Genomic DNA, 57,671 nt, shown 5'->3' on the forward strand with positions numbered 1-57,671 from the left:
ACGTCTCGTGACCTGCAATGGAAGATTTTCCCGGTTGCTGGCGAAGTTCGGAGCGAGAATGGCGGCACACATGGCCGAAAAAGTCCAATATATATAGGGTATGACAGAGACGCTGCTGGTTGTAATAATCACCAGGAGCATCGCGACCAAGATACCCAAAATTACTTTGTAGTTCAACGAATCCGAATTGTCCCCAAACGATTTTCGAGCCAGCGCCGACGAAATAAATACGAAATACAATACAAATAGAAACAGACCGATTAAGCCGTAATATAGTGCAACCTGCAGATAAGTATTCACTATATCGATGATACCTTGCCCTTGTATCATGGTCTGCATCTCTGGTTCCTTCAGGAATGTATCCGAACCAAACAGCGGATAACGCTGGATGACTATCAAGGAATTTTCGAAAAGGCTGGATCTGTAGGTTTCGCTGCCCTTGTCTGCCGACCCGACAAACGGAAGCAAATTTATGAAACGGTCAAGAAATGGCGGATGCAGGAACAGCAAGGCAACCACCCCGGGCAAACCCGCAAGAGCAAGCCTGAAAGACCTCTTCGGGCTGGTGATGGTCAAGAACAAGATACAGAATGCGAAACCCAGCCAGGGGCCTCGTGACACGCTCGAAAGCAGCCCGAGCACCAGTATGCCTAGCGCCGCATAACGCCAGGCACCCAGTGGAACTGGGCTTCGGAGAGCCAGCAGACAACCAGCCCCGGTCATGCAGACGAAGCCGAATGCGATCGCTTCGATAGACGTGGTTGAAGCGCGCAAGAGCCCGTCTCGAAATAGATAGGCGGTTATGAGAAACACGTCCCATTCCTGCACGACGACATAATAGACCCGCCAGCTTTTCGATATCTCCAGGACCCCGATGGCGCTCAGGGGCAGCACGCCGACCACGAAGGCGAGGAGCGCCTTGTTCATGTCAAGACTGGAGCGGATCACACGGCTGAAGACAAAGTAAGGAAGGCAGATATCGAGAAAATTGCCGGCAAGGACCCGAAGAATGGCATTGAAATCTCCCAGCCTTACGGAAAGCAGCGATGTATACGCCAGGAAGGCAATCACAAGAACATCCAAGCCCCGAAATTCCCGAGTGCCGCGGTCCCTCAATAACCTGACCGCAACCGGCAGGAGAATTGTAATCGCCAGCCAACGAGGAGGGTCGAGCTCAATGATCTTGTTGAAGATGCCGGGTATGCCGGCGGGGATAGGCACGCAGGGTGCAACGAACATCAGGACTATATAGAAAAACGCCGGCTGCTTGGAGTATCGGTGAACATAAAAGCTCACGAAAGCCAGCGCGACAGCAAAGTCGAAAAAACCTCGGGATAAAAAGGTGATGACGGTCGCCAGCAGCCAGCAATTTCGCCAAAGACGGAACTCGGCCAGGCCGATTATCGGCACCGCTATCTTCCCACCGACATAAAGGGCAGGGGCAGTGACTATCAATACATAGACAAGAGAGCGCAGGAATTCTGGCATCTAACGTCTCTTGCCTCGCCGCAATGATCTGAGGAGCGCTTGCATATTGTTGTATTTTCCCCGCCACCCGCTGCTACTGAGCAAGGTATCCGCACGCTGAAATGCTACTCATTCGGTTGCAGGCCGCCACACGGTAAAAGGGATTTCCACCTACTAACTTTGGAGGCGGCATACGACTAATGCGCACCTTGCTCGCGGGCGCCTTGTATTATCTCGTCATTGGCAGTGGACGGCTACGTTCCGCGACAAGCACTGCAATAGATATCCGAGCGAATACGGAGGACATCTGCCGTGAACCGCCGAACGCTTCTTCAAATGCTGGCAGGTCTTGCAGCCAGCGAACCTTTCAACGGCTTTTCGTTTGGGCAAGCCTCAGCCAGAGAGGATTATCCAAGCCGTTTGGGCGTGAATCTAAGCCCGATGAATTATTGGGCGACCGAGCAGGTTTTCTCCGACCTGGCCTACAACGCCTCGCGCTGGCGTGTGCAGATCAAAGGCGCGCCCTTCACATGGGACACGCCGTTGCCGCCGATGACACCGGATGGTTACCCGTTGAACGTCCCGGCGAACTCTACGCTGGAGACTTTCCTGATTTTCTCGCGTGAACGGAGAAATCTACCTGTAAATCTCTCGGTTTATTATGATGGCAAGGGAAAACTCGGATATCGGGACGGCGCCGAACTGGAGTTGCGTTTGCCCGGACGCGATGATGTGCGTAATCTTCGCAAGGACGCGGCCTTCACCACAATCATGATGGAAACCGATCCTTCCGATCCGGTTCGCAACATCCGTGTCTACGAACGAGGCAAAAGGCCGACACAACGGTTTCGCGAGCCCTTCCTCAAGCGGTTGAAGCGCATGTCTACGCTACGCTTCATGGACTGGATGGCTACCAATAACTCGACGGTCCGCAGCTGGGATGATCGGCCGCGCGTCGGCCACTTCGGTAAATCCGATGCCGGAACGCCGCTCGAGCACATGATCGAGCTGAGTAACGAGCTACAGATCGACCCTTGGTTCAATATGCCTCACCAAGCCGATGACGATTATATCCGCCGGTTCGCACAGCAGGTGAAAGACGGCTTGGACGGAAACCTGGTGGTGAATGTGGAGTATTCCAACGAGGTCTGGAATTCCGGCTTCGGCCAGGCCGAGTATGCGAAGGAAAAGGGGCTCGCGCTGGGGCTGTCGAGCAACGAGTTCGAAGCCCAACTGCGCTATTACGCCCAGCGGACAACGGAAATTCTTGCCATCTGGAAAGACGTGTTTCGCGGACAGGCGCAAAGGATTGTCGGGATTTATTCCGCTCAATCCGTAAATGATTGGACCAGTGAAACGATACTATCGTGGAAGGGCGTGCAGGCGCATGCGGACGTCCTTGCCATCGCGCCCTATTTCGGCGGCAGTCTCGGGTCGCCTGAGCGAACCGAACAGATTTCCAGATGGCCTTTGGCCCAGTTGTTCACGGAGCTTGAACGGGATGTATTGAACGACAATCGGAAGATGATCGAGACCCAGGCTTCCGTTGCCAGGAAATATGGCGTCAAGCTTTACGCCTATGAAGGCGGACAACATCTTGTCGGACATAGTGGTGCGGAAAACAACGAGAGGCTGACGAACCTCTTCATAGCGGCAAATCGTGACAGACGGATGGGTGAACTCTACCTCCTCCATCTGAATATCTGGCAGCGATCCGGTGGAGATGCCTATGCCCTATATTCTTCGATGACGGATGCGAGCAAATGGGGCAGCTGGGGGCTGTTGGAAAATGAGAGCGACAGCAATCCCAAGTGGCTGGCAATAGAGAAAATCCTCATGCGGAGGGAGCTCCAATCAGAATCGGGCTCCGTAAGGATTGCGCGATAGCAATCTCCCGCCGGCCGTTTCGTCATGCGGCATGTATGAGGGATCCACGCCTCCGCTGAGGCAACGGATTTCTCGACGTCCTTCGCCAGCCCTTCATCATCGCCGAGCCGGCCAGGTCGCTTCCGACGTGGAAGCAAGGCGGACATCATTGCGGCAGCTGCCGAACGGCGATAGGAGCGATGTTCTGCGGAGGCAAGTCTGGGCCCTTGCGCTGGCCGAGCCGCTTCGACAACTCCATGCTGGGCCGCTCTATCAGCAGCCAGAAAGTAGCGGCAAAGGCAACGCAGCAGAGCAGCGACACGGCCCACCAAATGAGGACCTCCAGCGGCGAGCCGGCTCCGACCATCGTGGCTACCCGAAACACCGCGCCGATAACCAGATTATGGGTCAGGTAGAGCGAGTAGGAGATCAGCCCCAGGAACTGCAGCCATCGCCAGTTCAGCCCGGAACTGATCCGCCCGGACACAGCCGAGCCGAAAAGAACGAACGCGGCAGCCGAGCAGACCACCCCGAAGGCATTTCCCGAGGAAACGCCGGCTAGAAAGATTATCCCTGCATAGGCTCCGAAAAATGGCACCAGTTTCGGCGCCCGCCATGCCCAATAGGCCATCACGCCGAGAAGAAAGCCATACCAAAGCGGCAGGAATAGCCCCGGCCACACGTCCGGGCCGAAGCCAAGCGGCCAGAAAAGGCTGACGACGCACGCCGCGACGACCAAAAGCGTCCTGGAACCGCGAATGCTCATCAGCAGCGCGTAGACGAGGTAGAACTGGATTTCGAGACAGAGCGTCCAGTACACAGCACTGATTGCGGGAAACTCCAGCAGGTCCTGTAGGTAGAAGAGGTGAGAAACGATCTGGGCAGCGGTGAAGTCGGGCATCTGCTTTCCGGAGACCAGATATGACGACAGCGCAGCAAAGGCGATGGTCACCGCGATGGAAGCCCAGTAGGCCGGATCCAGTCGAAGCGATCGCCTCAGGGTGAAACGCCCGAATTCCGGAAGGGACATCGGTTTATCGTAGAGTGAATGGGCGATGACGAAACCGCTGAGTACGAAGAAGACCGCAACGCCCAGCCCGGCGTTCAACAACGCCGTCTCAACCCAGACAGGGAGAATTTCCAGGAGGCGTTTTACGTGGCCGGCCGAAGCGGCATGATAAAGGACAACTCCCATCGCTGCCACGCCGCGCAATGCGTCGACCACCGTAAAACGCACGCCCCGCCTGTCCATCTCGCGCCCTCTTGCTGCGGACAGAACCTAACAGCAACTTCCGGGGGCTGGTAGATAAGCACCCACTCCCAATTAGGTGGCTAGGACAGCGCCTCTTGGCGGCTGCGGCCGCGTCAATTCGGCCATAAGGCTAAGCATCTGTCCGGCCGAGGACAATATGGCTCACAGAGCCAGCGGGAGCGGTGGTGTCCGAGACTACGATGGTGGAAAGAAGATCAACAGACATGATCGTCAGATCTTCGTCGACGCGGTCGGCCGTGTGATTCACGGGGGCCGGAATATCACGCTTTCATGGCGCAGCACCGAAGGCATCGCGATGAAAGTATCGATCAAACAACTGACCGGCTGCCTAGAGGGCAACCGGCCAGTCTACTACGCCGAAACCCGAGGCGTTCTGCTCAAGTCCGCACTATAAAATAGCACAATCATAGATCGGCGATATTGCAATCAGGCCACACCTCAAGTGTAATTTTCGAACGCCTAATTTAGCCAACCAAATGCCGAACGAATTGCCGTCGAGTTTCGTGTACTTCGCCCGAAGCCGCGCGTGTAAAAACAGAAAACAACCTGTGATTATTAAATTTCATCCTATCCACAACGAATGAGAGAACCTAATCCTTTTGATTGAGTTGATGTCTCTTGCAGATAAAGGAATAATACTTCTGCCAAACAGACTGCTGAAGGCTCGAACGGGAAAAACGGTCGGGCCTTCTCCTTTTGGTGAACCTGACATTTGTCAACGCTCGTGGTGTTATGTTGCCCGAGGCGTCCTGTCAGCCTCGAGTATTTCCCGTCTTGCGGACGCCCTCGCTGTTTCATCGGCGAGGGTTTCTTTTAGGGAACAAGCGAGGAAAGCCAGCCCGCCGCCCATTTCCGGACCGCTGGCTGGAAGCCTGTAAAGGCGAATGGCTGCGGGGACGCGTTGAAGACTGCAGCGAGCCTACGCCTTAAGAGGTAGCCCCCTGGCGTAGGCCCGAGCAGATGGGGCTTATCAGCGCTCCGTGAACGCCCTCGACATGCTGTCGACAATCGGCTTGACCAGATAACTGAAGAACGTTCTGACCGCAGTCTGGATCATGATTTCCGCCGGCATGCCGGGTTGCGGAGTAAACCCCTTGATCCGGGCGATCTCGTCGGACGAGATATTGATGCGCGCGACGTAGACGTCGTGGTTTGCGAGCCCCGCCTTGCTATCCTCCATTGCGTCCGCCGAGACATAGAACACCTCGCCCTCCAGGACCGGGGTCGTGCGCTGGTTCAACGCTATGAGACGGACCGTGGCTTTCTGGCCGACTTTGACGCTGTCGATCTCGTTGCGAGGCACCTTTGCCTCGATGATCAGCGGCACGCCGGCAGGCAGGATCTCCATGATCCCCTTGCCGCTTTCGATAACGCCGCCGGTCGTATGGTAGTATGTCCGCACGACAGTGCCGGACACCGGAGCAAGGATCGTCGCGCGGCGCAGAACGTCGTCGGCTTCGCGGGATTGTTCACGCGAAGTATCACGCTCGCCCTGGATCGATTGCAGGCGGTCGAGCGCTTCCTCCCGATATGTCTCCTCGGCGCGCATGATCTCCTGCTGCCCCTTCAGGAGCTGGGCCCCGGTTTCCGATACCTCCGCCTCCAGCCGGCCGATCTGCCCTTCGGCATCGGCGATCGCCCGCTGAAGCGCTCTGACCTCGGTTGCCCGCAGCAATCCCTTGGTCAACAGGACCCGCTTGATATCGTATTCCTCCTTGAGCATCGCAAGCTGGCGAGACATGGCCTCGCGGTGCCGGACATAGCCTTCGCTGCGGAACTCCAGCGCCTTCATATTCTGCTTCAGCAGGGAAAGCTCGGTCGCCAGCTTCATGCGCTGGGCCTTGAAGTTGAGCTGTTGGGTGAGGATGATCGCGGAAACATCCGGGTCATCCCTGAAATCGTTCAGGTATGGCGAAATCGCCATGGAGTCGGCGCCCTCGGATTGAGCGGTAAGCCGCGCGGCCGTCGCCTCCAGCCTGACGCGTCTGAGGAAGAATTCCCGTTTCTTGGCCTGCGATGCGGTCTCGTCGAGCCTGACCACCGGCTGGTTCTCGACAACCTGATCACCCTCGCTGACCAGCAGCTCCCTGATGATGCCGCCCTCGAAATGCTGCACGATCTTGTTGCGACCGGTTGCGACGAAACTGCCCTGGGCAATGACGGCCGCCGCAAGCGGAGCCGTCGCAGCCCAGGTGCCGAAACCGCCAAACGCTATGGCCGTCAGCGCCAGACCGGTCACCGTCTGTTTCCAGACCGACCGGGGAACCTCCGAGTACCATTCGAGATCGTGTACCTTGGCAACAGCAGACATGCCCAACCCCTATTGCAACAGATGGCCGAATGAACCGGTATTGATATCGATGCCGCGGGCCTCGATGGCCTTCAGCACATCCGCCCGCATCCCGAACAGCGCAACGGTGCCGTTGACCAGCAGAAGAACCTTGTCGACGTTGCTGAGGAGAGCCGGACGTTGCGTGATCGTCGCGACGGTTATCTTGTGTTCCTTGGCATGCTGAAGTGCATGGAGCAGCGCCGCATCACCCGCATTGTCGAGATTGGAATTCGGCTCGTCCAGCACCACCATCCTCGGATCGCCGAAGAACGCCCGGGCGAGCGCGATGCGCTGCTTCTGGCCGCCCGAAAGGGGAGAGCCATCCGCCGCAACCACGGTTTCGTATCCGTGGGGCAGGCTGGCGATCATCTCGTGAACATCGGCCAGCATCGCGGCGCGGTAAATCTGCTCGTCGTCCGCGTCCTGCCGCATGCGGGCGATATTGGCCTTGATCGTGCCCGGAAAGAGCTGCACGTCCTGCGGCAGGTAGCCTATGTTTTCGCCGAACTGCCGCTGGTCCCAGTTCCTGAGGTCCATCAGATCCAGGCGGACGCTGCCCGATGTCGGCAGGATCGATCCGACGAGCATTTTCCCAAGAGTGGTCTTGCCGGCGCCGGAATTGCCGATGATCGCCAGCGAATCTCCTGGCTGCAGGGCAAACGAAACGCCGTTGAGCACGACGCGCTTGGTTCCCTGCGGCACATAGAGGAGGCGTTCGACGTCCAGGCGCCCCTCGGGCTTCGGCAGGTTCAGGCGGTCGAAATTCAAGGGCGAGGATTTCAGCAGCGCCGTTATTCGACCGTAGGCCGCACGGGACTGGCTATATTGGCTCCATCCTTCGATGGCCCCTTCGATCGGCGCCAGCGCGCGACCCGCAATGATGGAGGCCGCAATCACCATGCCTCCGGTGATCTGCCCTTCGATCGACAGGTAGGCGCCCCAGCCGAGCATCGCGATCTGCGTCAGAAGACGACAGGCCTTCGATATGGCCGCAATGGTGATGTTCCGGTCCTGGGCAATGACCTGCGACTTCAGCGAGGTGGCGGTATCCTTGCCCCAGATCTGTACCGTCTCGGGGATCATGGCGAGCGCATTGATGATCTGCGAATTACGCGACATCGATTCCAGATGAAGATTGGCCTTTATCTGCGCCGTATTGGCTTCGGCAAACGGCTCGGCCGTCATGCGCTGGTTTATCTGGGTGAAAACAAGCAGCATGAGCGCCGTCAGGACTACGATCAGGCCGAGATGCGGATGGATGAGGAAGACCGCCACCACGAACAGAGGGGCGATCGGCGCGTCGAGGAATGAGAGCAAGGTCCTGGAGACCAGGAACGAACGAACCTGCTGAAGGTCGCCGAGCACCTGATATTCGCGTCCATTGCTTTGAAGCGAGGCGCGGGCCGCCGCGCTCAGGATCGGTGCCCCGAGCTGTGCCGCGATTTCCACCGCGGTCCGCATCAGGATGAACCGCCGAAGCGCATCGAAGGCAGCCTGCAGGATGACGGCACCGACGATCACGATCGTCAACATCATCAGGGTGTCGAGAGAGCGGCTGGTCAGCACCCGGTCCGATATCTGGAACAGGTAGATCGGGATCGCCAGCACCAGGACATTGCTGGCGACGGTGAACAGCATCACGACCGCCAGGTTCCGCCGCACGGCGTTGACGCCTGCCCTCAGGCTGGCCGAGAAATCGACGGGGGCGAGACGCTTGTGAAACGTTCCGTCGCCGCCGCGGCCGCCGCCGGTCGACGGCGATTTTCCGAAGGTCTTCGTTTCGGTCCGCAAGGGTCCGGTATCGGCATCGATCGTGATCATGCCTTCCGGCGCCTTTGCCTCCGTCGCTTCGCGCACCGTGGGCTTCGGCTCGATTTCCGGTTCGATGATCCTGTCATTGGCAGGCATGGGCAGAATATCGGCTCCGGAGAAATTTTCATTCGGCCGGGATGGGTTCTGCGATGCGTTTCTGGGTTCCAGTCTGGATATCGTTGCTGAGGGGGCTGCGCCACCGGGTGACAATTTCAGGCATTCGTCCACAGCGCGCTCCAATTTTTCATAGATATCCTCACCGGCAAGTTGCTGACCTTCATCGTGATCGTGGGCCTGTTCAAGATCGGCCCTTTTTTGGACATCCGACATGTTTCCCCCCATTATCCGAGCACATGCTGTAGTCCGTCATCCTGATACTGGCCGTCGGGATCTACAGGCACGCCGAAGCCGAGCTCGGTCGGATCGGCTTCCAGCATGGAATCGTCGAGAAAAGCCACCGCTTCGTTGACCAGCGCGTCGGGATCGTGCGCGGCCCATTCCGGACTGCTCGAAATCAATCCCGATTGAAAAAGTGTTTCCTGGGAGTATTGCTCGCCGCCCACATAGGTAGTGCCGAGAGAATCCAGGTCGGCGATCGCCGCGTTGTTGATGAGCGCGTTTCCCCCGGTCGAGATCGACCACGTTGCGTCCGCGTGAGGATTGAGGGCATTCAGCGCCAAGGCGATCTGGTCGCTGTCGCCGACGATGTTGGTCTGGCTGATATACTGGATATTCAGCAAGTCACCGCTGATATAAAGAACGCGCAGTCCGCCTGTTCCCGCAAACGCCGGATCGGTCAGAATGCCTTGGGAAATATCTCTTCCGCCGGCGGCAAAATCGTTGGCCGCATCCAGATAGGCCGAAGGAAGAGTGCTAAAGCGGTCGGCGCCGCCGATATTGTAGATATGAGCCTGGTTCCAGAGCAGATTTCCGCCACTGGATATCGTGCCCTCGCCGGTCGTTCCGAAACCCGTAACCGCTCCGACGACATCGTTGTCGAACAATATGTTCGTCTGATGGATGATATTGGCATCGTACAGATTGCCGCCAATCAGGATCAGATCATAGGCCTGGCTGAGCTCGTAGATCGAGATCTGGTTGACGCTGGTATTGTCGCCAGCGATGACCTTGGTCGTGGCGCCGGAAGACGACAGGATGCCGATGTCGTTGTCGGACATGAAAATATACTGTTCCAGCCAGTTGGCGATCAGCAGATTGCCATGGATCTCTGTGACTGCCCAGCTTGCGGGATAACCGCCGCCGGCATTTGCCGGAGCGTTGCCGCCCTCCAGCGGATCGACCCTCTGGAATGTCGCAATATTAAATATTTCATCCGGCGCGCCATCGTTCGTCCAGCCACTGATGGCCGAGGTGATCGCGTCGGTATTCTGGATGACGTTCACCTGGATGACTGCGTTGATCTCGAAGTGATCGCCAACGACCGCGGTTACCGTCGCGCCGGTCCAGATATTCTTGAGAACAGCATCATTGACGACGGTATTGTTGCCGCCGACCAACTCGACCGAGACTTCCACCTCGACCGAGCCATCCGCATAGACGTGAACGTTGGATGGCGGAGCATCGTCCTCCGCATCGGCTTCATCACCAGCGTCGGCGGCATCATCTGCTTCATCTTCATCCTCACTGAAGGAATGATGGTCCTCCAGCTTCGGTGCCTCGTCGACCAGCACGCCGTTGACGTAAATGCCTTCGATCGTGGTGGATTGATGGAAGAAAGCCTCCGTGGGTCCGTCGGCTTCGGCCGCAAGGGCCTCCAGCTGGCTCGCGACGGTCTCGATGATCTGGATAAGGTCGTCCGAGGACTTGGGCATTTCGAGATCGCCGATAGGTGCGTCCGCAAGGACATCCTTGGCCGTCTGCAGCAGCTCGCCGTTGTCAACCGGCGTGGGATTGAACGTCAGGCCATGTCCACCGACGCCGAAGCTGTCGTTGTCGGAAAGCGAGGCGACCTGAACGATGAAGTTCGCAACCGAGCCTGGAGGCTGTATCTCCCAAGTGAAGGACTTGCCGCTTGCGTAGAACGGGTACTCGTACTGCGGCATCTCGTGCCGGCCGTGATACGTCTTGATTTCCATCGTGGGAATCGGCGGATGATCGAATCGGCCCACGAAATGGGGATGCCAGATCGGTGTGAAACTGGCAGGCGCCCTGTAGACCACACCCGGATCGAACCCGAGCAGATCGTAAGGCGCCTCGAAATTGGAGCGGATCACCGCTGATGTCGGGATGAATTGTTCGGGCGTATCGAGCGAGAAGTCCTGGTAACTATCCCGCAGGCGCGCATCCTCGACGTTCGTGTGGAAGAGGCCGATGAAATGAGCGATTTCCTCGGTGATTGTGTCCATCGTCGTCATGACCGCTGCCTTTGTATTGGCATGCCTGCATCACATCACAGGTCGTTCGGAATGAGGGACTGCGCAGGATGGTCTGCGCAGTCCACGATGTGAAGTCCCTGCCTAAAGCAGGGAGCTGTGTCGCTTAGACGCCATCTTCGGTGTCGTCGCCGGCCACCGTGCTGGAAAGGTTCCCGCCGACGATCGTCATATCGATCGCGTTTTGCTGCAGGTTCGCACCCATCACGATTTCCTGGTTGAAGGCGTGAGTTTCGATGACGGCATCGGACGAAGCTGAACTCGTCCCGGTCACGAAACCATCGTCACCGTTGCTCGAGCCCCAGGTACCGCCATCGCCGCCGGCTGCGCCGTCACCGGTGGTGGCCCAGCCACCTGCGCCGCCGGCTGCGCCGGCTCCGCCGAATGCCCATCCGCCGACGGCTCCGCCGCCGGTACCATCGGCCCATGCGCCACTGAGTGCCCCGCCGCCTTCGCCATAGCCGGATGTAGCGTCACCACCGGTAGCATCACCGCTGGTTGCCGTACCGGTTACCGCTGCGCCACCGGTACCGCTACCGCCAGCTGCGCCGTCACCGCCCAAACCGGCACCAAGACCGGCACCGAAGCCGGCACCGAGACCGGCACCAAGGGCACCGCCGCCATCGCCGCCATTACCGGCATCCGAGGCTTCGCCGCCGCTGCCACCTTCGGAGTTGCCGGCGTCGCCGCCTTCGCTATCCCCGCCGTTGCCAGCGTCTTCGCCGTCGCCGCCGTCGTTTTCAACGAAGATCGGGTTGATGAAGCCGAGGCTTCCGCCGACGAGAGCTCCCGCATCGCCGCCTTCGGAATCGCCGCCGTCACCGCCTTCGTCGGCGTCGCCGCCGTCCGAGTCGCCGGCGTCGCCACCGTCGCCGGAAGTGTTGCTGCCGCCGCTATCGCCGTCACCGGCAAATGCAAGCCCTGCGCCAAGGCCGAGACCCAGGCCAAGACCCAGACCGAGGCCGTCGCCGCCACGCCCGCCATCGCCGCCAGTCCCGTTGCCGCCGTCGGCATCGCCGCTGTCGGCGTCGCTGTCGCCGTCGCCGCCGTCGGCATCGCCGCCGTCGCCGTCACCGCCAATTGCAGCGCTTGCGGCCAGACCACCGAGGCCGTCGCCGCCAAGTGCGAACCCGCCGAGCGCCGTACCGCCGTTGCCGCCGTCACCACCGTCGGCATCGGCGTTGCTTCCGCCGTCACCGCCGCCGCCGCCGGCATTGATCCCTTCGGAGGCGATCGCGAAACCACCCTCGGCGGTAGGATTCATTTCGAACGAGCCGCTATTGCTGACGCTGGCGCTTTCGAGCTTGTCGTTGTCCTGGAGGTTGGCGACCTGGCTGAAGACATTGCCGACATCATTGCCTTCGCCGTTAAGCGAGTCATTGAGCACATCATCGATGCGGATGTTGAACATTCCGTCGATGGAACTGTCCGCCATATCGATGTCTGCAAAGTCGTCGTCCGACGGCAGGTATTCTTCAAGGTTGACACCGACATCGACCGTGACAGTGGTCTCGTTGACGTTTGCGTTGAAGTTGCCGTTGAGGTTCAGGCTGCCGTTACCGTTGAGGTTCAGGTTGCCATTACCGTTCCCGTTGCCGTTGAGGTTCGTCGAATCGCTCGACTGGCTCTGGGTTTGGTCGCTGGCCTGTTGTTGCTGCTGCTGCTGCTGTTCCTGCTGTTGCTGCTGCTGCTCCTGGCTATCAGGATCGTCGACCAATGTGTCGAACACGCTGCGTTTGTCTACCATCACACAGTCCTCTTGATGACTGCGACAGCGTGACCGCCATTCATCTTTTTGGGGGTCTTTGCTCGTCGCGGTTGAAATGAGTCATTTACCTCTGGCGACAAGGCGCGCGTCAACGCGACCGTTCGCCGGTCTTTCTCTCGTGATGTCTGATTTTTTTCCTCTCCCCTACGTTTCCCGAGAGACTTGGAATGAGCGGTGCGTGGTTCGCATACTCACTACATTTTGCACCGACGAGCATTCTTCAGCGCTCGTTCTTCCAGTGCTTCGGGATGGGAGCACTGTGTCCTGAATGAGCAGAAGAAATAAGGTGATATTTCGATCTAGCGCAACCTGATGAATACTATGTGAGCATAGTTACATGGGCTATATGATCTAACCAAGAAGACGTATACCATATCGCCGAAAAACTACCCTTATGTATGCAGCAACTCATTCGCAACGGGGAGGAAACGCTGCCTGATCATGGTCCGTTCGCCTGGAAACGACCTTGAAGGCCTCATTCCGTGGCCGATTCGATCTATTCCATAAATCCTTCGGTCTATTCCCAGCATTCGGCTCTTGGTTTACCGTTCCCTAATAAGATCTTCGGAGCACCACTTTGCGTGTACTTTCGATCAACGACGGGAGGGGGATATCTCCATGCAAATTCCGCATGGTCTTTCGCAACATGTCGGCTTGGATCTGGCGACAAACGCCTTGAAGAGAATGAATGCGATCCGGACACTCCTCTTCATCTGCTCACCTGGGACAATCTCCACCGCAATGACGGCGGCCATCGAAAGCGAGTTTCCATGGCTCTCCGTCAAGACGGTCCCCGACCTGAAACTGGCATCGGTGGAATTCGACAATCCGGTCCAGCTCGTGCTGGCGGATGTCCGCCTGGCCTCCGCTCTCGCCGAATACTGGCCGGAGCTCGCCAGACACCATCCTGCCGCAACCCTTGCGCTGATGGGGACCGATGATGGCGAGATAGCCTCCGATCATCGAAGGGCGAAAGAACTTGACATCGTCCAGGGTATCCTGCCGTTCAACGTCAATCTCGACGTCTTCCTGTCAGGCCTGCGGATCATATTGAAGGGCGGTACATATTTCCCTTCTACGGGTTACCGGACCCAGAGAAGCGCACCTCTCGAAGGGGAAGAGCCGGCGGATCTCAAGCCAGCCTTGTATCAAGCCGGCAAGCCGGCGATCGAAAAGCTGACAAAACGCGAGAACGAAATTCTTGTCAGGATGGCCATGGGCAATCAGAACAAGATCATCGCGGCCGCGCTCGGTCTATCCGAACATACCGTGAAGATACATATCCACAACATCATCACCAAACTCGGCGTGCATAACAGAACGGAAGTCGTCGCTCTCTATTTCGAATATAGACGCAAGGATACGACCGACAATGCAGGCGACACGAACCGCGGTCAGGACGGCCGCTCCCTCTCAGGCGACAAGTACTAGGCTCCAGGACATCCTGCTCCTGATCGGGCAGCTGAACTATACCTGGACCAATACGGAAAGCCTGCTGATCCACATGATCGCAGGCCTTGCCAAGGTGGACAAGGAAACGGCGATCGTCATCTTCCTGACCTTGAATACGACCCGAGCCCGGGTCGATCTCGTGGAACGGCTGACCAAGATGCGCAAGACCGCGCCGGCCTGCCGCAAGGAAATCCTGGAGACCACTCGCCGTCTTTCAGACGAAGCAAAGCTTCGCAACAAATACAATCACTGCATTTATTCATTCGATCCCGACAGCGGCCGCAACATCACGCAATCGATGCGGATCTTCGAAAGCAGGGACGAGATCAAATACGGAAAGATCGAGGAACTCGACGCACGCGAGATCGGCCGTATCCGTGAAAGCATCAATTCGCTTGTCGCGATCAACAGGATGTTCTGGGACATCACCGAACGTTACGGCTTCCCCACCTAAACCTCAGCAAGGCGTTACCCGAGGCCCGATACCGCTATGCCGGGCAGGAAGCCTTTGAGCGCGTCGGCCAGCGTGACGATCGATATGAGATGGCCGGCATCATCGGTGATGGAAATCGCCTGCAAAGCCAGGGCCTCACCCTGCTGAATATGCTCGACGACAATGTCTCTCATTCCGGAAATCACTTCGGCCGTGGCTCTCTCGATATCGAGGAAGTCGAGGCCTTCGGTATCTGGAATAAAACCGTCTTTCAGATCGACATTCAGGAAATATCTCACCATGGAACCCAACCTCCCGGGGATAGCGTGGCGGCCACTTGAAACTGCGAATCCAACCCCTGGCAGAAGCGGCGCCGACAACCTCCCAGCGTCTACTCCCACATCTCCCGATCTGCGATTAGGCTCAATCAGAACATTAGCAGATATATAAATTACTCATCGTCCCGGTCAATCGGGAATTGGTAGCCTACCGTGGAAATAGGGCTTTAAACCTTCGCAGCCCACCGGCTTTGCGGGTGATCACTTAGGTTCAATCGCGTGCCTTTCCGTAAGCCATCGCCTTGCCGCATGCATATTGACGCTCGCCCAATCATGGTTCAGCGCCGAAATGAACAAGCTGTCATTCTGGAGGATAGATTCCTGAAGATATCGCTGCAGCTCCAAAGCATCTCCGTTGAACTCTACCAACCACGCCGATCCGGATAACTTGCAGGTTACAAGCGGCTGAATCCTTTTGCGCGCCCGATTGTATGATTCAACCTTCTCGAATTCCAATATGACAAGAAACACTGCCATGCATCGCACCTCCAGGCGGGAGGAAACAAATATTGATGGGCAAAGTTCCTTTCGGAAAATTCAGAAGGATCTTTTTGTAGGGGGCAGGTTTTCCCAAGGAAACACCGCCTTCAGGTGCGGGCTTGCACCGCATCGGAGCGCTCTGCGAAACCTTGGAGCGAGCTGACCTCGACGCCAGGCAGCGCCGGCAAGACCACCACCTCCGGATATTTGTCCAGGTCGTGGAACGTGAGGCAGCGTGGACATGGCATTTCGACCGCGCCGCAACCGCAGCATCGGGTACCGGTATAAGGTTTGGCCGGATGAGCTTCACAAACCCAGCCCGTGTCCTTGCAGTCTCTGCACCTGAACATGAGCGAAATCCTCTCTGATCCGCAGGATCGGAGGATAACACGCGCGTGAGTCGCGGACAGTTGCGCCAAATGGGCTATATCCATAAGCCTATCGGCGTACTGGACTGGTGGAGGAAATAGACCGCTTTCAGGCGGAACGGCGCTCTATCGAGATTCGCGACCCTTCGCCTATGGCGCCTAAGTCCAGGATGAGCGCGCTCAAAATATCATCCAGTTGATCACGGTCCCGATCCACGGCATAACCGACCCGAACAGCCGGGACGTTTGAGATGGATGAAAAATTCGACATCGGTGCACGCCTCAACGCCATGCGCGCGGCCGCCGGCCTTTCGCAGCGCCAGCTCGCCGAAAGGGCCGGAGTGCCGCATGCGCAAATATCCAATGTGGAAACCAACAAGGTCAGCCCCTCCGTTTCGACGCTCCGCAAGATCCTGAACGGTCTCGGCGTCGGCATGGGCGATTTTTTCGAGCCGGAGCGCAGCCCGCCGAAAGGCCCGTTCTTCTCGGCACATGAACTGGTCGACCTGACTTCGAAGGTTGCCGCATCGCCAATTGCAGGCGGTGACGGCACGCTGATCTTCCGCCAGATCGGCGATGCGCGGGCGCATAACCTGCAGATCCTCCACGAGATCTACGGTCCCCATGCGGACACCGGCGAAACACGGCTGCAGCACGCGTCGTCGGAAGGCGGCTATGTGGTCGAGGGCGAGCTGGAAGTCACGGTCGGCGACGACGTCCGCGTCCTCAAAGCCGGCGAGGCTTACCTCTTTGACAGCCGCACTCCTCATCGGTTCCGCAATCTTTCCGACCGGCAGACGATCGTCATCTCGGCCTGCTCGCCGCCCTATCTTTGATTTGTTGAATGCCTATTGCTCAAAATAATGAGCAAGACTATAGCTGAGCCATCGACCTCAGGGGATATCGTCATGACCGTTTCAGCAGATCTGCAGTCCCGCCAGAAAGCAGCCGTGGCGGGCGGCGTCGGAACCCGGGGCATCTTCGCCCACAAAGCCCTGAATGCACAACTCTGGGACGTCGACGGCAAGCGCTTCATCGATTTCGCCGCCGGCATCGCGGTCAATAATACCGGCCATCGGCATCCGTCCGTCATGCGCGCCGTCGCCGAACAGGCCGAACATTTCACCCATACCTGCTTCCACGTCGCGCCCTACGAAAGTTATGTCAGGCTCGCCGAGCGGCTGAACGCGATGGCGCCGACCGGGGCGGAAAATCGCACCATGCTGGTGACGACGGGTGCAGAAGCCGTCGAAAATGCCGTGAAGATTGCCCGCGCCCATACCGGTCGCGCCGGCGTCATCGCCTTTTCGGGCGCCTTCCACGGCCGCACCCTGCTCGGCATGGCGCTGACCGGCAAGGTCATGCCCTACAAGAAGAATTTCGGTCCCTTCCCGGCCGACATCTACCATGCGCCCTTCCCTAACCCCTATCTCGGTTTCTCGATCGAGGAGGCGATCGCCGGGCTCGATCGGTTGTTTGCAGCCGACGTCGATCCGGAACGGATTGCAGCCTTCATCATCGAACCGGTCCAGGGCGAAGGCGGCTTCAACGTCGCACCGAAAGAATTTCTCGTTCACCTCCGCGCAGTCGCGGATAAGTACGGCATCGTGCTGATTGCCGACGAAATCCAGGCTGGCATGGCGCGCACCGGCAGGATGTTCGGTTTCGAACATGCCGGCGTGAAGCCGGATATGATCACTATGGCAAAGGGCCTCGCCGGCGGCTTCCCGCTTTCAGCCGTCACCGGCAAAGCCGAGATCATGAATGCGGCCCATCCAGGTGGGCTGGGCGGTACCTATGCCGGCAATCCGCTGAGTGTCGCTGCCGCCAACGCCGTGCTCGACGTCATCGAAGATGAGAAGCTCTGCGAACGCGCCGCCGAAGTCGGCCGCCGGATCACCGAGCGGCTGACGGCGATCGCCTCCCGCCAGGGCATGGAGCATATTGGCGACGTGCGCGGCCTCGGCGCCATGGTAGCCTTCGAACTGGTCGAAGATCGTCAGTCGAAGGCGGCGTCGCCTGCCCTCACCAGCCGCATCATTGCGGAAGCGGAGGCCCGCGGCCTCATCCTCCTGTCTTGCGGAACACGCCTCAATGTGATCCGTTTGCTGCCGCCGCTCACCATCGAATGGGAAGTTTTAGAGGAAGGGCTCGCCATTCTCGAAGCGTCGATCGAGGCAGCGTTCTCCGACGCAACCGCTTCGGCAGCCGCTTGAGCCTCATACGTCGCCGCTGACCGCGGGACCGATCAGGCCCGCGGTTTCTCTTGGTCGCGGCAGCCTTTGGACATGCTGCAAAGATAAGGAAAAACGCATGAACGGCGCCGATATGCTGTGTGACGTCCTTCTGGTGAATGGCGTCGATGTCTGCTTTGCCAATCCCGGCACATCGGAGATGCATTTCGTCGCCGCTCTCGATCGCAAGCCGGCCATGCGTTGCATCCTCGGCCTGTCGGAAGGCGTCGTGACGGGCGCTGCCGACGGTTATGCCCGCATGGCGGACAAGCCGGCCGCCACTCTTCTCCACCTCGGCCCCGGCCTCGCCAACGGCCTCGCCAACCTCCACAATGCCCGCCGCGCCCGCACGCCGATGCTGAACGTCGTCGGCGACCATGCCTCCTATCACCTTCAATATGATGCACCGCTGACCAGCGATATCGAAAGCCTGGCCCGACCGATGTCCCATTGGGTCGGACGCGCCGCGTGCGCCACCGATATCCGCCGTTGTACCGAAGAGGGTTATGCCGCCGCCCTCGCCAATCGCGGCGTCTCGACCATGATCCTGCCTGCGGACGCTGCCTGGGGCGAGGTCTCGCCGGAAACCCTTAAGCCGGCCGCGATCCCTGCCTCGCCGGCGATCGACCCCGAAGCCCTGAAAGCCTCCGTCGCCGCGTTGCGCAGCGGCAAGCGTGTCGTGATCATGCTGGCCGGCCGCGCCATGCGGGAAAAGCCTGCCGAAATCGCCGGTCGCATCGCAGCCGCCACCGGCGCTGTGCTTTTCTCAACGTCCTCGGGCCGCAGCGCCCGCGGCGTCGGGCGCCCGCTCGTCCGGCCGGTGCCTTACAAGATCGACCTTGCCCTCGAAGCGCTCCAGGATTTCGAGGTCGCCATCTGCATCGGCGGACCACGCCCAGTCACCTTCTTTGCCTATCCCGGGAAACCCAGCACCACCCTGCCGCCTTCCTGCGAGATCATCCAGCTGGCGGAGCACGAACACGATCTCGCCGACGTGCTGGCGGCTCTCGCCGATGCACTCGGGATCAAGCAGGGAGCGGACTTCGTCCGCAACCGGTTCATCCAGCAGGATATCCAGGTGCCGACCGGAACGCTGACTCCCGATGCGATCAGCTTCGCGATCGGCCGCCGGCTACCGGAAAACGCAGTCATCATCGATGAAGGCCTGACCTCCGTCGGCCAATATCCGGTCTTGGCGCCCGGTCTCCCGCCCCACGATCACCTTCCGATCACCGGCGGCGCCATCGGCATCGGCATTCCGCTGGCTGCGGGCGCTGCGATCGGCGCGCCGGACCGCAAGGTGGTGGCGATGCAGGCCGACGGCAGCGGCATGTACACTGTGCAGGGCCTCTGGACCCAGGCGCGCGAACAGCTCGACGTCGTCACCATCGTCTTCGCCAACAGCGCCTACCGCATCCTTCAGGGCGAGATGACCAATGTCGGCGTCAATGCCTACGGCCGCAATGCCCAGCGGATGCTCGATCTCGACGCGCCAAGACTCGATTGGTGCTCGCTCGCCAAGGGCCTCGGCGTCGAAGCCGGCCGCGCGACGACGATCGAGGAGTTCGTCAAGCTGTTCGACGGCGCGCTCAGCCGCAAGGGACCGTTCCTGATCGAAGCCGTCATCGATTGATTGCCGGAGAGATTGCGCGCAGCCGTTACACCGCGACCAGATGGCCCGGAGAAACGGTCTTATAGTCGAGCGGATTGACTATATAGTCGACGGAGCGGATCGGGCTCTTGAGCTCGTCGCTGGCGACCGTCCGCTTTTCGCGGCGGCGATCAGGGTCCGGTACCGGCACGGCGGCCATCAGTTTCTTCGTATATTCATGCTGTGGATTGCCGAACACGGATGCGCGCGGGCCGATCTCGACGATCTCGCCGAGATACATGACCGCGACGCGGTGGCTGACCCGCTCGACCACCGCCATGTCATGGCTGATGAACAGGAATGCGAGGTTGAGGCTCTGCTGCAGGTCGAGCATCAGGTTGATGACCTGCGCTTTGATCGACACGTCGAGCGCCGAGACGCTTTCGTCCGCAACGATCACCTTCGGTTCGAGCGCAAGTGCCCGGGCGATGCAGATGCGCTGGCGCTGGCCGCCGGAGAATTCATGCGGATAGCGGTTCACCATGTCCGGCGTCAGGCCGACCTTGCGCAGCATCTCGGCGACGACCTCCTTCGCCTGTTTCGCCGTCCCCATCTTGTGTTCGAGATAGGGCTCGGCGATCGCCTGGCCGATCGTCATGCGCGGGTTGAGCGAGGCGAACGGGTCCTGGAAGATCATCTGCACGGATTTGCGCATCTCGCGCATCTCCCGCTTGTCGAGCGCGAGCACGTCCCGGCCCTCGACGACGACCGAACCGGCATCCGGCTCGATCAGCCGCATGATGGCGCGGCCCGTCGTCGACTTGCCACAGCCGCTTTCGCCGACAAGCGACAGCGTCTCGCCGGCATGCAGATCGAAGGAGACGTTCTCGACCGCGTGCACGCGGCCGCTGACACGACCGAACAGGCCGGAATGGATATCGAACCGCTTGGTGAGGTTCTTCACCTCCAGAACCGGCCGGTCATTGGCGGCAACCGTATCGGCCACCTCGACCTGGACATCGGATTCCCCGGTTGCCGTATTGACGACGGGAAAACGCAGCGGCCGCTCGTATTTCTGCATCGAACCGAGCACCGGCACCGCGGCCAGCAGCGCCCGCGTATAGGGGTGTTTGCCGCGATGAAAGATATCAGGCGTGTCGCCCGTCTCCACCTGCTCGCCGCGATACATGACGATCGTCCGGTCGGCGACTTCGGCGACGACTCCCATGTCATGGGTGATGAACAGGACCGACGTCCCCTCCTCGTCCTGCAGCAGCTTGATGAGATCGAGGATCTGGCCCTGGATCGTGACGTCGAGCGCGGTGGTCGGCTCGTCGGCGATCAGCAGCTTCGGCTTCGACGCCAAGGCCATTGCGATCATCACGCGCTGGCGCATGCCGCCTGAGAAACGGTGCGGATATTCGTCGAAACGCGACGCGGCCGACGGGATGCGCACCTTTTCGAGCAACCGGATGGTTTCGGCCTTGGCTTGCGCCGCCGACATCGCCTTATGGCAGAGCAGCGCTTCGGAAATCTGGTCGCCGATGGTGAAGAGCGGATTGAGGCTCGTCATCGGCTCCTGGAAGATCATCGCGACATCGTTGCCGCGCACCTTGCGCATCTCGTGTTCGGGAAGCGCCAGAAGATCGCGCCCGCCGAGCATGATCCTGCCCTCGATGCGGCTCGTGCCTTCCTGCAAAAGCCGCATGATCGAAAGAGAGGTGACGCTTTTGCCCGACCCGCTTTCGCCGACGATCGCCACGGTCTCGCCGGGAGCGACGGTGAAGGAAACGTCACGCACGACCGACTTCCACTCCCCGTCCACGTTGAACGAGGTGGTCAGGTTCTCGACGGAGAGGACCGGCTGAGTGGACTGGACGGCTTGTGCTTGCGAAATGGCCATGATCGTTCCCTTCCTGTCGTTGTTGTCAGTTCAGTCCGGCCAGCGAAGCGCGCCGTCGAACCGGTGGCGGCTGCGCTCTTCGATCGGGGTCGCGATGATCTCGTTGGAGGCCCGCGCCTTGTCGAGCTCTTCCGTCAGGCGGGCCGCGACGATGGTTTCCTGTCCGGGGTGCAGGTTGCAGGGGTCGAGATAGAAATAATGATGCTCCACCTCATGATCGCGGACGATGACCGGCGGGTTACCACGGCCGAGCGCTGCCGCCAGATCCCAGGCGGTGATATGCGCTTCCGGTGCCGAGATGATCACCCGCATGCGGTCGAGCGGATTGTTGGTCGGGTCCGGCTCGATCAGGGCGGTGACGCCTGGGCGGCCGTCGAGCGACCGTTTCCACAGATTGAGATAGCCGGTTTCGCGTTCGCGGATGCCCGCATGGTCACGCTTCTCCCAGGCTTCCAGCGCGGCCATAACGCCGAACACGCTCTCCTTGCCGACCTTCATGCCGCGGCCGATGCCCATGTTCTGCAGGAAGGCACTGCGCACCAGCTCCTTTTTGCCGGCAACGATGCCCGAAGTCGGGCCACCGAGGAACTTGTGGCCGGAATAGAGCACGATATCCGCGCCCTGCGAAAGGAAGAGCTTGAGGTCGTATTCGGAGGCCGCGTCGACGATGACCGGCACGCCCTTGGCATGGGCGATCTCGACGAACTCGACGAGGTTGAGCAAGCCGTAGTCGACGACGTGATGCGAGACGACGTAGACGGCCGCGGCCGTCTTCTCGGTGATCGCATTCTCCATGTGATAGCGGTGCGTCGAGGTCGCCTGGCCGATCAGCACGACCTTGCCGCCAGCGAGCCGGATCGCCTGGTCCACCGGCGCGCCATAGCTCACCACATGGCCCATCTGCACGAGCACTTCGTTCTTGTCGGGCGCCGTATCGGGCAGTTTCTCGATTGCCAGCAGGTTGTTGCCGGTGAGCGCGCCCGCGACTGCGAGGCTGATGCCGGAGGAGCAGGAGGCCGTCACGAAGCCCGCCTCGCCGCCGGTCAACCGGGAGATGATCGCACTCGCCTTGCGCTGCAGATCGTTGATCTCGACGAATTGCGGCAGGATCGCCGCCATCGCCGCGATCGCCTCCGGAACCACGATCGAAGCCCCGAGGCTCGTCATCGTGCCGGAAACATTGATGACCGGGCGAAGGCCGATCTGGGTGCGGATATCATCGGACATTGTCGTTCTCCAAATTGACAGCCAACTGCGAATTGCCATCGACAGTTATGCCATAGTAATGTAATAGCCTCTCGAAATCACACGAGAAGCCCCACGGGGAACATCCAGTTGGACGCGAAGACTTCATCCGCAGACCTCTCTGTTGACGCCGTTTCCGAAACGGAGACGGAAGCCAAGGGCGCGCGCCGCTCGCGCGTGAGCGGTATCGATCGCGCGCTGCAGGTGATCGATTATCTTTACGAAACGGGTGCGCCGACCGGCGCCTATGCGATCGCCAAGGCGGTCAAGGCGCCGCTGTCGACCGTCTATGTGATCATTGACGATCTGGTTGAGAAGAACATGCTTGCCCGCAATGCCGACGGCTCGATCTGGCTTGGCGCCCGGCTTTACCATTACGGCCTCGCTTATGCCCGGTCGCTGGATTTCATGAGCGTCGCGACCCACGAGATGCACGACCTCTGCCGGCAGGCGGGCGAAACCGTGCAGGTCTGCGGCCGCGACGGTGACTACATGCTGGTGCTCGCCATGGCGGACGGCCCGAGCCATTACCAGGTCGCTTCGCGCGTCGGCACCCGTGTGCCGCTTAACTGGACGGCATCCGGCCGGCTTCTCGTCGGGCACTTGGCCGAGGCCGAGCGGATCGAGCTTTTCAAGCGCTGCGCCCGTACCTCGCCGACCGGCCGCGCCGAGATCGACGCGCGCACGCTGTCCGATTCGGCCGGCAAGGCCTTCGAGCAGCGGCTGTCGATCCAGGTGGCGGAGTCCGATTATGCGGTTGCCTGCATCGCTTCGCCGATCTGCGACCGGAGCGGCGAGTGCGTCGCGACCATTTCCATCGTGCTGCCGGAACAGAAAGTCGTGTCCGACGAGAACCACTATACGGAACATGTCCGCGCTTCCGCCCAGCGGATCGAGAAGCTGATGGGTTGGCGCAACCACTGACCTTGTCTCCTCAGTCGTTCAGCGAGACGATCGCCTCGATTTCCACGGTAATATTGCCCGGCAGAGAACCGAAACCGACGGCCGAACGGGCATGCTGGCCCGCATCCCCGAACACCGAGATGAACAGGTCCGAGCAGCCATTGATGACGCTCGGATGATCCTCGAAGTCCGGCACGGCATTGACCATGCCGAGCAGCTTCACCACCCGCTTCACCCGCGAAAGGTCGCCGAGCGCCTCGTGCATGACCGCAAGCAAATTGATGCCCACCAGCCGCGCATGCTGATAGGCGAGGTCGACGCTGACATCGGCGCCCACCTTGCCGGAATGCAGATGGCCATCCGCCTCGCGCGGCCCTTGGCCGGAGAGGTAGAGCATGTTGCCTTCACGGACATGCGTGACGAAATTGGCGATCGGCGGCGGCGGCGGCGGCAGCTTGATGCCGAGCGCGCTCAGCCGATCGTAAGGTGTCTGCGCCGCTGGAGCGGCCTTTGCTGAAGACGTGTTCACGTCAACTCCTGTCATGCGATTTAACGACACGCCTCAGCGCCACGAGTAACCGTGGCTGTGGCGGACGAGCTTGCGGGCCCGTGGGATGTAGCGGCTGGCGGTGATGGCTTCCGAACCGATGACCGCGTAACGCGGCTCGAACAGTTTCTGGAGACGCGAAACGTCACCGTTGGAATCGGTCGCCTCGAGATCGGCATCGATGAGATCGAAGATCGTGAAATCGGCCCGTTCACCGACCGACAGCCGGTTTTCCATGGAAAGCTTGATGACCGAAGCCGGGTGATGGGTGACCGCTTCGACAACCTTGTCGAACGGCATGCCGACCGACAGAAGCTTGGACATGGTGGTCGCCAGGTCCCAGACCGGGAAGTTCATCGAATGGCCGTGCAGGTCGGTCGAGATCGAATAGGGCAGCAGTCCGCGCGCAATCGCCGCTTCCGCCACCTTGAACGAGAAAGACGCGCCGCCATGGCCGATGTCGAGGCGGATCCCCTCGCCGGCGCAGCGTTCGGCGAGATTGTAGAGGTCCTCGTCTTCCATGATGCTCGAACCGGCCTTGCCGTTGAAGCAATGGGTGACGACGTCGCCGGGGCCGAGGATTTCAAGCACCTCGTCATAGAGCGCCGGCGGTTCGCCGACATGCACCATCATCGGCACCTTGAGGATCTTGGCGATCTTCTTGCCGAGCTTGACCGGCGTGGCGCCCCAGGAACCGGTGATCACATGGCTCGCCCGCACCTTGATGCCGACGATATGTTCCTTGTTCTCCGCATAACATTCGAGGATGCGGTCGAGATCGATATCGCGGATGTCGCGCAGTTCGGCGACGCGATTGCAAGCGACGAGGCCGATCGAACCGAGGTTCAGGAACGCCTTGATGCGCTCCCTGGACGGCTCGATGATGTACTCGCGAAAACCATGAAAATTGGCCTCGCCCGCAGAACCGGCATCGACCAGCGTGGTGACGCCGCGCTCGGCGCCGCATTCCGACGGGCGGATCGAGATATCGGTGCCGCCATGCCAGATATGCACATGCAGGTCGATCCAGCCGGGCGAGATGAAGGCGCCCTTGCCGTCGACACGGATCGCCTCGGCGGGTGCTGCGAGCGACGAGCCGATAGCGGAAATCCGCCCGTCGGCGCCGACCAGGATATCGGTCGTGCCGGAGGCCGCGTTGCCGCCGAAAGCCATCGGCTTCACGTTGGTGAGGAGGAGCGGCTGGCCCGCTTTTTCACCGGTCATTTAGAGGTCCTTTCGAAGTCTTGGATCGAGCATGTCCCGCAATCCGTCGCCGACCATCTGCAGCGACAGGACGGAAAGAATGATGGCAAAGCCCGGGAAATAGGTCATCCAGTCGGCCTGGCCGACATATTGGCGGCCGGCTGAGATCATGGTTCCCCAGGTCGGTATTTCAGGGCTGACGCCGAGGCCGAGGAAGGAAAGTCCGGCTTCGGCGAGCATGGCGCTGGCGAACAGGAATGTGCCCTGCACCAGGATCGGCGATATGAGGTTACGCAGTACGTGCCGCGTCATGATGTGGAAGGTCGAGATGCCCAGCGCCTTCGCCGCCTCCACGTAAGGCAGTTCGCGGATCACCAGTGTCGACGCTCGAACGATGCGGGCGAGCCTTGGCGAATAGACGATCGACAGCGCGATGATCACCGTCACCAGCGATGGCCCGAGCGCTGCGACCAGCGCGATGGCGAGCAGGATGTCCGGAAAGGCCATCATAGCATCGATCAGCCGGGCGATCGGCGTATCGAGCTTCTGGAAAAAGCCGGCCAGCAGCCCGAGCGTCACGCCGATGATCGCCGAAAGGCTGACCACGGCAGCCCCGACCAGCAGCGACAGCCGCCCCGCAAAAATGGTGCGCGAGAAGATGTCGCGGCCGAACTCGTCGGTGCCGAACCAGTAGATCTCGCTCGGCGGCTTCAGCCGGTTGACGATCGACAGTTTCGACGGCGAATAGGGGGCGATCCACGGCGCGAAAACCGCAAGCAGGACGAAGACCACGATGACGATCAGTCCGAGCGCGACCGTCTTGCGTTTCAGGAAACGGCGAAAGAACTTGGCTCCTTCGCTCGCGGCTGGTTTGGTGGTGACAATCTCCGCCATCAGTAGCGCACCCTTGGATCGACCAGCAGATAGAGCATGTCGATCGCGAAATTGATCAGGACATAGAGGGCGGCGATGACGAGCAGTGCGCCCTGGATGACGGGATAGTCGCGCCGCAGCACCGCCGAGACCACCAGATTGCCGACGCCCGGCAGGCCGAACACGGTTTCGGTGACGACGGCGCCGGAAATCAGCACGGCGGCGGTAAGACCAAGCACGGTGAGGATCGGGATCAGCGCGTTCTTCAGCGCATGTTTCAGCACGACCCGCCGCTCGATCAGCCCCTTCGCGCGGGCGGTGCGGATATAATCGTCGCCGAGTACGTCGAGCATCGAGGCGCGGGTAAACCGCAGGATCAGCGCCGAGGAGACGAGGCCGAGCGCGAAGGCCGGCAATGTCAGGTGATACATTCGCTCGGCAAAGCTGGCGCCCGGCCCGCCATAGCCGGAAACCGGGAAGAAGTTCATCCGCACCGCGAAGAACTGCATCAGGATGAGGCCGAGCCAGAAGCTTGGAATGCTGGCAGCCAGCATTGCGGCCGTCGTCGCGGCCTGGTCGACGAAGGACCCGCGCCGATAGGCGGCATAAATGCCGATCGGCAGCGCGATGACGCTGGCAATCGCCAACGAGAAGATCGTCAGGAAAAATGTGGGTTCGGCGCGGTCGAGAAGCGCTGACGTCACCGGCATGTTGAGAAATATCGACTGGCCGAGGTCGCCCCTCAGAAGCTGGCCGATATAGAAGACATATTGAACTGCGATCGACTGATCGAGGCCGAGACGCGTGCGCAATTCGGCGACGTCCTCGGCCGTGGCATCCGGTCCGAGCATGACCGCGGCCGGATCACCGGGCGTCACCCGAACGATCACGAAGACGATCGTGACGACGAGGAACATCACCACGATCATGCCGGCAAGGCGTTGAAGGATATAGCGTATCATACGAAGGTGTTCCTGTGTCCGGCATTTCGGACATCATCGAAGACGGATGCCGGTCCGTAAACCGGCATCCGATCCCTGGGAGGATTATTACTTCTTGATCGATGCATTCCAGAAATAGGGCCACGGAGCCGGATCGACGCCCTGAAGCTTGGTCGAAATCGCGGAAACCGCGTTGAAATCGCCGATCTTCATGAAAGGCGCCTCGTCATACAGGGCCTTCTGGACATTGGCCCAGAGCTCGACACGCTTCTTCGGATCCGACTCTGCCGAGAAGGCATCAACGGCCGCTTTTCTGGCAGGCGTATCCCACCAGCCCGGCGAGCTCGGCGCCAGAGAACCGATCAGTGCCGGCTCCGGCAGGAACGGGCTGTGGGTGATGTAGATGTCCCAGAGCGCCTTGTCGGTGCGGCGCTGAGTAAGCGTTGCCCAGTCGACTACCTGCATGTCGACGGCAAAGCCGGCAAGCTTCAGATACTCGGCGGCGACCTGCGCCATCTTGTAGTGAAACTCGTATTGGCGGCTGGTCAGGATGCGGATCGGCTTGCCGTCATAGCCCGCGGCCTTCGCGGCAGCGGCAGCACCTTCCGGATCGGCGGCGTTATAGTTGCCTTTCACGCCGGCATCCGTGCTCCAGCTGAAGGAGGCCGGGTAGATGTTGCCGTTGAGGGCGTAGAAATCCTTGCTGCCGAAAGCGGCGGCCAGCATGTCTTCCATGCTGAGCGCCTGGCGGATCGCCTTTCGGACGCCAAGGCTCTTGGCGGCACCTTCCGCGGTATTGAAGACGAAGACCGGATAGCCGAACGGCTTCAGGAGCAGCGGCTGGGTGGCCTTCGAGGCTTTCAGCTTGTCGAAGGATTCGACCGGCAGGGAATCGATATAATCGTATTGCCCGGAAACGGCAGCTTCCACGCGGGTGTTCGGGTCCGGAACCGGCACGAAACGGATCTCGTCGAGATACTGGTGGCGGGCGCCGCCATAACCATCGCTCCCGCCTGAACGCGGCTTGTAGTCCTTGAAGCGGACGAGCTGGATATACTGATCCGCCTTGCGCTCCTTCAGCATATAGGGTCCAGTACCGGCAAAGTCGGTCATCGTATCGGCCTGCTTTTCAGCCGGGATGATGATTGCAGCGGAGTTGTTGAAGGCGAGCAGCGAGACGAGCGGCGCATAGGGCTGCTTCAGCTTGATCGTTACGGTCGCCGGATCGGCGGCGGAGACGGACTCGATGAAACCAGCGGCCTGCTTGCCGCGCGAGGCGAGCTTGGTCCAGCGGGTGAGCGAGGCGACGACATCTTCCGAGGTCATGTCGCTGCCGTCATGGAATTTGATGCCGGTGCGCAGCTTGACCGTATAGGTTTTGCCGTCGTCGCTGACCGCAGGCAGGCTTTCCGCGAGAAGCGGCGTGACGCCCCACTTCTTGTCGAACGTATAGAGCGTCTCGAAAATGTGCTGCGTAACGATACCGACAAGGTCGGCCGTCGACGTCATCGGATCGAGCGTTGGCGGCTCGCCGATGGTCGCGACGTTGATGACGCCGCCCTTCTCCTGCGCCATCAGGAATGACGGCGTGGCGACGAGCGCGGTTGCAACAAGGAATGCAAGCTTCAGCTTCATGATAGTCTCCCGTTTTTGTTCCACAATTATGTTATATAAGCTTTTATAACAGAATATAGAACACGAACGCCCTGTCAATGGGGAGGTAGAGACGAGCGGCCGCCGCCGCCGAGAACGGGATTTGCAGCTCCAACGCCGAGAGGTTTCAGCCGAGGTGGTTCTGGGGAGTTCCTCGATCGGCAGTGCGACGCGCCGGCGCCCCCACAAAATCTCGATCTAATTTGTCGCCTGGGGCTGGACGAAAGCGTCTTCGACAGCGAAAACACACAGCCTTGGCTGCGAGCTGGAAACCGGCTTCGCGCCAATCGGCAGAACAAGACAAGATAGAGTGGCCCGTTCGGCCACATCTAACGGGAGGAGATACACCAGCATGACCGACAATCTCATCGATACGTTTGCCAACGGGCTTTTTGTCGGCCGCGTCTGGAATCCTGCTGTTTCGGGCCCGAGCGTCGTCACGCTGCGTGACGGTGCCCTGGTCGATATCACCAGCAAGGAAGCCCCGACCCTCAGCGCGCTCCTGGAGCGCGCCGATGCTGCGGAGTTTGTCCGAAACACCGCCGGCCCGATCATCGGCACGTTGGAAGACATTGCCGGGAACAGCACGGGCAAGCCCGATCCGTCGCGTCCCCACCTGCTGGCGCCCGTCGATCTCCAGGCGGTCAAGGCCTGCGGCGTGACGTTCGCGCAATCGATGATCGAGCGCGTCATCGAGGAGAAGGCCGCCGGCAATCCGGACAGGGCGGCCGCCATCCGGCAGACCGTCAGCACGATCATCGGCGGCAGCCTCAAGGACCTGAAGGCCGGCTCGCCGCAATCCGCAAGCGTCAAGGAAGCGCTGATCAGGGAGGGCATGTGGTCGCAATATCTCGAAGTCGGAATCGGCCCTGATGCTGAAGTCTTCACCAAGGCGCCGGTGCTTTCCTCGGTCGGCTGGGGCGCTGATGTCGGCCTCCATCCCGTATCGACATGGAACAACCCCGAGCCGGAAATCGTGCTGGCGGTCAACAGCCAGGGCAAGATCAAGGGAGCGACACTCGGCAACGACGTCAACCTGCGCGACGTCGAGGGGCGCTCGGCGCTTCTGCTCGGCAAGGCAAAGGACAACAATGCCTCCTGCTCGATCGGGCCTTTCATCCGCCTCTTCGATGAGGGTTACGGACTGGACGATGTCCGCAATGCCGAACTCGACCTGCGTGTGACCGGACCGGAGGGATATGTCCTCAACGGCAAAAGCTCGATGTCGCAGATCAGCCGCGACCCACTCGATCTCGTCAAGCATACATGCGGCGAACATCATCAGTATCCCGACGGCTTCATGCTGTTTCTCGGCACGCTGTTTGCACCGACCGAGGACCGCGACGTGCCGAACCAGGGCTTTACCCACAAGATCGGCGACATCGTCGAAATTTCGTCTCCGGGCCTCGGCACGCTGCGCAACACGGTACGCCTCTCGACCGAATGCCCTCCCTGGAGTTTCGGCATCTCGGCACTGATGAAGAACCTCGCTGCCCGTGGGTTGCTCTAGATAGAGCAGCCCTCCTTCTTTCTCGCATCGCCGACTGCCGACCCTCGCCACGGCAGTCAAATCGGTCTATGAGACCGGCATGGACGAGACGGGACGCCGAACAGAATGAATACGCCTTGGAACAAGCCGGTCGTCATATCGATCGGCGAGCCGCCGGCCGAAACCGCGATCGAAACGACGCAGGCCGCGGCATGGGCGATGATCGAAGACTGGCCGGTGGAGGATGGCACCGCCCTCGACCGGGCGCTCGAAGTCTGCGCCGCGGTGGATGCCGGAAAGCGCAAGCCTGAAGAAGCCAGAAAGGCCTTCGTCGAAGCGGCTATGGAAGCGCATATCCTGATCCGCGCCTGAGCCTTCCGCCAGATCGATCCACGTCATCCCAAAGACCGAAGCAGGCTGCTCGCTCCCTCGCCGGGACAAGCGCCAGGCCCTGCGCTCGCCGGTTACGCAAAGAAAGGCGTTGACAGGCGCGCGGCCGGTTGGGGACAACGGGAGCTGATTTCGCGCCTTGCACGGTTCGCGGCCGGCGACGAGATGAGGATGGCCGATCGCTCCGACCGGCAGAATGACAACAGGGGATTTGAAAGCATGACCGATTTCGATGCGGTGCACGAACGCCGGGGCACCGGCAGCTCGAAGTGGAGCAAGTATCCGGACGACGTGCTGCCCATGTGGGTCGCCGACATGGACTTCCCCGCGGCACCGGAGATCGTCGACGCCATCCGCAACCGGCTCGAGCATCCGATGCTCGGTTATGGCGTCGCCCGCGACGAGTTGCGCACCCGGATCGTCGCCGACATGCAGGAAAAATACGGCTGGACGGTCTCGCCGGACGAGATCGTCTTCCTTCCGGGCGTCGTTCCAGGTTTCAACATGGCGCTGCACGCGATGCTCAAGCCCGGCGACGGCGTGCTGGTTCAGCCGCCGGTCTATCGTCCGATCCTCGAAGCCCCGGCGGACTGGAACCTTGTCCGCCGCGAAGCGCCGCTTTTGCCGACCGCCGAAGGCCATGTGATGGACACCGACGTTCTGGCCGCGGAGCTGGCGAAGTCAAAGGCGCTTCTTTTCTGCAACCCGCAGAACCCGACAGGCAAGGTATTCACGGCGGAGGAACTGAAGACGATCGCCGACCTCTGCCGCCAGAATGATACGCTGATCATCTCCGACGAGATCCATTGCGACCTCCTGTTCGACGGCCGCCGCCACGTGCCGATCGCCGCGCTTTCGGAAGACGCCGCAAACCGCACGATCACCCTGATGGCCGCCAGCAAGACCTACAATATCGCCGGCCTCAAGACCGCCTTCGCGATCATCGGCAACAAGGCGATCCGCGAAAAGTTCAACCAGGCACGCCTCGGAATGGTCGACAACGCCAATATCATCGGGCTTGAAGCGACACTGGCGGCCTTTTCGAAGGCCGGCGACTGGAAGACCCGGATGCTCACCTACATCGAGGCGAACCGCGATTATCTGTCCGCCGAAATCGCGCGCCGGTTTCCCAAGATCAAGCTCATCCCCTCGGAAGGCACGTTCCTCGCCTGGCTCGACTGCACGGAAGTCGGTCTGGAACCGGATGCTCAGAGCTATTTCCTCGAGCACGGCAAGGTCGGTTTCAATGCCGGATCGGACTTCGGCGCGGCCTACGGCAACTTCGTCCGCGTCAATTTCGGATGTCCGCGCGCCCTGCTTGAAGAAGGCCTGGCGCGCATGGAGCGTGCACTCGGCCGGAACACCTGATCGGTTCATTCGATCGTATCGTGAGAATTGACCGCCGGCGGAGCTCATCCGCCGGCATCATTACAGACTGGATCAGACGATCCCGCCGCCACCGCTGGTCGAGGCCGGGCGTTCCGCGGCGACCTGTTTCCGATAACCGCTGGCGCGATAGGTCGCGACCGGATCGATCGCTCCGCCTGCGCGGCGGCGGGCTTCGGCAAGGATCGGTTCCACATCGGTGCGATAGGCGCGCTTCAGCGTCTCGGATGCCATCAGTGCATCGTTTTCCTGCTGGAACCCGTCAAGCGCTGTCCGGTCGACCAGCAATGCCTGGGCATAGGCGCGGCGAATCTCATTGGCGCTGGAAATCAGGCTCTCGATCGGATCGGTGACGTTGTGCGACTGGTCGATCATATGCGCCGGGCGGAAACCCTTGATCCCCCGATGTTCCGCATCCACCAGCTCGTTGAAGACGAGGAAGAGGCGGTAGGGCTCGATCGCACCGGCATCGAGGTCGTCGTCGCCATATTTGGAGTCGTTGAAGTGGAAGCCGCCGAGCTTTCCGAACTGGATGAGGCGGGCGACGATCATCTCGATATTGGTATTCGGCGCATGGTGGCCGAGATCGACGAGGCAGAATGCCTTCGGTCCGAGCGTATTGGCGATCAGGTAATTCGTGCCCCAGTCCTGCACCACCGTCGAGTAGAAGGCCGGTTCGTACATCTTGTGCTCGGAAAACAGCCGCCAGTCCTCCGGCAGCGCCTTGTAGATTTCCGCCATCGAAGCGAGATACCGCTCGAACACCCGCGTGAAATGGCTTTGCCCCGGAAAATTCGAGCCGTCGCCGATCCACACCGTCAGGGCCTTGGAGCCGATCACCTTGCCGATCTCGATACATTCGAGATTGTGCTCGATCGCCTGGGTGCGCGTCGCAGCGTTCGTATGGCTGAGCGAGCCGTATTTGTAGGAATGCGCCTGCCCCGGTGCATCGGAAAACGTATTCGAGTTCATCGCATCGAAACCGAGACCGAGCGCATCGCCCTTGGCCAACAACTCCTTCGGATCCGCCTTGTCCCAAGGGATATGCAGCGAGACCGTCGGCGTCGCCCGGGTCAACTGGTGAATGACGGCGCAGTCATCGAGCTTGTCGAAAATGCCGCGCGGCTCGCCTTGACCCGGAAAACGGGCGAAACGCGTCCCTCCGGTGCCGACGCCCCAGGAGGGTACAGCGACGAAGAACTTTTCGACATCCCGGGTGATCGTTTCGATATCGATGCCGCGCCGCGACAGGTTCTCGCCGAGCGCGTCGTAGTCGGATTTGAGCGCTGTTGTACGTTTGTCGTTTTCAGCGGCGATCACATTGGTCGTGATCTTGAGTTCAGTCATTGAAAATCCTCCCTTCGGGGTCTGCCCCTCATCCGGCTGCCGCCACCTTCTCCCCATCATAATGGGGAGAAGGGATATGCCGCGCTGTCATCAAGTCCCTTGAACGTACCGTGTGCCACGTCCCCTCTCCCCGCATGCGGGGAGAGGGCTAGGGTGAGGGGCAAGTTCGGCCTTACCGCGTAAAGCTCTGGGCGTTGCCGGCGTCCACGTTGATGATATTGCCCGTCGACTTGGCCGAGGCATCGCTGGCGAGGAAATAGATTGCCTCCGCAATATCCTCCGGGAAGACATTGAGCTTGAGCAGCGACCGCTTGCGGTAGTGCTCCTCCAGGTCGTCCACCTCGATCTTGGACGAGGCGGCCCGCTGTTCGCGCCATTCGCCGTTCCAGATCTTCGATCCGCGTAGCACGGCGTCCGGATTGACCGTGTTGACCCGGATGCCGGCCTCGGCGCCTTCGAGCGCCAGGCAGCGGGCGAGATGGATTTCAGCGGCCTTGGCGGTGCAATAGGCCGACGCATTCGGAGAAGAGGCAAGCCCGTTCTTGGAAGCGACAAAGACGACATTGCCACCGAGCTTCTGGCGCCGGAACAACCGGAAGGCCTCACGCGAAACGAGGAAATAACCCGTCGCCAGGATGTCGATATTCTTGCTCCACATGGCAAGCGTGGTTTCCTCGACCGGCGCGGAAGAAGCGATCCCGGCGTTCGAGACGAGGATATCGACGCCGCCGAATTCGACGCAGGCCTCGGCAAACGCAGTGATCACCGCGTCCTCGGTCGTCACGTCGAGCAGGACACCGCGCACCGCGTCCTTGCCGAAGGACTTTTCGAAATCGGCTTTGGTCGCGTCGAGTGCGCCGCCGTCGATATCGGCAAGCACCACGCAGGCACCCTCGCCCATCAGCCTGGCGGCCGTCGCCCGCCCGATGCCGCCCGCGCCGCCGGTGACGAAGGCCACCTGCCCGGCAAGGCTTTTCGGCTTCGGCATGCGCTGCAGCTTCGCCTCTTCGAGCAGCCAGTATTCGATGTCGAAGGCCTCCTGCTCCGGCAGGCCCTGATATTCGGCAACCGTGGACGCCCCGCGCATCACGTTGATGGCGTTGACGTAGAACTCGCCGGCAATACGGGCCGTCGCCTTGTCACGTGCAAACGACAGCAGGCCCACGCCCGGAACCAGGAAGATCACCGGGTTGGGGTCGCGCATGGCGGGTGAATTGCTGTGTTTGCAGGCCTCGTAATAGCGGCTGTAATCGGCCCGATAATCTTCAAGCGCCTTGTCGAGCGCGGCGATTACCGCATCGACATCCGGCTTTGCGGGATCGAAATCGACGATCAGCGGACGGATTTTCGTGCGCAGGAAATGGTCCGGGCAGGAGGTGCCGAGCGCGCCGAGCGGCTGCAGGTCCTTGGAATTGACGAACTCCAGCACCGCGTCCTGATCGTCGAAATGGCCGAGCTTGCGTTCAACCTTGCCGATCCGACCGCGGATCTCCGGCATCAGTTTCGCGACGATCGCCCGGCGTTCCGGCGCGGGCAGGCTCTTGGTCGCGGCACCACCGAAGATCGTCTTGCCTTCGGTCTCTTTGGCGAACCATTCGATCGCCTTGTTGATGATGTCGAGCGTCAGTTCGTAGCAGGCCTTGGCATCATTTGCCCAGGTGAACAGGCCGTGGCTTTCCAGCACGACGCCCTTGGCATTCGGGTTCGCCTTGACGAACGCTTCGAGATCGAGCCCGAGCTGGAAACCAGGCCGCCGCCAGGGCAGCCAGCCGATTTCGGCGCCGAAGACCTGTTGCGTCAGCTCTCTCGAGTTTTTGGAAGCCGCGATCGCGATGATCGCGTCCGGGTGCATGTGGTCCACATGGGTGAACGGCACGAAACCATGCAGCGGGGTATCGATGGAAGCGGCGCGCGGATTGAGATTGAAGGTGCAGTGCGGCAGGAAGCCGACCATCCGGTCCTCGTCCTCGACGCCCTTATAGAGCCCCTTCAGCGCTTCCAGCTTGTCCATGTAGAGGGTGGCGAAACCGTCGAGCTTGATCGTGCCGACATCGCCGCCCGACCCCTTCACCCACATGACCTTCACTTTTTCGCCGGTCAGCGGATCGGTTTCCATCACCTTGGCCGAGGTATTGCCACCGCCGTAATTGGTGATGCGCTTGTCGGCGCCGAGAAGATTGGAGCGATAGAGCAGCTTGCCGGGCTCATCGAGCTTGGCGGCCTGGGCATCGTCCCAACGGTTTTCGAGAAGGCGGGTTTGGCCCGACATTGCTTGTCCTCCCAACGTGTTTCGGCTCACGGCGACGAGGCGGCCGCCATCTCCCTGTTGCCGGTATCGCGCATTGTCGCGCCGTCTGTCAATCATAAACGATCATAAAGTTTCATTGTGCAGCGCATCAAAAGCGAATTTGATCGTTTATGATTGACAACGTAAATTTTCCGGTAATAGTTGTCGCCGAGGAGGAGCCAATGCACGAACGTGAACGCCATCGCATCATCTTGAGCGCTATCCAGGAAAAGCCCGTCATCACGGTGCAGGATATCGCCGAATTGACCGAGGCCTCGGAAGCGACGATTCGACGCGACATCGCTTCGCTGCACGTCCAGGGCAAGCTCCGGCGCGTCCGCGGCGGCGCGGAAGCCGTTCATCCTCCGCAGATCGGCCAGCTTTCGGCCCGATCGTTCCGGGTGTCGGAATCGGTCAACATCGACAAGAAGCGCGCAATCGCCCGCCGCGCAGTCGAACTCTGCGACGAAGGCGACAGCGTCATCATCAACGGCGGCACGACGACGTTCCAGATGGTGCATTTCATGTCGGCACGACGCCTGCAGGTGATGACCAATTCGTTTGCGATCGCCGAACATCTGGTCAAGCATTCGAAGAACACAGTGACGATACCGGGCGGCGCGATCTATCGCGAGCAGAGCCTGATCCTGTCGCCATTCGACAATGATGCGATCCGCAATTTTTATGCACGGCGCATGTTCATCGGTGCGCAGGGGGTCGGCCCGCTCGGCGTGATGGAAGCCGACGCGCTGGTGATCCAGAGCGAGCAGAAGCTGATGCACCAGGCCGAGGAACTGATCGTGATGGTGGATTCGTCGAAGTTTTCGCGCCGATCGAGCCTCATCCTCTGCCCGCTCGACCGGGTAACGACCGTCATCACCGATGACGGTGTGACAGACGACGCCGCACGGATGATCGAGGATGCGGGCGTCAAACTGATTATCGCCGGTGCCGCCGCAGCGGACACGGCCAAGGAGGATTCTTCGTCGGCCGCGTGAGGAGCGACCGGCGGGAGAAAGATTAAACTATCAACTGGGAGGACCAACCATGAAACTTGCAAAGAAACTCGCCCTCGGCGCGGCATTCGCCTTCGCCGCTCTGACATCGACAATGACGACGGCGGCAAGCGCCGCAGACATGAAGATCGCGCTGGTCGTCAAATCGCTCGGCAACGGCTTCTTCGAGGCGGCCAACAAGGGCGCGCAGGAAGCTGCCAAGGAACTCGGCGGCGTCCAGGTCATCTATACCGGCCCGACCTCCACGACGGCCGAAGGCCAGATCGAAGTGATCAACTCGCTGATCGCTCAAGGGGTGGATGCGATTGCCATCTCCGCTAACGATCCGGATGCCGTCATTCCGGCGCTCAAGAAGGCAACTCAGCGCGGCATCAAGGTCATTTCCTGGGACTCGGCGGTGGCCAAGGAAGGCCGCATCATGCATTTGAACCCGTCTTCCAACGACTTGATCGGTAAGATGTGCCTGACGCTTGCCAAGAACCACCTGGAAGGTGGTAAGGGCGGTTTCGCCATCCTTTCGGCCACCACCACCTCGACGAACCAGAACACCTGGATCGCCGAGATGAAGAAGCAGCTCAAGGATTTTCCGGGCCTGAACCTCGTCACGACAGTTTATGGTGACGACCTTGCCGACAAGTCCTATCGCGAAGCACAGGGCCTCTTGACCTCGCAGCCGAACGTCAAGGTCATTGTCGCTCCGACCACGGTCGGTGTTCTCGCTGCCTCGCAGGCGGTCAAGGATGCCGGCAAGATCGGCCAGGTCTATGTGACGGGTCTCGGCCTGCCGTCCGAGATGGCCGGCGCCATCAAGTCCGGCGCCACCAAGGAATTCGCCATCTGGAACCCGATCGACCTCGGTTACTCGGCCACCCAGATTGCCTATCACCTCGTCAAGGGTGATACCGACGCCAAGCCCGGTTCGGCGATCAAGGCCGGCCGCATGGGCTCGATCAAGGTAGGCGACAATGGCGAAGCCGCCATGGCCGACCCGTTCGTCTACAACGCCAAGAACATCGACGAGTTCTCCAAGATCTTCTGATCTGAAGAACTCGACCTGCCGGCAGGCGCGAGCCCCCTCATCCGCCTGCCGGCATCTTCTTCCCGCTGGGAAGAAGATGGCCAAGCGGAGCGGAGGCCGCTCTAAACTCGGAGCCATCGGCTTTGCACGCACCCGCAAAATAACCAGACGTAAATCTCAAAGACTCGTCGGAAAATGTCCCTGATGAACGGCGTTACGAAAATTCAAGACCGATCGCCCCAACCGGCACCGACGACGGAAGCAATGCCGATCCTGGAAATGCGCGGCATCAGCCAGATCTTTCCGGGCGTCAAAGCCCTCGATGGGGTCAGCATCAAGCTCTATCCCGGCCAGGTGACGGCCCTGATCGGCGAGAACGGTGCGGGAAAGTCGACGCTCGTCAAGATTTTGACCGGTATCTACCGCCCGAACGAGGGCGAGATCCTGATCGACGGTCAGCCCACCACATTCGCGAGCGCGCAGGCGGCGATCGACGCAGGTGTTACCGCAATCCATCAGGAAACCGTCCTCTTCGACGAGTTGAGTGTCGCGGAAAACATCTTTCTCGGCCATGCGCCGCGCACCCGGTTCGGCACGATCGACTGGCGGAAGATCAATTCCGGCGCCAAGGCCCTCATGCTTCAACTCGAGAGCGATATCGACCCGACGATCCGCCTGCGCGACCTCTCGATCGCCCAGCGCCACCTCGTGGCGATCGCCCGGGCGCTGTCGGTCGAGGCCCGCATCGTCATCATGGACGAGCCGACCGCCGCCCTTTCGCGGAAAGAGATCGACGATCTCTTCCGCATCGTCGAAGGTCTGAAGCGGCAGGGCAAGGCGATCCTCTTCATCAGCCACAAGTTCGACGAAGTCTATGAAATCGCCGAGAACTTCGTGGTTTTCCGCGACGGCCGCGCCGTCGGCCAGGGCCGGTTGAAGGAAACGCCCCAGGACGAGATCGTCCGGCTGATGGTCGGCCGCGACGTCAAGGACGTTTTCCCGAAGGTAGAGGTCGCGATCGGCGCGCCGGTTTTCCGCGTCGAAAACTACTGCCATCTGACCGAATTCCGCGACATCTCCTTCGAGCTTCGCCGCGGCGAAATCCTCGGTATCTACGGCTTGATCGGCGCCGGGCGCTCGGAACTCTGCCAGTCGCTGTTCGGCGTCACCCGGCCCTCATCCGGCCGGCTGGTTCTGGAAGGCAAGCCCCTCGACATCCGCTCCTCGGGCGATGCGATCCGCGCCGGCATCGTCTACGTGCCCGAGGAACGTGGCCGCCACGGCCTGGCGCTGCCCATGCCGATCTTCCAGAACATGTCGCTGCCGTCGCTCGGCAAGACCTCCCGCTCCGGTTTCCTTAAAGCCGCCAACGAACTGGCGCTGGCACGAAAATATGCGGAACGGCTGGACCTGCGCGCCGCCGCCCTTTCGGTGCCGGTCGGCACGCTCTCCGGCGGCAACCAGCAGAAGGTCGTCATCGGCAAATGGCTGGCGACGCAGCCGAAGGTGATCATTCTCGACGAACCGACCAAGGGCATCGACATCGGCTCCAAGGCCGCGGTGCACGCCTTCATCGGCGAACTCGCCGCCGAGGGCCTGTCGATCATCATGGTCTCATCCGAGCTTCCCGAAATCCTCGGCATGTCCGACCGGGTGATGGTGATGCGCGAGGGCCTGGCCGCCGGCGTTTTCGAGCGCGAGGCCTTGAGCGCCGAAATGCTGGTCCGCGCCGCGACCGGCAACCAGTGAGGAGAACCAGATGAACCGCCTCCTGAAGAACCGCGAAATCCTGCTGACCGTCATCATCGCCGCGATGATCGCCGGCTTCTCCACCCGCGCACAGGGCTTTGCGTCTCCCAGCAATCTCGCCAATATCTTCAACGACACCTCGATCCTGATCATCCTGGCGCTCGGCCAGATGACGGTGATCCTGACCAAGTCGATCGATCTCTCCGTCGCGGCCAATCTTGCCTTCACCGGCATGGCTGTCGCCATGACCAACGCTGCCTATCCCGATCTGCCGCTGGCTCTGCTCATCGTCATGGCGGTCGGCATCGGGGCCTTTCTCGGTGCGATCAACGGTTACCTCGTCTGGGCGCTGCAGATCCCGCCGATCGTGGTGACGCTCGGAACGCTGACCATCTATCGCGGCATGGCCTTCGTGCTGTCCGGCGGCGGCTGGGTGAACGCCCACCAGATGGCGCCTTCCTTCCTGAATGTGCCGCGAATGCCGGTGCTCGGCCTGCCGATCCTCTCCTGGATCGCCATCCTCATCGTGCTCGGCGCCTGGTTCGTGCTGACCCGCCTGCCCTTCGGCCGGGCGGCCTATGCATCCGGCGGCAACCCGACCGCGGCGATCTATGCCGGCATCGATATCGGCTGGACCAAGTTCATTGCCTTCGTCGTTTCGGGCGCGCTCGCCGGCCTTTCCGGTTATCTCTGGGTGTCGCGTTATGCGGTCGCCTATGTGGATATCGCGGCCGGTTTCGAGCTGGATACGGTCGCCGCCTGCGTCATCGGCGGCATCTCGATCGCCGGCGGCATCGGCTCGGTCGGCGGTGCGGTGCTCGGCGCCCTCTTCCTCGGCGTCATCAAGAACGCGCTGCCCGTCATCGGCATCTCGCCTTTCGCGCAGATGGCTATCTCAGGCATCGTCATCGTGCTCGCGGTCGCCTTCAACGCCCGCGCCGAGCGCAAGGCCGGCCGTATCATCCTGCGCGATCGCGGTGCAAAGGAGGTGTCCGCATGACCGACGTCGTTTCCTCGAAACGGGTGATCCCCGATAGGCTCGGCAGCAAGACCTCGCGCCTCCTGGCGAGTTGGGAAGTACTGCTGTTCGGCGTCGCGGTGTTGATCTTCGTCTTCAATTCGTTCGCCTCGCCTTACTTCCTGAACGCCTGGAACCTCTCCGACGCCACCTTCAACTTCACCGAAAAGGCGATGATCGCCTTCGCCATGGCGCTGCTCGTCATCGCCGGCGAGATCGACCTGTCGGTGGCAGCGATCATCGCGCTTGCCTCGACTGCCATGGGCGCGGCAGCCCAGGCCGGCATCGGTACGCCGGGACTGGTGGCGATCGGCATCGGCACCGGACTTGTCTGCGGCGCCTTCAACGGCCTGCTCGTCGCCGGCCTCAGGCTGCCCTCGATCGTCGTGACGATCGGCACGATGAGCCTCTTCCGCGGTATTTCCTACATCGTCCTCGGCGACCAGGCCTATGGCAAATACCCGGAAAGTTTCGCTTTCTTCGGCCAGGGCTACGTGGCCTGGGTGTTTTCCTTGGAATTCGTGCTGTTCATCATCCTCGCCGCAGCCTTCGGCATCCTCCTGCACGCCACCAATTTCGGCCGGCAGGTCTATGTGATCGGCAACAACGAATTCGCCGCACGCTTTTCCGGCATTCCGGTGGAGCGGGTGAAGTTCATTCTCTTCCTGCTAACCGGCGTGATGGCGGGTGTCGCATCCGTTTGCCTCACCTCCCGCCTCGGCTCGACCCGGCCGTCGATCGCCCAAGGGTGGGAGCTTGAGGTCGTCACCATGGTCGTGCTCGGCGGCGTCTCCATTCTCGGCGGCGCGGGCACCATCGCCGGCGTCGTCATCGCGGCTTTCGTCATGGGCCTCGTCACCTTCGGGCTGGGGCTGCTCAACGTGCCCGGCATCGTCATGTCTATCTTCGTCGGCCTGCTGTTGATCATCACCATCGCCATCCCGATCATCGCCCGCCGCATCAAGGAAATGAGCCGATGACGCTCGAAAAGCACGCTTTCAAGATGAAGCTCAATCCCGGCATGGAAGCGGAATACCGCAGGCGCCACGACGAGATTTGGCCGGAGCTGGTCGATCTCCTCCACCAGGCCGGCGCCAGCGACTATTCCATCCATCTCGACCGCGAGACGAACACGCTGTTCGGTGTGCTGACGCGACCAGTGGACCATACGATGGCGAACCTGCCGGAACACCCGGTGATGAAGAAATGGTGGGCCCATATGGCCGACATCATGGAAACCAATCCGGACGCCTCGCCGGTCCAGAGCGATCTGGTGACGGTCTTCCACCTGCCATGACCACGCCGGAAAAGATCGCCGTTCTCGATATCGGCAAGACCAATGCCAAGGTCGTGGTGCTCGACTGCGCCACCGGCGAGGAGATCGCCGAAAGGCGCGCGCCGAACCGGGTTCTGCCGGGTCCAACCTATCCGCACTACGATATCGATGCACTGTGGACCTTCGTGCTCGAAGCCTTGTCCTACTTTGCAAAACAGCCCGGCTTCGACGCGATCTCCATCACCACCCATGGCGCATCGGCGGTGCTTCTCGACGCCGAGGGCAAACTGGCGCTGCCGGTGCTCGATTACGAACACGAATATCCGGAAGATATCCGCCAGGCGTATCGGTCGATCCGCCCGCATTTTTCCGAGACCTTCTCGCCGGCCCTGTCAGGCGGGCTGAATGTCGGCGCGCAGCTTCACTACCAGAAGACCGCCTTTCCCGAAGCCTTTGCCCGCATCTGCACCATCCTCACCTACCCGCAATATTGGGCGTTCCGGCTGACCGGTGTTGCGGCGAACGAAGTCACCTCGCTCGGTTGCCATACGGACCTCTGGCGCCCGCGTGACGGCGCCTATTCCCCATTGGTCGACACGCTCGGCATCCGTAATCTGATGGCGCCGGTCCGTTCGGCCTTTGACGCGCTCGGTCCGCTTTTGCCGGACATCGCAGCCCGGATCGGCGTCACGACACCCATCCCCGTCCATTGCGGTATTCACGACTCCAACGCCTCGCTGCTGGCGCATCTGGTCGGACGTGAGCCGCCGTTCGCGGTGGTCTCCACCGGCACCTGGGTGATCAATTTCGCGGTCGGCGGCGATCTCGACCATCTGGACCCGCAGCGCGACGCGCTTGCCAATGTCGATGCCTATGGCCGCGCCGTGCCCTCGAGCCGTTTCATGGGCGGCCGCGAGTTCGAGATGCTGACGGTGGAACTCGGCATCTTATCGCCGGAAGCGGCCCTTGCAGCCATCCCTCATGTCATCGAAAAAGGCCTGATGCTTCTGCCGAATGTTTCGGGCGGCTCCGGCCCCTTCCCGGGCCGCGAGCGGCAATGGATCAACGACACCGGCGCCACTATCGACCAACGCTGGGGGGCCGCCTGCCTTTACCTCGCGCTGATGACGGAGACCTGCCTCGATCTCATCGGCGCCAAGGGACCGGTTCTAGTTGAAGGCCCCTTCTCGGCCAACCCGGCCTATCTCCAGGCGCTCGCCGCGCTGCTCGGCCGCCAGGTGGTCGCCCTCCCCGGCTCGACCGGCACCAGCCAGGGGGCAGCGCTTCTGGCAGGCATTTCGCCGGCGACCAAACCAGGCCGCATCGTGCCGGCGCCGATCTGGAACATCGACGCCTATCGCACCACCTGGCACGAAAGGCTGAGGCGCTGATCAGCCTGCATTGGCCGGCCGGCGGTTGCGGCGAAGACGCCGGCCCGTCTGCTCCTCAAGCGCATTTTCGAGAATGCCGAGACGCCGCTCGGTAATATCGGCAATCTGTGCCGGGTCGCCGGATTCGATCGCCTGCATCATGGTCTCGACCAGTTCGAGCGACAGCACGAGGTCGGCGCGGCTATGCAGCGTCTTATGCCGCATCGGCTCCACCCATTGCAGCAGCAGTTCCATCAGTTCCAGCACGAGGCCGTTTCGGGTCGCCCGCGCCAGGGCGAGGTCGAAGCGCATCGACGCGATGATGACCGAGCTGATATGCTCGGGGCCGCTTTTGGTCACCTCCGGCGGCGGCAGCGAATCCCGGCCGAACCGGATCGCCTCCCGCATCCGGTCGAAATCCGCATCCTCGGCATATTGCGAGGCAATCTGCGCCACCCAAGGCAGAATCAGCCGGCGCACTTCGATCGCTTCGTCGATGTCGCCGGGCCGCATGTCCGGCCTCGGCACGATCAGGTCGAGCGGCACGATCTCGCTGCTGACGAACGTGCCGCCGCCGGCACCCGGTCGGACGGTGAGAATATTGGCCTCGACCAGCAGCTTTACCGCTTCACGCACCGTCGGACGGCTCACCTGCATCTGTTCAGCGATGCTGCGTTCGGACGGAAGGCGAGAGCCGAGCCGGAAAAACCCGGCTCTGATGGCATCGGCAAGCCGGCGTGCCACCTCCTCGTTCGGAAGCAGCACTTTGACAGGCTGAAAATGTCGATCCACCAGCACCTCCTACCGCTCAGACGGAAAGCACTTTGCCGGTATTCAGAATATTGTTGGGATCGAGCGCCAGCTTGATACGCGCCATCAGCGCCAGTTCCTCCGGGGTTCGCGACAGTTTGAGATAGGGCTTCTTCAGGAGGCCGATCCCGTGTTCGGCGGAAATCGTGCCGCCTTCGCGGGCGATCGAGCCGAAGACAAGTTCGGTAATCTCCTTATGCGGCTGGTCGTTGCCGGCGGACGGGATGTTGCAGACGAGATGCAGGTTGCTGTCGCCGATATGGCCATAGCTGACCGCAATCGCATCCGGCCAGCGGACCTTCATCGCCGCCTCGATCTCGTCGACCACCTGGCCGGCGGCACTGGTCGGCAGGCCGACGTCGAAAGCGGTCAGCGGCCCCATCAGCTTGCCGTATTCCGATACGCTTTCGCGCACCGCCCAGAGGTCCTTGGTCTCACGCTCCGAGGATGGCAGAACCGCATCGGAAACCCAGCCGGCTTCCAGCGCATCGGACAGCACCTGCTCCAGCAGCGCCCGGTTCTCTTCGGCGTTGCGCCCGCCGGTTTCGATCAACACATAGATCCCATGCGGCTCCTTGAAGGCGCGGCGCAGGTCGGGCAGCTTGCCCGTCATGAAGTCGTAAAAGCTCGGCCACATCACCTCGAACGAGGTCAGCGCCGAGCCCATGCCCTGGCGAGCGCTCTTCAGCAGTTCCAGGAGCGCGGGAAAATCCGGGCAGCCGCAGAAGGCGCTGGCAAGTTCCGCGGGCTTCGCCTGCAGGCGCAGCACGGCGCGGGTGATGACCCCCAGCGTGCCTTCCGAACCGATGAACAGTTGCTTCAGGTCGTAGCCGGCATTGTTCTTCAGCATCTTGTTCAGCGATGTGACGATCGTGCCGTCCGGCAGCACCACTTCGAGGCCGAGCACGTGTTCGCGGGCCATGCCGAACCGGATGACGCGATTGCCGCCGGCATTGGTGGCGAGGTTGCCGCCGATGAGGCAGGAATCGCGGGCGCCGAGATCAAGCCCGAAGAACAGCCCCGCCTCCTCGGCCTTTGCCTGGATGACGCTGAGCGGCGTGCCCGCCATCACCGTCATCGTCGCCATCACCGTATCGACTTCCTCGATACCGTTCATGCGGTCGAGCGACAGCGCCACGCCATTCTCGATCGGCCGCGCACCGCCGGCGAGACCCGTCAGTCCGCCCTGCGGCACCACCGGCACCTTGAACTCGTTGCAGAGGCGCAACGTCACCGAGACCTGTTCCGTCGTGCGCGGCCGCACCAGCGCCAGCGGCACGACCGGCGAAAGGCCGCCCCAATCGTTCTGGAAGCGAACAGGGATGTCCTCCCCAAAAAAGACGTCGGGGCCGAGTTCGCGCATCAGCGCCTGGATGAATTCTTGTGTCATGAGAAGCCGCACCTAGGATACCATTGGATAAAGGTGAGCTTAACTGCCACCTTCGGTAAAGCAAGTGTACCTATGGGCTTTTCGCAGGAGGGTTTGGCGCGAGCGCCTCCGCCATCGAATGCTTCGGGTGACGGCGCCTATTCGATGATGAGCACAGCTCGGAGAGCCTCTCGACAGGACCTACAAAGGGATGGGATGCGGTTTGGCGAAATGGCAGGCGGCGAGGTGACCGCTGGCGGTTTCCAGAAGCGGTGGACGTTCCGCCCTGCAAATCGGCTGGGCGATGGGACAGCGGGTATGGAAGCTGCAGCCGGTCGGAACATTGGCCGGGCTCGGCACGTCGCCCTTCAGGATGATCCGGGATTTCCGCGTTTCCGGGTCGGGCTCCGGCACCGCCGAGAGAAGCGCCTGGGTGTAGGGATGGCTCGGGAAATCGTAGATCCGCCTTTTAGGCCCTATTTCAACGATCCGGCCGAGATACATGACGGCGACGCGATCCGCGATATGGCGCACGACCGAGAGATCGTGGGCGATGAAGAGGTAGGAGAAACCGCGGCTTTTCTGCAGGTCCTGCATCAGGTTGACGATCTGCGCCTGCACCGAGACGTCGAGCGCGGACACGGGTTCGTCGGCAACGATGAACTGCGGATCGACCGCAATGGCGCGAGCGATCCCTATACGCTGCCGCTGGCCTCCGGAGAACTGGCGCGGATACCGGTCCATGAAGGTCGGGGACAGCCCCACCTGGATCATCAGTTCGGCGACACGATCGCGACGCTGCTTCCTCGATTGGACCAGCCCGAAAATTTCCAGCGGTTCGGCAATGATCTTCGCAACCGAGCGACGCGGGCTGAGCGACCCGTAGGGGTCCTGGAAGATCATCTGCACGCGCGCCCGCATCTGGCGCATGTCATTGGAACTGAGACGCAGGATATCCACGCCGTCGATAGCGATTTCGCCTTCGCTTGCATCTATCAGCCGCAGCAGAAGTCGTCCGAGGGTCGATTTTCCGCAGCCGGATTCCCCCACCAGCGCCAGCGTCTCGCCACGCTTGACCTCGAAGGAAGCGCCGTCGACCGCCCGAACGCTCGGCTGGGAGCGGCCGAACACCAGGCCTCCCGCTTCCGAAAAGGTCTTGCCCACGTCTCTGACCACGACGAGGTCATCTCCGGTCACAGCAATATTCATGACGTCGCCCCCGCCGAGACCCAACAGGCCGCCTTCTGTTGCGGTGTGATTTCAAGGAGAGGCGGCGTCTCCCGCGCGCATTTGTCGATGCGATCGGGACAGCGCGGGAAGAACGGACAGCCTTGCTTGATCGTGCCGGGCAAGGGCACCATGCCGGGGATCTGGTAAAGGCGCGTATTCTCGTCCTTCAACCGCGGGATCGATTGCAGCAGGCCCCGCGTGTAGGGATGTTTCGGGCTGCGGAAGATCGTCTTGACATCCGCATCCTCGACCACCTTGCCCGCATACATGACGATCACCCGCTCGCAGATATCGGCGATGACACCGAGATCGTGCGAGATCAACAGGATGGTGGTGTTCAGGGTGCGGCGGATCTTGTGCATCAGCTCGAGCACCTGCGCCTGGATGGTGACGTCGAGCGCGGTCGTCGGTTCGTCGGCGATCAGGAGCTTCGGGTTGCAGGCGACCGCCATGGCGATCATCACCCGCTGGCGCATGCCGCCGGAGAACTGGTGCGGATAGGCGCCGAGCCGGCGTTCCGGATCGGGGATGCCGACCAGCTTCAGCAGCTCGATAACGCGCTGGCGCCGCTCCTCGCGGGCCATCTTCTGATGCAGCTTGATCGCCTCGCCGATCTGGTCGCCGATCGTCATTACCGGATTGAGCGAACTCATCGGCTCCTGGAAGATCATCGCGATATCGCGGCCGCGGATCTCCGGCATCCTGGAGCGCGGCAGGCCAAGCAGGTCGACGCCCTCGAACAGGATCCGCCCGGTGGCGATGCGGCCCGGAGGGCTGGGGATCAGCCCCATCACCGCAAGCGAGGTCATCGATTTGCCGGAGCCGGACTCGCCGACGATGCCGACCGCGGCGCCGGCGTCGATGGTGAAACTGACACCTTCCACCACACGCACCGCCGTACCCTTCGGGCCGAACTCGATCGAGAGATCCTCCACTTTCAGCAAGGGACCGGGATGGACGGAGGCAGCCGGCTGCTGCCTGGAAAGCGAGGGAGCAATCGTCATCGCGTCGTCTCCGGATCGAGGACATCGCGCACTGCGTCGCCCATGAGGTTGAACGACAGCACGACGCAGGTGATCGCAAAACCCGCCGCGATGATCGGCCATGGCGATCCGAACAGGTTGTTCAGCCCATCGCGGATGATATTGCCCCAGCTCGGATTGGGTGCTCGGGTGCCGATGCCGAGGAAACTCAGCGACGCTTCCAGCCGGATGGCGGACGCGACCCAGAGCGTCATCAGCACCAGGATCGGCGCTGCGATATTCGGGATGACGTGCCGGATGATGATGGTCGGTGTGCGAAGCCCGACCGCAACCGCGGCTTCGATGTAAGGCTCCTGCTTGACTGCGAGCGTCGAGGCGCGCGCCACCCGCGCAAAACCCGGTATGAAGGCGACGGTGATGACGGCAATGATGTTCCAGAAGGCCCCGCCGAGCACCGCTGCGATCATGATCGCCAGAAGCAGTTCCGGGAAAGCCAGAAGAAGGTCGACGACACGGCTGATCACCCGGTCGATGACGCCCCCGAAATAACCGGCCGTCACCCCGAGGATGGTTCCGAAAAAGGCGGCCAGGGCAGGCGAGATCAGCCCGAACAGCAGCGAATTGCGCGACCCGTGGATCATCCGGGACAGCACGTCTCGACCGAACTGGTCGGTGCCGAGCCAATGCGCCCAGGACGGCTGCTTGTTGATCGACAGGATGCTTTGCGCCAGCGGATCGTAGGGGGCGAGCCAGGGCGCCAGGATCGCGACCAGAAGAAAAATCACCACGACGGAAAAGGCAAAGATCGTCGAGGCCTGGCCGAACAGCATGTCTTTCAGCAGCGCCGTCCTGCCGGGTTCCGGCGCGATCGCATGTTCGATATCGTCGGATGCGGACAGGGTTCCGACGGAGCCTGGGAGTATTGTCATTACTTCACCCGAATTCGTGGATCGATGACGACATAGAGGAGGTCCATCATCAGGTTGACGAAGACCACCATCAGCGCGAAGACCACCACTCCGCCCTGGATGACGCCGTAGTCCCTTTCGGTAATCGACTGGATGAGCAGCCGACCGATGCCGGGGCGATTGAAGACCAGTTCCACTGCGACGGATCCCGACAGGGTTGCGAGCAGGCTCAATCCCATGCCTGTCGCAAGCGGTAGCAGGGCGTTGCGCAGCGCATGGCGGTAGATGACGCGGTTTTCGCGCGCTCCCTTGGCGCGGGCGGTGCGCACATAGTCCTTGCCGAGAACCTCGAGCACGGAGGTTCGCGTCAGGCGCCCGATGAACGCAGCCTTGACAAGCGCAAGCGTCAGCGCCGGCAGGAAGAGGTGGTGGAGGACATCGAAAAACCCGCTGCCGGCCCCGTTGATCGGAAACCATCTGAGGTTCAGCGCAAACCCGATCAGAAACAGCGCGCCCAGATAAAAATCCGGGACCGCATACCCCACCAGAGAAAAGACCCGCATGCTGGAATCCGGCAGCTTCCCCCGCTTGACGGCCGCGAGCACCCCGAACGGTATGCCGATCACCGTGCCGAGGATCATCGCCGCCACCGTGAGCTGGATCGTGTAGGGCAGATTGCGGGCGATGAGATCGAGGACCGGCGCGCCGTTCATGTAGGACTTGCCGAAATCGAGCGTCAGCGTGCCGATCAGGAAGTTGAAATATTGCTGCCAGATCGGCACGTTCAGTCCCATTTTCTCCCGGAACTCGGCAAGCTGCTCCGGGAGAGCACCGTCTCCCAGAGCAGCAATTGCCGGATCACCCGGGAGGATACGCATGGCGATGAACACGAGCGTCAGGACCAACCATATGGTCGGTATGGCGTCGGCTAGCCTGTAAAGCATGTACCTGCCCATTGGCCTGTCACCCGTGCTTTGAAGCCGTCAGGCTTTTTTGGTGGCGCGATGGAAACGCCAACGGGCGTAACCGCTCTTGACCTTGTAGCCCATGTCCAGCCGTGCATTGCGGGCGACGGTGAAGGACAGGGTGGAAAGCCCGATCAGGGGCAGGTCGCGCAGCGCCTGCAGCTCGATCTGCTTGCAGGTGTCGACATAGGTCTTGTAGTCGGTTGCCATCAACGCCTTGTCGAGCAGCGCGTCGATCCCCGGCATGGCGACCCCGTAATGGCTGTAGTTGCCGCCGCCCTTGCCGTCGGACTTCACTTCGGATTTCGACGAAAGCTGCTGGAAATAGAGCTGCGTCGGGATCGGCGGATAGCTCGACGAATGCATGGCAAGCGTATTCTTGTCGCTGCGATTGTCGGCGTGATAGGCCGTGTGGTCGCCGATCTTCAGGTTCATGCGCAATCCGACGGCCCGGAGCTGTTCCTGCACGATCAGCATGGTCGAGGAATAGTCCTCGCGCTGGCTGCAATTGCTGTCGAAATCGAAGCCATTCGGGAAACCCGCCTCGGCGAGCAACGCCTTGGCCTTCTTCGGATCGTACTTATACTGCAGTTCGGGCGGCAGGTCGGCGGTCTTGAAACCGGCGGGGAAGAAATCCGGCTGCAAACCAGCCATGAAACCACCCATCGGCTTCAGGGCATCGGCGACCGCCTGCCGATCGATCGCATACATCACCGCCTGGCGAACCTTCAGGTTGTCGAACGGCTTGCGGGTCAGGTTGATGTGCAGCGTGTTAAAGGATCCCGGTATTGTCATGTCGAATTTCAGGGTCGGATCGCGCTGCAGCATGGAATCCACCCAGCCGGGCGCACGCACCGCCTCGATCAGATCGACGTCGCCGGAAAGGAGCGCCAGCGTCCGGGCCGTGGTATCGGCAATATAGACGCATTCCACGCCGGCGATCTTCGCCTTCTGGCCCCAGTAACCCTCATGGCGTTTCATCGCCGTACCCCATTCGGCGTCGAAACGGGTGAGCTCGTAAGGCCCGGTGCCGACCGCGTCGGTCATGAACTTTTCGGCGCCGATCTTGTCGAAGGCTTTCTTGGAGACGATCGAGGTATTGTTGGAAAAGCCCGTCGTGCCGAGGAAATTCACGTCCGGAGACTTGAGCTGAACGGCAACCTCGTAGGGACCCTTGGCGACCACGTCGGCGACATTCGCCATGATCGTCTTGTTGGTGCCGTCGGTGATTGCCCGCTTGAAGGAAAAGACCACGTCGTCCGACGTCATCTCGCCGTAACCCTTGTGGAACTGGACACCCTGGCGAAGCTTGAATGTCCAGGTCTTCGCATCCGGCGATGCGGACCATTCGGTCGCCAGCGTCGGCACGTATTTGTCCGGCGTCGTGGCGAAATCACCGTCTTCGGGGCGCACCAGCTGTTCGTAGATCTGTTCGGTGGCCCAGTTGTCCGAGCCCTGCGTCGTCTGGTTCGGATCGCTGGTGCGCGGCCCGTTGGCGGCAATGCCGATCCGCACCACGTCGGCGCTCGACGCTGCGCGGGCCGCACCCGCTCCCACGACGCTCAGAGCCGTCGCCGCAGCGGCGAACTCCAGGAATTCTCTTCTGTTCACGTTCATCATCTCCTCCCAAAGACAAGTTACGTTCGCCGCTTGTCCAACTCGGCATCCTTGATCATGAGGCCCAGACCCGGGCCTCCCGGCACCTTGAACTTGCCGTTTTCAGGCTTTGGCGGGTTCTCGAAGGCCACGTGCATCCGTGTCGACGGATCTGCGAATTCGGCCGGTTTGGTATTGTGCATCAGGGTCGCCAGCACCTGCAGGTTGGCCATGTGGGCGATCGTCGGCTGGGTCTGATGCGGGACGAGTTCGACGCCGTGCGCAAAGCAGATCGCCGCGCATTGCATCAGGCCGGTAATGCCGCCCATCTTGATGATGTCCGGCTGCACCATCCGCACGCCGGCATTGATCATGTCGACCACTGCCTGCGTGGTGTAGGTTTGCTCGGCTGCAGAGACGGTGATGTCGAGCCGCTGCGCCACTTCTCCCATGGCGCGAACGTTGTAATGCTGTACCGGCTCCTCGAACCAGATATAGCCGAGCTCCTCCAAAGCCCGGCCGACCCGGATCGCACCGCCGACCGAATATTGATTGTTGGCATCGAAGGCGAGCGGGAAGTCGTCGCCGACCAGCTTGCGTACCGCCTTCGCCTTGGCGATATCCCCGGGGATGTCGTCGTCCTGCCGGGTGCGGTCGCCGTCCCAGCGGATCTTGATCGCCGCCGGCGTTTCCGACCTCCAGCGCGCTTCGACCACCTTGACGGTCTCGTCCACAGTGCGGCCGGCATTGCCGCCGATCGAGGAGTAGAAGGGCAGTTCGGTGCGCCAGGCGCCGCCGAGCAACTTGTAGATCGGCTGGTCGAAGACCTTGCCCCGGATGTCCCAGAGCGCGATATCAAGCGCCGCCAACGCCCCGGTAACCGCTCCCTCCGGGCCGAGCTTCACGTATTTATGCAGGAGCTTGTCGTAGAGCACCGCGTGATCGAGCGCATCGGCACCGGTGAGCGACGGCGCGAAATCCCTGACGACGCCGAGGGAATGCTCGCCGCCCATCATCGGGGATGCCTCGCCGTAACCGACAATGCCCTCCACCGTCGTCACCCGCACGATGGCGCTTCGGCGCCCCGGCGGCTCGTTCGGTTCCCACATGACCTGAAAAGCTTCGACTGATTTGATCGTCGTCGGCATTGGCACGATTAGGTATCCACAAACCTGGAAAAAGATGCCCCACGGGGCCGCGAAAAACCCGCCATAGCGGGGGCCGGCACGCTAGGCGCTAAACGCTCGCGTCTCTGACATCCTCGAAATCCTCCCTCTTCTTATCGGGCACTTTGACAGCGCCCCTTCCTCCAACCAAAGCATCACTCACTTTGCATCCGTATGCAAGCAACTTTGCCGTTAAATTTCGAGCCGCCGCGAAAAGGTGCCGCGCCGCCGCTCCTAAACGTTTTCGTAGCCGTAGATCTGCGTCCGCAAAAAGCGCGCCACGAGACGTCCGTCGGCGCGAAGGAATTCCTCGCTCTGGAAATAGTGCTTGCCGTTCCTGACCCAGGCGTCCGCTATTCTGCCCATCGTCGTCAGCCTCTGCCCCGGCCGAACGCAGGCGAAATGCTGGGCCTCGACAGCCGTCAGCACGATGGCGGACGGGAACCGGAAACTATTGTGCGTATCGCCCATGGCGAGCCGCATCAGGCACCCCGGATGCACGATCCCGTCTCGCACATGCAGGGCATGCTGCTCGTCGAAGGCAGAGAGGGATCGCCTGAATTCCTCTTCGGTCAGCACCCTGTCGGCGGTCGTCAACGGCGTTCCAGGGTTCAACTGGCCGATCGAGACTGCCGGCGGCGGATCAGGACGCGGCAGCACCGCAAAGGCTGAAAGGTCCGGAACCGACGGCGACAGGTCCGGCAAACCGATCCAGCCGCTCGCGACCTCCTCGCCGTCCGTGTTTGTCACGACGATGGCGGATCTGCGCATATCGGCATCGCCCGACAGCGCCGAGGCGCTGATCGTCAACCGGTCGCCATTGTAGACCGGGCGCCGGAAACTCGCGCCCATGCCGCCGCGCTCCAGCCAGGAAAGACCCCAGGCCTCCACCGCCACGCGGCCCATATGGCCATAAACGAAAGCGCCGGGAACCAGTGCCGCCTTGTAGCCCCGTGCCCGCGCCACCGCGTCGTCGTGGATGCTGCCCTTGTATCGCGGGTCGTCGTCGAGGCGGATATCGACGACAAGGCTTCGCGGAAACAGCGCTTCTGTCTCTGTTTTCATCGGTCTATCCATCCGGAAAGGGAACGGTGGTCATCGCATCGCTGGCCATGATGCGGGCGACCTCTTCCGGCGGCAGCGCCAGGATCCGCTCGAGCACGAACCGGTTATGGCCGCCGAACTGGGGCGCAGGCCTGCTCTGCCCTCCCGGCGTCCGGCTCAAGTGGATCGGCAGGCCGGGATGGGGGTGCGATCCGGCATCCGGATGTTCGAGTTCGGTGAAGAACCGGCGATGCGCAAGATAGTCGCTGCGTGCCAGATCGCCGGCGTCGTTGACCGGAGCCGCGGCAACTCCCCTGCCCTGGAGCAACCGGGCGATATCGTGCTTGTCGCGGCCGCGCGTCCAATCCGAAAGGACTTCCGCCAACGCATCCTCGTTCCGCCGGCGCGCCTCGAGCGCCGCAAAACGCGGATCGGAGGCGAGCTGCGGCATGCCGATCGTTTCGCACAGTGCCTGCCATTGCGCCTCATCCTGCGCTGCGATGACGACCCACTGGTCTTCCCCGAAGGCCGGAAAGGCGTCGTGCGGCACCATGCCCGCGAGCCGGTTTCCGTTCGGCACCGGGTCTTTTCCTGTCTCTGCCGCCAAGAGCAGTTCCGCTCCGATGAACTGCATCGCCGCTTCGACCTGAGGCACCTCGACATATTGGCCGCGGCCGGTCCGCTCCCGCCAGTAGAGGGCGGTCAGGATCGCCGCCGCCGCATTGAACCCGCCGATCGGGTCGAGATAGGAAGGCCCGCTGTTTTCCGGCTGCCCGTCCGGATAACTCATCATCGCCGACATTCCGGTCGCCATTTCCATGGTCGGACCGAGGGCCGCATATCCCGACATCGGCCCGTCCCGCCCGAAGGCGGGAAGCTCCGCGACGATGATATCCGGCTTGATTGCCGAAAGCCGCTCGTAATCCAGGCCCAGCTTTGCAAGCGTGCCCGGCCGGAAATTGCAGATCAGCACATCGGCCTTCGCAACCAGCCGCTCCAGTGTCTTTCGCCCTTCCTGGGTCTTCAGGTTGAGGATGCAGGACAACTTGTTGACGTTCTGGGAATTGAACAGGAAAGACCGGTCGAACGGCCGCTCGCCCGGCTCGCCCCCGGGAAAATTGATCGGGTTCGGCCTTTCCTTGTTCAACCGCCAGGAATTCACCCGGTTGGGCGATTCCACATGGATGGACTCTGCCCCGAAATAAGCAAGCACCCGTCCGGCCATGGGCCCGGCCCAGGCGGTGGTAATCTCGATCACCCGCAGCCCCTCGAGCGGCGGCCGGCCGGCCGCCGCCGGTTTTGGCGTCTCGGACGGGTCGGTTCGGCGCGGCGCAATCCGCCCCTGCGCCTCGCCAGGAAGGGGCGCTCCGCCCCGCACCCTGCGAGGTGTCGCACTCATCCGGAAGGGTGGCCCAAGAATGAGCCGGCCATCGACGGCTTCCCAATAATGGCGGGCGGTGAGGTGGCCGTTGCGGACCTGTTCGGCGGGACGATAGGCCTTGGCCGCGATGATCTGGGCGCGCTGCAGCCGGTCGACCAAATCCTCCGCGTCCATCTCCGCGACCTTCGCCTGGATGATCTCGTAGAGCACATCCCAGTGCTGCCGGCGCGGGCCCGGCTCAGCGAAGCGGGGATCGTGCTGGATATCCCGAAGATCCAGCGCCGTGCAGAGAGCTTCCCAGCGATGATTGTAGATCCAGATGCAGACCCAGCTGTCACGGCATTTCACCTGCCCTGCCGGGATCGTCTGGTCCCGCCGGCTATGGACCGAGCCGTTGTAGATATGGCGCAGCACATAAGGGAAACACATCGATGCCGCGGTCTCGGCCGAATCCACCCGCACAGCCTGACCAAGCCCGGTCGTGCGTCGGTCAATCAGAGCGGTGATCACGCCGATATAGGCGGCGAGCCCTGCGGCATAGGATGCCCGATCGCCGACGCCGTAGAGGGGTTCGCGGCCGATCTGGCCGTTATTGTACATCATCCCGGAAAGCGCCTGCAGCACGATCTCCGGCCCCTTCCAATCGGCAAGAGGCCCATCGGTCCCAAAAGGGGTGATGGAAGCGGTGATGCAGCGCGGATTGATGTCCGCGACTTCGTCGAACGTGAGGTCCGCAGGCGGAATAACGACATCCGCGCCAGCGATCAGCGCCTTCAGTTCCTCCCGCCCGGCCTCCGTCGACCGGTCCAGGATGACGGACCTCTTTTCGGTGTTCAGATGCCAGAACGGCAAGGACAGTTGTGGATCGGTCACCGAGAACGGCGGCATTCGCCTGATCGCCGATCCCCCCCGCGGCTCGACGAGAATGACCTCCGCGCCATAGTCCGCCAGAAGCCGCGCGCAATATTGGCCGGAAAGCGTGTCGGACAAATCCAGCACGCGAAGATCGTCCACGGCCGAGACGCCTGGCTCGGCCATTTCCTTCAAAAGCATGATCGACGGCTCTCCTCCCGATCCTGAAAGAAAGACTAAACGCCATTGCATACGGATGCAAGACACGGATAGGCATTTGATGATATTGATCCGTGACTGCGCCAGGGGTATCGACAGCAGCGCCGTCCGCCGGCAGGGAGTTGGAGAGTTTCTTGGACAAGCCAGAGATACCGGATGACAAGGCGAAGCGTCGGCCGATCACCGCGCGCCAGCTCGCCCGTATGCTCGGCGTCAGCCAGTCGGCGGTCTCGCGCGCGTTCACCCCGGGCGCCAGCATCGCCCCGGACCTGCGTGACAGGATCAAGCAGTTTGCGGAAGAGGTGGATTATCACCCGAACGCCATAGCCAGCATGTTGTCGAAGAGCCGCACCAATATCGTCGGCATCGTCGTCTCCGACATGCAGAACCCCTTCTACCCCGCGCTCATCGAAAAGCTCTCCCGCAGCCTGCAGCGCGTCGGGCTGCAGAGCCTGCTCTTCAACATCACCAAGGGTTCCAACCTCGAAGAGCAGCTTTCGGCGCTGCGCCGCTACAATGTCGATGCGGTGATCATTATTTCCGCCACGATCCTCTCCGGCCAGACCTTGCGCTGGGCCACCGAGGGCCGCGCCGCCCTGCTGATCAACCGCGTCGTCGAGGATGCGGACTTAAGCTGCGTCATCTGCGACAATGTCGCGGGCAGCCGGGCGATCGCAGACCATTTCTATGAGACCGGCCGGCGTCGCGTCGCCTATGTGTCCGGCCTCAGCCACACGACCACCAATCGCGAAAGACAGAACGCCTTCGTGACCCGCGTTGCCGAACTCGGCATGACGCTTTGCGCCCGCGTCGATGCCGGCGAATACAGCTATGAGGCAGGCCGGCGGGCTGCGATGGAAATCGTCGATCGCGGCGGAGCGGATGCGATCTTCTTCGCCAACGACATTCTCGCGGCAGGCGGCCTCGACGCCCTGCGGGAAGAGGCCGGGCTCAGCGTGCCCGACGATATCGCGGTCGCCGGTTTCGACGACATCGCGCTCGCCAGCTGGCCACATTACGCACTGACCACATTCCGCCAGCCCGTCGACGAGATCATAGCGGTGGCCGTCGGAATGATCGAGGATGGCTCCTGTTATCCCGGCCATCCGATCACGATCAAACGGCTCCCCGGAGAACTGATCGTCCGGTCCTCGAGCCACAGGATTTCCGACAGCTAAAAATGAAATTGGCGGACCGGCAACAAGCCCGCCGGCTCGTGATCAAAACAAACCTTACCAAAAAAATAATTTTGCAGTGCAGCAACGCTTCCCATATAGGGGACGTTGTCATTGATCACTGCCACGCCGGCAATGATTGCCAGGAGGCATGATGAGATCGTTGTCGGATACGCTGGAGCGGCTTGCCCGCTTGAAATCACTGGGTCGAGAACAGACCGACGCCCCCAGCCATCTGGAGGCGCTCGAAAGCTTCGGATCCAACCCCGGAGCGCTGGCAGCCAAGGTTTACGTGCCCTCCTTGCTTCCCAAACACCCCGGCCTTGTCGTCGTTCTTCACGGATGCACGCAGACCGCCTCCGGTTATGACCACGGCACCGGGTGGTCGAAACTCGCCGAGCGGCACGGGTTCGTGGTGCTCCTGCCGGAACAGGTCCGCGCCAATAACGGCAATCTCTGTTTCAACTGGTTCCTTCCGGGCGATACGCGCCGCGGCCAGGGCGAAGCGCACTCGATCCGCCAGATGATCGATGCGGTGGTCTCCCGACACGG

Annotated in this window: 47 protein-coding genes (2 of these 47 running past the window's edge); 20 read left to right on the top strand and 27 right to left on the bottom strand. The window is 61.3% G+C overall.

Translation table 11 applies throughout. The features are described from left to right. Nucleotides 1–1,488 carry the 5' portion of an O-antigen ligase gene (locus C5J26_RS18770; protein WP_105403128.1) on the bottom strand. 87 nt of this gene lie to the left of the window's left edge, so 1,488 of the gene's 1,575 nt are visible here — the first part of the coding sequence; the start codon lies at nt 1,486–1,488; its stop codon lies off the left edge, out of view. A gap of 291 nt (nt 1,489–1,779) precedes the next feature. Here C5J26_RS18770 and C5J26_RS18775 point away from each other — a divergent pair, with 291 nt between their 5' ends. Continuing rightward, nucleotides 1,780–3,354, top strand: coding sequence for a hypothetical protein (locus C5J26_RS18775; protein WP_245441201.1), 1,575 nt, complete (start codon nt 1,780–1,782; stop codon nt 3,352–3,354). A 145-nt stretch (nt 3,355–3,499) separates the two neighbouring features. On the opposite strand, the gene C5J26_RS18780 is transcribed toward C5J26_RS18775, so the two are convergent. Next, on the bottom strand, nt 3,500–4,585 hold the full coding sequence (locus C5J26_RS18780) for an acyltransferase (RefSeq protein WP_105403130.1): 1,086 nt from the start codon (nt 4,583–4,585) through the stop codon (nt 3,500–3,502). Between the two features lie 157 nt (nt 4,586–4,742). Here C5J26_RS18780 and C5J26_RS18785 point away from each other — a divergent pair, with 157 nt between their 5' ends. Then, nucleotides 4,743–5,000 (top strand): hypothetical protein, encoded by a 258-nt coding sequence (locus tag C5J26_RS18785; protein WP_105403131.1) that lies wholly within the window; start codon nt 4,743–4,745, stop codon nt 4,998–5,000. 576 nt (nt 5,001–5,576) lie between these two features. Here the strand turns inward: C5J26_RS18785 and C5J26_RS18790 are convergent. The 4 genes from C5J26_RS18790 to C5J26_RS18805 all read right to left on the bottom strand — a co-directional run bounded on the left by C5J26_RS18790 (nt 5,577) and on the right by C5J26_RS18805 (nt 12,890). Next, nucleotides 5,577–6,917: an HlyD family type I secretion periplasmic adaptor subunit gene (locus C5J26_RS18790; RefSeq protein ID WP_105403132.1), complete on the bottom strand. Its 1,341-nt coding sequence runs from the start codon at nt 6,915–6,917 to the stop codon at nt 5,577–5,579. Nucleotides 6,918–6,926: 9 nt separating this feature from the next. Then, nucleotides 6,927–9,080: a type I secretion system permease/ATPase gene (locus C5J26_RS18795; RefSeq protein WP_105403133.1), complete on the bottom strand. Its 2,154-nt coding sequence runs from the start codon at nt 9,078–9,080 to the stop codon at nt 6,927–6,929. An 11-nt stretch (nt 9,081–9,091) separates the two neighbouring features. Next, nucleotides 9,092–11,125 carry a hypothetical protein gene (locus tag C5J26_RS18800; protein ID WP_105403134.1) on the bottom strand — a complete coding sequence of 678 codons (2,034 nt, stop codon included), beginning with the start codon at nt 11,123–11,125 and terminating at the stop codon, nt 9,092–9,094. 124 nt (nt 11,126–11,249) lie between these two features. Next, on the bottom strand, nt 11,250–12,890 hold the full coding sequence (locus C5J26_RS18805) for a hypothetical protein (protein WP_105403135.1): 1,641 nt from the start codon (nt 12,888–12,890) through the stop codon (nt 11,250–11,252). Between the two features lie 639 nt (nt 12,891–13,529). Between C5J26_RS18805 and C5J26_RS18810 the strand changes: the two genes are divergently transcribed. Together C5J26_RS18810 and C5J26_RS18815 are read left to right on the top strand one after the other, a co-directional pair. Further along, nucleotides 13,530–14,342, top strand: a complete 813-nt coding sequence (locus C5J26_RS18810) for a response regulator transcription factor (protein WP_105403136.1) — start codon at nt 13,530–13,532, stop codon at nt 14,340–14,342. After that, nucleotides 14,284–14,817: a hypothetical protein gene (locus C5J26_RS18815; RefSeq protein WP_105403137.1), complete on the top strand. Its 534-nt coding sequence runs from the start codon at nt 14,284–14,286 to the stop codon at nt 14,815–14,817. The genes C5J26_RS18810 and C5J26_RS18815 overlap by 59 nt, the downstream gene beginning before the upstream one ends. A 14-nt stretch (nt 14,818–14,831) precedes the next feature. Here C5J26_RS18815 and C5J26_RS18820 read toward each other — a convergent pair whose 3' ends face one another. Next, nucleotides 14,832–15,098: a hypothetical protein gene (locus C5J26_RS18820; protein ID WP_105403138.1), complete on the bottom strand. Its 267-nt coding sequence runs from the start codon at nt 15,096–15,098 to the stop codon at nt 14,832–14,834. A gap of 237 nt (nt 15,099–15,335) precedes the next feature. After that, nucleotides 15,336–15,611: a hypothetical protein gene (locus tag C5J26_RS18825; protein ID WP_105403139.1), complete on the bottom strand. Its 276-nt coding sequence runs from the start codon at nt 15,609–15,611 to the stop codon at nt 15,336–15,338. A 622-nt stretch (nt 15,612–16,233) separates the two neighbouring features. Here C5J26_RS18825 and C5J26_RS18830 point away from each other — a divergent pair. From C5J26_RS18830 to C5J26_RS18840, 3 genes are all read left to right on the top strand, one after another. Beyond that, the gene (locus C5J26_RS18830; protein ID WP_105403140.1) at nt 16,234–16,818 is read left to right on the top strand and encodes a cupin domain-containing protein; all 585 of its coding nucleotides are present in this window, start codon (nt 16,234–16,236) and stop codon (nt 16,816–16,818) included. Between the two features lie 72 nt (nt 16,819–16,890). Next, complete coding sequence (gene gabT, locus C5J26_RS18835; protein WP_105403141.1) at nt 16,891–18,198, top strand: 4-aminobutyrate--2-oxoglutarate transaminase; 1,308 nt, start codon at nt 16,891–16,893, stop codon at nt 18,196–18,198. 97 nt (nt 18,199–18,295) lie between these two features. Continuing rightward, a complete protein-coding gene (locus C5J26_RS18840; RefSeq protein WP_105403142.1) occupies nt 18,296–19,849 on the top strand; it encodes an acetolactate synthase large subunit in 1,554 nt (517 codons plus the stop codon). 25 nt (nt 19,850–19,874) lie between these two features. On the opposite strand, the gene C5J26_RS18845 is transcribed toward C5J26_RS18840, so the two are convergent. Further along, nucleotides 19,875–21,710, bottom strand: coding sequence for an ABC transporter ATP-binding protein (locus C5J26_RS18845; protein ID WP_105403143.1), 1,836 nt, complete (start codon nt 21,708–21,710; stop codon nt 19,875–19,877). Between the two features lie 30 nt (nt 21,711–21,740). Further along, nucleotides 21,741–22,937: an aminotransferase class V-fold PLP-dependent enzyme gene (locus tag C5J26_RS18850; protein WP_105403144.1), complete on the bottom strand. Its 1,197-nt coding sequence runs from the start codon at nt 22,935–22,937 to the stop codon at nt 21,741–21,743. Nucleotides 22,938–23,039: 102 nt separating this feature from the next. Between C5J26_RS18850 and C5J26_RS18855 the strand changes: the two genes are divergently transcribed. Further along, the gene (locus C5J26_RS18855; protein WP_371681932.1) at nt 23,040–23,879 is read left to right on the top strand and encodes an IclR family transcriptional regulator; all 840 of its coding nucleotides are present in this window, start codon (nt 23,040–23,042) and stop codon (nt 23,877–23,879) included. A gap of 10 nt (nt 23,880–23,889) precedes the next feature. Here the strand turns inward: C5J26_RS18855 and C5J26_RS18860 are convergent, their stop codons facing one another. The 5 genes from C5J26_RS18860 to C5J26_RS18880 form a co-directional block, all read right to left on the bottom strand. Then, nucleotides 23,890–24,402 carry a RidA family protein gene (locus tag C5J26_RS18860; RefSeq protein ID WP_105403146.1) on the bottom strand — a complete coding sequence of 171 codons (513 nt, stop codon included), beginning with the start codon at nt 24,400–24,402 and terminating at the stop codon, nt 23,890–23,892. Between the two features lie 18 nt (nt 24,403–24,420). Then, complete coding sequence (locus C5J26_RS18865; protein WP_105403147.1) at nt 24,421–25,629, bottom strand: amidohydrolase/deacetylase family metallohydrolase; 1,209 nt, start codon at nt 25,627–25,629, stop codon at nt 24,421–24,423. Further along, complete coding sequence (locus tag C5J26_RS18870; protein ID WP_105403148.1) at nt 25,630–26,502, bottom strand: ABC transporter permease; 873 nt, start codon at nt 26,500–26,502, stop codon at nt 25,630–25,632. Then, the gene (locus tag C5J26_RS18875; RefSeq protein WP_172745918.1) at nt 26,502–27,443 is read right to left on the bottom strand and encodes an ABC transporter permease; all 942 of its coding nucleotides are present in this window, start codon (nt 27,441–27,443) and stop codon (nt 26,502–26,504) included. The genes C5J26_RS18870 and C5J26_RS18875 overlap by 1 nt, the downstream gene beginning before the upstream one ends. A gap of 87 nt (nt 27,444–27,530) precedes the next feature. After that, nucleotides 27,531–29,057, bottom strand: coding sequence for an ABC transporter substrate-binding protein (locus C5J26_RS18880; RefSeq protein WP_105403149.1), 1,527 nt, complete (start codon nt 29,055–29,057; stop codon nt 27,531–27,533). A gap of 370 nt (nt 29,058–29,427) precedes the next feature. Here C5J26_RS18880 and C5J26_RS18885 point away from each other — a divergent pair, with 370 nt between their 5' ends. The 3 genes from C5J26_RS18885 to C5J26_RS18895 all read left to right on the top strand — a co-directional run bounded on the left by C5J26_RS18885 (nt 29,428) and on the right by C5J26_RS18895 (nt 32,322). Then, a complete protein-coding gene (locus C5J26_RS18885; protein ID WP_105403150.1) occupies nt 29,428–30,585 on the top strand; it encodes a fumarylacetoacetate hydrolase family protein in 1,158 nt (385 codons plus the stop codon). A 105-nt stretch (nt 30,586–30,690) separates the two neighbouring features. Further along, on the top strand, nt 30,691–30,936 hold the full coding sequence (locus C5J26_RS18890) for a DUF982 domain-containing protein (RefSeq protein WP_037085740.1): 246 nt from the start codon (nt 30,691–30,693) through the stop codon (nt 30,934–30,936). Between the two features lie 189 nt (nt 30,937–31,125). After that, entirely contained in the window at nt 31,126–32,322 is a 1,197-nt protein-coding gene (locus tag C5J26_RS18895; RefSeq protein ID WP_245441203.1) for a MalY/PatB family protein, read from the top strand. A gap of 72 nt (nt 32,323–32,394) precedes the next feature. Here the strand turns inward: C5J26_RS18895 and rhaI are convergent, their stop codons facing one another. Both rhaI and C5J26_RS18905 read right to left on the bottom strand, forming a co-directional pair. Continuing rightward, nucleotides 32,395–33,687, bottom strand: a complete 1,293-nt coding sequence (rhaI, locus tag C5J26_RS18900) for an L-rhamnose catabolism isomerase (protein WP_105403190.1) — start codon at nt 33,685–33,687, stop codon at nt 32,395–32,397. A gap of 172 nt (nt 33,688–33,859) precedes the next feature. After that, nucleotides 33,860–35,956, bottom strand: coding sequence for a bifunctional rhamnulose-1-phosphate aldolase/short-chain dehydrogenase (locus C5J26_RS18905; RefSeq protein ID WP_105403151.1), 2,097 nt, complete (start codon nt 35,954–35,956; stop codon nt 33,860–33,862). A 200-nt stretch (nt 35,957–36,156) separates the two neighbouring features. Here C5J26_RS18905 and C5J26_RS18910 point away from each other — a divergent pair, with 200 nt between their 5' ends. The 7 genes from C5J26_RS18910 to C5J26_RS18940 all read left to right on the top strand — a co-directional run bounded on the left by C5J26_RS18910 (nt 36,157) and on the right by C5J26_RS18940 (nt 43,442). Next, the gene (locus C5J26_RS18910) at nt 36,157–36,972 is read left to right on the top strand and encodes a DeoR/GlpR family DNA-binding transcription regulator (protein ID WP_046634068.1); all 816 of its coding nucleotides are present in this window, start codon (nt 36,157–36,159) and stop codon (nt 36,970–36,972) included. Between the two features lie 49 nt (nt 36,973–37,021). Then, the gene (rhaS, locus tag C5J26_RS18915) at nt 37,022–38,029 is read left to right on the top strand and encodes a rhamnose ABC transporter substrate-binding protein (protein ID WP_105403152.1); all 1,008 of its coding nucleotides are present in this window, start codon (nt 37,022–37,024) and stop codon (nt 38,027–38,029) included. 243 nt (nt 38,030–38,272) lie between these two features. Further along, nucleotides 38,273–39,757 carry a sugar ABC transporter ATP-binding protein gene (locus C5J26_RS18920; protein ID WP_105403191.1) on the top strand — a complete coding sequence of 495 codons (1,485 nt, stop codon included), beginning with the start codon at nt 38,273–38,275 and terminating at the stop codon, nt 39,755–39,757. Nucleotides 39,758–39,767: 10 nt separating this feature from the next. Beyond that, a complete protein-coding gene (locus C5J26_RS18925; RefSeq protein ID WP_105403153.1) occupies nt 39,768–40,757 on the top strand; it encodes an ABC transporter permease in 990 nt (329 codons plus the stop codon). Continuing rightward, nucleotides 40,754–41,755 (top strand): ABC transporter permease, encoded by a 1,002-nt coding sequence (locus C5J26_RS18930; protein ID WP_105403154.1) that lies wholly within the window; start codon nt 40,754–40,756, stop codon nt 41,753–41,755. The genes C5J26_RS18925 and C5J26_RS18930 overlap by 4 nt, the downstream gene beginning before the upstream one ends. Continuing rightward, nucleotides 41,752–42,072: an L-rhamnose mutarotase gene (gene rhaM / locus C5J26_RS18935; protein WP_105403155.1), complete on the top strand. Its 321-nt coding sequence runs from the start codon at nt 41,752–41,754 to the stop codon at nt 42,070–42,072. Before C5J26_RS18930 ends, rhaM begins: the two co-directional genes overlap by 4 nt. Continuing rightward, entirely contained in the window at nt 42,069–43,442 is a 1,374-nt protein-coding gene (locus tag C5J26_RS18940) for an FGGY-family carbohydrate kinase (RefSeq protein WP_105403156.1), read from the top strand. Before rhaM ends, C5J26_RS18940 begins: the two co-directional genes overlap by 4 nt. On the opposite strand, the gene C5J26_RS18945 is transcribed toward C5J26_RS18940, so the two are convergent. The 10 genes from C5J26_RS18945 to C5J26_RS18990 all read right to left on the bottom strand — a co-directional run bounded on the left by C5J26_RS18945 (nt 43,443) and on the right by C5J26_RS18990 (nt 55,926). Next, the gene (locus tag C5J26_RS18945) at nt 43,443–44,213 is read right to left on the bottom strand and encodes a FadR/GntR family transcriptional regulator (RefSeq protein WP_172745921.1); all 771 of its coding nucleotides are present in this window, start codon (nt 44,211–44,213) and stop codon (nt 43,443–43,445) included. A 16-nt stretch (nt 44,214–44,229) separates the two neighbouring features. Then, complete coding sequence (locus C5J26_RS18950) at nt 44,230–45,621, bottom strand: FAD-binding oxidoreductase (RefSeq protein ID WP_105403158.1); 1,392 nt, start codon at nt 45,619–45,621, stop codon at nt 44,230–44,232. Between the two features lie 180 nt (nt 45,622–45,801). Then, nucleotides 45,802–46,809 (bottom strand): ABC transporter ATP-binding protein, encoded by a 1,008-nt coding sequence (locus C5J26_RS18955; RefSeq protein WP_105403192.1) that lies wholly within the window; start codon nt 46,807–46,809, stop codon nt 45,802–45,804. Further along, nucleotides 46,806–47,834, bottom strand: a complete 1,029-nt coding sequence (locus C5J26_RS18960) for an ABC transporter ATP-binding protein (protein ID WP_105403159.1) — start codon at nt 47,832–47,834, stop codon at nt 46,806–46,808. The genes C5J26_RS18955 and C5J26_RS18960 overlap by 4 nt, the downstream gene beginning before the upstream one ends. Continuing rightward, entirely contained in the window at nt 47,831–48,742 is a 912-nt protein-coding gene (locus C5J26_RS18965) for an ABC transporter permease (RefSeq protein WP_105403160.1), read from the bottom strand. Before C5J26_RS18965 ends, C5J26_RS18960 begins: the two co-directional genes overlap by 4 nt. Further along, nucleotides 48,742–49,665: an ABC transporter permease gene (locus C5J26_RS18970; protein WP_206051202.1), complete on the bottom strand. Its 924-nt coding sequence runs from the start codon at nt 49,663–49,665 to the stop codon at nt 48,742–48,744. The genes C5J26_RS18965 and C5J26_RS18970 overlap by 1 nt, the downstream gene beginning before the upstream one ends. A gap of 39 nt (nt 49,666–49,704) precedes the next feature. Further along, nucleotides 49,705–51,297, bottom strand: a complete 1,593-nt coding sequence (locus C5J26_RS18975) for an ABC transporter substrate-binding protein (RefSeq protein ID WP_172745923.1) — start codon at nt 51,295–51,297, stop codon at nt 49,705–49,707. Between the two features lie 26 nt (nt 51,298–51,323). Further along, entirely contained in the window at nt 51,324–52,430 is a 1,107-nt protein-coding gene (locus C5J26_RS18980; RefSeq protein ID WP_105403163.1) for a mandelate racemase/muconate lactonizing enzyme family protein, read from the bottom strand. 252 nt (nt 52,431–52,682) lie between these two features. Next, a complete protein-coding gene (locus C5J26_RS18985; protein ID WP_105403164.1) occupies nt 52,683–53,513 on the bottom strand; it encodes a MaoC family dehydratase in 831 nt (276 codons plus the stop codon). A 4-nt stretch (nt 53,514–53,517) separates the two neighbouring features. Then, nucleotides 53,518–55,926, bottom strand: a complete 2,409-nt coding sequence (locus C5J26_RS18990; RefSeq protein ID WP_172745926.1) for a CaiB/BaiF CoA-transferase family protein — start codon at nt 55,924–55,926, stop codon at nt 53,518–53,520. Nucleotides 55,927–56,078: 152 nt separating this feature from the next. On the opposite strand from C5J26_RS18990, the gene C5J26_RS18995 reads away from it, so the two are divergent. Together C5J26_RS18995 and C5J26_RS19000 are read left to right on the top strand one after the other, a co-directional pair. Beyond that, on the top strand, nt 56,079–57,122 hold the full coding sequence (locus C5J26_RS18995) for a LacI family DNA-binding transcriptional regulator (RefSeq protein ID WP_105403166.1): 1,044 nt from the start codon (nt 56,079–56,081) through the stop codon (nt 57,120–57,122). Nucleotides 57,123–57,273: 151 nt separating this feature from the next. Further along, nucleotides 57,274–57,671, top strand: the beginning of a protein-coding gene (locus tag C5J26_RS19000; RefSeq protein ID WP_105403193.1) for a PHB depolymerase family esterase. The gene runs 685 nt beyond the window's last position; only the first 398 of its 1,083 coding nucleotides appear in the window; the start codon lies at nt 57,274–57,276; its stop codon lies off the right edge, out of view.

The sequence above is a fragment of the Neorhizobium sp. T7_12 genome (genome assembly GCF_002968535.1).
Taxonomy (GTDB): domain Bacteria; phylum Pseudomonadota; class Alphaproteobacteria; order Rhizobiales; family Rhizobiaceae; genus Neorhizobium; species Neorhizobium tomejilense.

Bases quoted from the DNA above. Each gene is read 5' to 3' on its own strand.
- C5J26_RS18780 (WP_105403130.1), bottom strand. From the start codon at position 4,585: ATGGACAGGCGGGGCGTGCGTTTTACGGTGGTCGACGCATTGCGCGGC.
- C5J26_RS18785 (WP_105403131.1), top strand. From the start codon at position 4,743: ATGGCTCACAGAGCCAGCGGGAGCGGTGGTGTCCGAGACTACGATGGT.
- C5J26_RS18790 (WP_105403132.1), bottom strand. From the start codon at position 6,917: ATGTCTGCTGTTGCCAAGGTACACGATCTCGAATGGTACTCGGAGGTT.
- C5J26_RS18795 (WP_105403133.1), bottom strand. From the start codon at position 9,080: ATGTCGGATGTCCAAAAAAGGGCCGATCTTGAACAGGCCCACGATCAC.
- C5J26_RS18800 (WP_105403134.1), bottom strand. From the start codon at position 11,125: ATGACGACGATGGACACAATCACCGAGGAAATCGCTCATTTCATCGGC.
- C5J26_RS18805 (WP_105403135.1), bottom strand. From the start codon at position 12,890: ATGGTAGACAAACGCAGCGTGTTCGACACATTGGTCGACGATCCTGAT.
- C5J26_RS18810 (WP_105403136.1), top strand. From the start codon at position 13,530: ATGCAAATTCCGCATGGTCTTTCGCAACATGTCGGCTTGGATCTGGCG.
- C5J26_RS18815 (WP_105403137.1), top strand. From the start codon at position 14,284: ATGCAGGCGACACGAACCGCGGTCAGGACGGCCGCTCCCTCTCAGGCG.
- C5J26_RS18820 (WP_105403138.1), bottom strand. From the start codon at position 15,098: ATGGTGAGATATTTCCTGAATGTCGATCTGAAAGACGGTTTTATTCCA.
- C5J26_RS18825 (WP_105403139.1), bottom strand. From the start codon at position 15,611: ATGGCAGTGTTTCTTGTCATATTGGAATTCGAGAAGGTTGAATCATAC.
- C5J26_RS18830 (WP_105403140.1), top strand. From the start codon at position 16,234: ATGGATGAAAAATTCGACATCGGTGCACGCCTCAACGCCATGCGCGCG.
- gabT (WP_105403141.1), top strand. From the start codon at position 16,891: ATGACCGTTTCAGCAGATCTGCAGTCCCGCCAGAAAGCAGCCGTGGCG.
- C5J26_RS18840 (WP_105403142.1), top strand. From the start codon at position 18,296: ATGAACGGCGCCGATATGCTGTGTGACGTCCTTCTGGTGAATGGCGTC.
- C5J26_RS18845 (WP_105403143.1), bottom strand. From the start codon at position 21,710: ATGGCCATTTCGCAAGCACAAGCCGTCCAGTCCACTCAGCCGGTCCTC.
- C5J26_RS18850 (WP_105403144.1), bottom strand. From the start codon at position 22,937: ATGTCCGATGATATCCGCACCCAGATCGGCCTTCGCCCGGTCATCAAT.
- C5J26_RS18860 (WP_105403146.1), bottom strand. From the start codon at position 24,402: ATGACAGGAGTTGACGTGAACACGTCTTCAGCAAAGGCCGCTCCAGCG.
- C5J26_RS18865 (WP_105403147.1), bottom strand. From the start codon at position 25,629: ATGACCGGTGAAAAAGCGGGCCAGCCGCTCCTCCTCACCAACGTGAAG.
- C5J26_RS18870 (WP_105403148.1), bottom strand. From the start codon at position 26,502: ATGGCGGAGATTGTCACCACCAAACCAGCCGCGAGCGAAGGAGCCAAG.
- C5J26_RS18875 (WP_172745918.1), bottom strand. From the start codon at position 27,443: ATGATACGCTATATCCTTCAACGCCTTGCCGGCATGATCGTGGTGATG.
- C5J26_RS18880 (WP_105403149.1), bottom strand. From the start codon at position 29,057: ATGAAGCTGAAGCTTGCATTCCTTGTTGCAACCGCGCTCGTCGCCACG.
- C5J26_RS18885 (WP_105403150.1), top strand. From the start codon at position 29,428: ATGACCGACAATCTCATCGATACGTTTGCCAACGGGCTTTTTGTCGGC.
- C5J26_RS18890 (WP_037085740.1), top strand. From the start codon at position 30,691: ATGAATACGCCTTGGAACAAGCCGGTCGTCATATCGATCGGCGAGCCG.
- C5J26_RS18895 (WP_245441203.1), top strand. From the start codon at position 31,126: ATGGCCGATCGCTCCGACCGGCAGAATGACAACAGGGGATTTGAAAGC.
- rhaI (WP_105403190.1), bottom strand. From the start codon at position 33,687: ATGACTGAACTCAAGATCACGACCAATGTGATCGCCGCTGAAAACGAC.
- C5J26_RS18905 (WP_105403151.1), bottom strand. From the start codon at position 35,956: ATGTCGGGCCAAACCCGCCTTCTCGAAAACCGTTGGGACGATGCCCAG.
- C5J26_RS18910 (WP_046634068.1), top strand. From the start codon at position 36,157: ATGCACGAACGTGAACGCCATCGCATCATCTTGAGCGCTATCCAGGAA.
- rhaS (WP_105403152.1), top strand. From the start codon at position 37,022: ATGAAACTTGCAAAGAAACTCGCCCTCGGCGCGGCATTCGCCTTCGCC.
- C5J26_RS18920 (WP_105403191.1), top strand. From the start codon at position 38,273: ATGCCGATCCTGGAAATGCGCGGCATCAGCCAGATCTTTCCGGGCGTC.
- C5J26_RS18925 (WP_105403153.1), top strand. From the start codon at position 39,768: ATGAACCGCCTCCTGAAGAACCGCGAAATCCTGCTGACCGTCATCATC.
- C5J26_RS18930 (WP_105403154.1), top strand. From the start codon at position 40,754: ATGACCGACGTCGTTTCCTCGAAACGGGTGATCCCCGATAGGCTCGGC.
- rhaM (WP_105403155.1), top strand. From the start codon at position 41,752: ATGACGCTCGAAAAGCACGCTTTCAAGATGAAGCTCAATCCCGGCATG.
- C5J26_RS18940 (WP_105403156.1), top strand. From the start codon at position 42,069: ATGACCACGCCGGAAAAGATCGCCGTTCTCGATATCGGCAAGACCAAT.
- C5J26_RS18950 (WP_105403158.1), bottom strand. From the start codon at position 45,621: ATGACACAAGAATTCATCCAGGCGCTGATGCGCGAACTCGGCCCCGAC.
- C5J26_RS18955 (WP_105403192.1), bottom strand. From the start codon at position 46,809: ATGAATATTGCTGTGACCGGAGATGACCTCGTCGTGGTCAGAGACGTG.
- C5J26_RS18960 (WP_105403159.1), bottom strand. From the start codon at position 47,834: ATGACGATTGCTCCCTCGCTTTCCAGGCAGCAGCCGGCTGCCTCCGTC.
- C5J26_RS18965 (WP_105403160.1), bottom strand. From the start codon at position 48,742: ATGACAATACTCCCAGGCTCCGTCGGAACCCTGTCCGCATCCGACGAT.
- C5J26_RS18970 (WP_206051202.1), bottom strand. From the start codon at position 49,665: ATGCTTTACAGGCTAGCCGACGCCATACCGACCATATGGTTGGTCCTG.
- C5J26_RS18980 (WP_105403163.1), bottom strand. From the start codon at position 52,430: ATGCCGACGACGATCAAATCAGTCGAAGCTTTTCAGGTCATGTGGGAA.
- C5J26_RS18985 (WP_105403164.1), bottom strand. From the start codon at position 53,513: ATGAAAACAGAGACAGAAGCGCTGTTTCCGCGAAGCCTTGTCGTCGAT.
- C5J26_RS18990 (WP_172745926.1), bottom strand. From the start codon at position 55,926: ATGCTTTTGAAGGAAATGGCCGAGCCAGGCGTCTCGGCCGTGGACGAT.